This is a genomic window from Sphingomonas sp. 28-62-20 (assembly GCF_002281505.1).
In genome coordinates this window covers 330,985-387,980 of sequence record NZ_NCGH01000002.1, presented here as the reverse complement: position 1 = coordinate 387,980, position 56,996 = coordinate 330,985, and the positions used below count along the sequence as shown (strand labels likewise).

Here is a 56,996-nt window from a genome sequence, read left to right as displayed (position 1 = left end):
CGCTATAGCCCGCTGCACCGTTGAGCGATTGATGCGCGATATGGGCTTGGCAGGGGTGATCCGTGGCAAGCCGGTGCGCACGACGATCAGCGATAAAGCTGCGCCCTGTCCGCTGGATCACGTCAACCGCCAGTTCCACGCGCCAGCGCCGAACCGGCTGTGGGTCGCGGACTTCACCTATGTCTCGACCCCGGCCTGCGCCGGGGCAGGCTCTGGGGCGGGCCTCGGCTTTGGGCAATGCCCCCGGCATTGCCGCCGCCTGCGCTCTATGTCGCGTTCGTGATCGACGTGTACGCCCGCTATATCGTGGGCTGGCGCGTCAGCCGTACAGCACATGCCAGCTTCGTGCTGGATGCACTCGAGCAGGCGCTGCACGATCGCCGACCAGTGCATCGTGGCGGCCTGGTTCATCACAGCGATCGTGGATCGCAATATGTGTCCATAAAATACACCGAACGCCTCGCCGAAGGGGCCGAGGTGATCCACCGGCGGGGACCATGGCGCAACTTCGAGGCCGTCGAGTTCGCCACGCTCGAATGGGTCGATTGGTTCAACCACCGCCGATTGCTGGAGCCGATCGGCAACATCCCGCCAGCAGAAGGCGAACAACGATACTATGCCATGCTGGACGACGTCCCCATGGCCGCGTCACTTAAAGCAAACGGCCTCCGGTGATCCCGGTGCGGTTCAGATCGCCGGTGCAGACCGGCTCGATCAGAGCCTGCCGATTCAATCCGTGGGATGCCGCTCGGGATACGGCTGCGATTGCATAATGGAAATGCTGGATGTCCTAGGGATCGGCACGCCTTACCACCCGGATGGTGCCGACTTGCCGGTAGCGTCCGGGGCTGTGCCATCCACCGGCGCGGATGACCGACATCAAGGCTCCCGTGCGCTAGAGGAAAATTCGAAGAATTGTGGTTCTGAGCTTTTCGATCTACTCAAAATGGGTATGGCGATTTTCCCACTTGGTGCCGAATGCGATGCGATCCCACAATCGCCCAGCCCGTTGTGATGTAATTGCAATCGAACCGAAAAAACTCCAGCACCAACGGGCGACGCTGCCTTCGCCAAAGCTGACGAGGGTTATTTCGGGGCAAGAACGGCGGATTTCCGCGCCAAACCGGCCAATATAAAAACGTCTCGTTAACCCCGTAAAACTACCTCGCCCAAGCGATCTGCATTGAAACGAGGCGGGCAACAATGAGCATTAAGCGGAATGGGAAAATTGGCGGCGGGCTTATCCTGGGGGCGATGGCCCTGGCCGGTGTCGTTGCGTCGATGGAAATCAATCAGATCCGCTTTGGCGGCCCCATTCAGCTGAAGAACCAGCAGGTCAGCGACCTGGTTGCCGACATCCTGCCGCCGCCCGAATATGTCATTGAGCCGTATCTCGAAGCAACATTGCTGGTGAACGATCCTTCGTCGCTGACGAGCCGCAAGGCGCGCATGGCCGAACTGCACAAGCAGTTCGATGATCGGTACACCTATTGGCAGAACGCCGATCTTAATCCCGCGCTGAAAGACGCATTGCTGAATCAGTCGGGGGCTTCCGCCAAGAAATTCTGGGACGAATTCGACAACGGGCTGGTGCCCGCAATCGAGCGTCAGGACGGAGCGGCAACGCGGGCCAGCTATGCCCGCCTGACCGATGTCTATGCCGATCATCGTCGCAAAATCGATGCGCTCGTCGCGTCGTCAATCGCGTTCCAGTCTAAACTGGTCGAAACAAGCAATGCCGCTCTTGCCGCCACGATCGGATGGTTGGTCGGGATTGGGCTGATCGTCGCCGGACTTTTGATCGCTGGGCTCTGGTATGTGATCAGCCGAGCCCTCACGCCACTTGCCGCCACGGCAGAAGCGATGCAGCGCATGGCAGCGGGTGACTTTGACGTCGCGGTGCCGGGCGCGGGTCGCCATGACGAGATCGGCACCATGGCCGCCGCCTTCGAGGTGTTCCGCGGTGCATCGCGCGCGCAGGCTGACAATGAGGCAAAGCAGCGCGTTGTTGTCGAAGAACTGGCACGGGCGATGGATGCGCTTGCCGCCGGTGACATGACCTATCGGATCGAAACATCGCTTTCGCCCGAATATGAAAGCCTGCGGACCGGGTTCAACCAGTCCATCAGCGGCCTCGGCGAGATCATGTCGAGCGTTTCTGATACCGCGTCGAGCGTCCATAGCGGCGCCTCGGAAATCCGGGCGGCTTCCGATGATCTGGCCCTTCGCACCGAGCAGCAGGCAGCAAGCCTGGAAGAAACGGCAGCGGCCATGAATCAGGTAACATCGATGGTGCGCGAAACCGCGCGCGGAGCTGCGGACGTCAATCGTTCGATCGATGAGGCGCACCGCGAAGCAAGCGAAGGTGGTGCCGTTGTCAAACGCGCGGTCGGCGCGATGGGGGCGATCGAGAAATCGGCGAACGAGATCACCCAGATCATCAATGTGATCGATGGCATCGCCTTCCAGACCAATCTGCTGGCACTAAACGCCGGTGTCGAGGCGGCGCGCGCCGGCGACGCGGGCAAGGGGTTTGCCGTCGTCGCGAACGAGGTTCGTGCGCTCGCGCAGCGATCGGCCGACGCAGCCAAGGATATTAAGGGCCTGATTACAACATCAGCCGAACAGGACGGTGCCGGCGTGGCATTGGTCGGGGAAACGGGCACGCTGCTCGACCGGATCGTGACGCGCGTCGGCTCGATCAGCGCAATGATTACAACGATCGCCGATTCTGCCGAGACGCAGGCGACCAACCTGCAACAGGTCAATGGCGCGGTCGGCGAAATGGACAAGATGACCCAGCAAAATGCCGCCATGGTCGAGGAATCGACTGCTGCGGCGCGTAGCCTGGCAAGCGAGGCAGAGGCGCTTGCCGACGTCGTCGCGCGCTTCAAACTGGGAGGGGAGGCGCCGGCACGTCGCGTTGCAGCCCCGACGCGACTGGCGACCAAGCGAAAAGCGCGCGCGCCAATGGTTTCGGGTAATCTCGCCCTGAAATCCAGCGATGGTGATGAAGACTGGTCTGAATTCTAAGCGGGATTCGGCGCAATGGCACCCTCGACTTTGATCTTGCCCGCGCGATGCGATCGGCAGGCAGCAGGTGATCTGCTTCCCCAATTGCTGGAAGCCGTGGCCGCCGGCGATGTCGTCATCGACGGGAGCGCCGTGGTCCAATTCGGCCAGTCCATGCTGCAACTGCTGCTCAGCGCACGCAAGATGTCATCCAGGCTCCAAACGGCGCTGACGATATCGGCTTCCGACGCCATGGGCGCAACGCTGGCGATGATCGGTGCCGAATACCTGCTCGACAATGGAATTGTCCGATGACCAATGAAGAAATCCAGGCGATCTTCTTCATTGAATGCGACGAGGCGCTCGCCGCCGCTGAAACGGCGCTCGATCGGTGCCGCGAAGGCCAAGCTGACGAGGAGACGATCAACGCGATCTTTCGCGCGGTGCATTCGATCAAGGGCGGTGCAGGCGCGTTCGGCTTTGGCGCGCTCCAGGCCTATACACATGGCTTTGAGACGTTGCTGTCCGATGTTCGCGACGGAACGGTAACGGTTAGCGACCCTTTAGTCGGGTTGATGCTGCGAGCGCTCGACATGCTGGGCGATCATGTCGGGGCCGTTCGGGATGGCGCCGCCGCCCCGGATGATGCGGCCCTGCTGGCCCAACTGGCGGCCGCTCAAGCGGGCGTTCTGGCGGCAGAGACAGACGAAGCCAATGCTGCGGGGACATCTGCTGAAGATGAATTCGCCTTCGACCTTGATGCCATGCTCGGCGACATTGCGGCCGATATTTCGGCCAACGCAGACTGGATCATCACCGTTCACCCGCATGCTGGTGCCTTGGCGAATGGTGGTGAGCCTTTACTGCTGCTGCGCGAGCTCTGCGCGCTAGGCGACGCCCGCGTGACAATCGACGATCGAGCGTTGCCTGATCTCGATGCGTTCGATCCTAGTGAAGGCTATCTCCGCTGGACCGTGACGCTGCCCGGCACCGTCGAACGCACCGCGATCGAAGATATCTTCGATTTCGTGGGCGATAGTTGCGGTTTGACGATCGCGCGGGTGGACGAAGAAGAAGCGGCCCTTGTTACCATTGCACAACCAGTAACGGATATCGCGCACGCGCCGATCACCCCACAAGTTGCCGTTCCGGTTCAACCTATAGTCGCGCCAACCCCAACGATAGTTGAAGCCACCACCACCGCACCAGCGACCGGACAATCGATCCGCATCGACCTCGCCAAGCTCGATCGCCTGATCGACGCTGTGGGTGAACTGGTGATCGCGCAGGCGATGATGACGCAGCGCCTGACTGGCCACAATCTTGGCGGGATCGAGGAACTGGCGATGCTCGACGGGCTCACGCGCGACATCCAGGAAAGCGCCATGTCGATCCGGGCGCAGCCGATCGGATCGGTGTTCAGCCGCGTCCCCCGGATCTTGCGCGAACTTGAGGCATCGACCGGCAAGAAGGTGCGGCTGGAGCTGGCGGGCGAAGCAACCGAGCTTGATAAGACCGTGATCGAGCGGCTCAGCGAGCCGCTCACCCACCTGATCCGCAATGCCGTTGATCACGGCATCGAACCCAGCGCCGATCGGATCGCCGCCGGCAAGCCGCCAGAAGGCGTCTTGACGCTGTCGGCCGAGCATCGTTCGGGCCGGATCGTTATTCGCATCGCCGATGATGGCAAGGGCATCGACCGGCCGCGCGTTTATGCCAAGGCGGTCGAGCGCGGGCTGATCGCCGCCGATGCGGTGATGAGCGACGAGGAGATCGACAATCTGATCTTCTCGCCCGGCTTCTCGACTGCACAGACGCTTTCGAACATTTCGGGGCGCGGCGTCGGCATGGATGTCGTGCGGCAGAATGTGAAAGAACTCGGCGGTCGCATCTCGATCGAATCGCACCCCGGCAAGGGGTCGGTGTTCACGCTCGCGCTGCCGCTGACGCTCGCCATTTCGGACGGAATGATCGTTACGGTCGGCGATCAGACGTTGGTCGTCCCGCTTGCCCATGTCGTTGAAAGTCTTCGCCCCGACGCGCGCGATGTCCAGCATCTCGGCGTCGGTCGCGCGATGCTCAACGTGCGTGGGCGGTTTATCCCGATCCTGCCGCTTGAAGGACCCGTTGGCGCGCGCGGTGCAATCGCCGATCCGACCCAGGCGGTTTTGATCATCGTCGACACCGAAGCGGCTGGTCAGGCCGCGTTGCTCGTCGACACGATTTGCGACCAGCGCCAATTCGTCATCAAAAGCCTCGATACCCATTATCGCCCGGTGGCGGGCGTTGCTGGCGCGACAATTCTCGGGACGGGTCGTGTTGCCCTGATCATTGATGTCGATGGCGTGGTCGCAGGGGCGGTGAATGAACCATCTCCACTAAAGGAAGCCGCATGACGGCGCTGGCTGAGGCTTTTGAAAAGCTGCCGGGGATCGGCAAGGGCGTTTACGCGCCTGCCGACTTCGAAGCCGTGCGCAAGATCGTCCATCAGTCGGCGGGAATCGTGCTGGTGCCGGGCAAGGCGATGCTGGTCTATTCGCGACTGGCACCGCTGGTGCGGAGCACTGGCTGCGGGACTTTTGCCGCTTATGTGAAACGGATCGAAGCGGATGATGCCGAACGGCGCCGGGCGATCTGTGCGCTGACCACCAACCATACTTTCTTCTTTCGTGAGGGCCATCATTTCGATCATTTCAGCACGCATGTCCGCCCCGGTTTGCTGAAACGAGCGAGCTCGGGCGAGCCGGTACGGATCTGGTCAGCGGGCTGTTCCAGCGGCGAAGAAACCTGGTCGATCATGATGACGATGCTGGGCACCGATCGCGCGGCTGCCGCACGGCTGGGGAAGCTCGATTTCCTGCTTCTTGCAACCGATATTGCTGATCACGCGCTCGCTACCGCCGAGGCGGCACAATATCGCATCGATACGCTCGAAGCGGTGCCGGGAGAGCTGCGTCGCGCCTGGATGCGCGAGCGCGACGGGCAGGCCGTGGTTGTCGACGACGCGCGGGCGCTGGTGCGATTCAAGTCACTCAACCTGCTTGGTGACTGGCCGATGGCGCGGCCGTTCGACGTGATCTTCTGCCGCAACGTGATGATCTATTTCGACCAGCCTACCAAAGAACGGCTGGTGCATCGTTTTGCCCGTCAGATCGCGCCCGGTGGCCATCTGTATATCGGGCATAGCGAACGGGTGACTGGACCGGCTGCGCAGATGCTGACGCAGGTCGGCCCGACCATCTATCGAAAGGATGCGGCATGACGATCCGCGTCCTCATCGTCGATGATTCACCAACCATGCGCGCGCTGCTGGGCGAGTTGCTGCGCCGCGAAGCCGATATCACGGTGATCGGTGCCGCCGCCGACGCCGCCGAAGCCCGGACTATCATGCGGGAGCAAAGCCCCGATGTCGTGACGCTGGATATCGAGATGCCGGGCATGAACGGTTTGGATTTTCTCGACAAGGTGATGCGGCTGAAGCCGACCCCGGTGATTGTCGTTTCTGGTCTGACGCGCGACGGCGCGGATGCAACCGTCCGCGCCCTCGAAATTGGCGCTGTGGATTGTTACGCGAAACCCGACGGCAAGATCGGTTCATTGCTCATCACAGATGACGGGCGGCTCGCAGCGCTGATCAGGAATGCCGCCAAGGCAAAACTGCGCGATCGGGCCGCCGGTCCCGTAACAATAATGCCACGCCACGCGGTTTCTCCGCTGATCAGCCATCATCGTCCGGCCTTGATTGCGGTTGGGGCATCAACCGGCGGGGTCGAAGCATTGCAGTTGCTGCTCCAGAATTTTCCCGCCGATTGTCCGCCGACCGTGATCGTTCAGCATATCAATGGCCATTTCGCCGAAGCGGTCGCCCGTCGGTTGGATCAACAATGCGCCCCCAAAGTGACGATCGCCGAACCCGACCTGCCACTAAAGCCAGGCCATATCTATCTGGCGCCGGGCAACGACCGGCATGTGCAGGTCCGCGGTGGTGCGACAAATCCCTGTGCCAGGATGCGCGCCGACGACAAGGTTTCCGGGCATCGCCCGAGCGTAGACGTTCTCTTTCGCTCGGTCGCCGAAACCATGGGGGATAAGGCCGTTGGTATCCTGCTGACCGGCATGGGGACGGACGGGGCGCAGGGGCTGTTGGCGATGGCGCACGCCGGCGCGACAACCATTGCGCAAGATGAGGCGACCTGCACCGTGTTCGGTATGCCCAAGGCTGCCATCGCCCTTGGTGCGGCTGGCCTGATCGCGCCCATCCACCGTATTGCCGACCATGCGCTGGCGAGAGCTGCCTGATGATGCACCACCCTATCGAAGCGCCAACAAGCGCGCTGCACCGCCCGGTTCGGTTGACCGTTATGCAGGGCCAAGCCCGAGTCAGCGGCGACCCGCGTGTCGAGCTGACGACCGTTCTCGGCAGTTGCATTGCTTGCTGCCTGTTCGATCCGACCAGCAATGTCGGCGGGATGAACCACTTCCTGCTGGCTGAACCAAAAGGCGGACGCGGCGTCGATGAACATTACGGCGCTTATCTGATGGAAGTGCTGATCAACGAAATGCTGGCCTATGGCGCCAGCCGATTGTCGATGCGCGCGCATCTATACGGCGGCGCGAACATGCATAGCGGCATGACGCGGATCGGATCGGCCAATGCGGCATTCGCGGTCGGCTTTCTGGAACAGGAACGGATCACGCTGGTGCGCTCGTCGCTTGGGGGCACGCAGGCCCGCAGGGTCGATTTCCGGCCCGCCCGCGGCCAGGCGCGCTTCCGGCGTGTCGACGATGCTGTCGCGCCACAGCCCATAGAACGCCCCGCGGCAACGCGCGGCGATGTTGAACTTTTTTGATGAGGTGGATGAAACGATGACAACGCCAAATCCCAAAACACGTGTTTTGACCGTCGATGACAGCGCAACCATGCGCAGCCTGCTCAGGCACGCGCTGGTTGGCCAGGGGTTCGAGGTCGAGCAGGCCGATGACGGCGTGTCCGCGCTCGAATGGCTCGCCCGCAACGATTGCGATGTCATCATCACCGACATCAACATGCCGCGCATGGACGGCTATGGCTTGATCGAGCAGGTCCGCGCCGGGGGCGCACACGCCCACCGACCGATCCTCGTCCTCTCAACCGAATCCTCGGACGAGAAGAAAGCGCGGGCCCGCAATGCGGGCGCGACCGGCTGGATCGTGAAGCCTTTCGACGCCGAAAAACTCGCCGCTGCCGTGCGGCGGGTTACCCATTGAGCCAATAACAGGGAAAGATCATGACGCGCCAGCTCATCACCTTTGAAGTCGAAGCCCAGACCTTCGGCATCGATATCATGGCCATCCGTGAAATCCGCGCCTGGACGCCAACCACGCGCTTGCCGCACGTGCCGCACTATGTCGCCGGCGTGGTGAATCTGCGCGGCACCGTGCTGCCCGTTGTCGATCTCGCCGCTCGTCTTGGCTGGCGTGCGACCGAGCCGACGGCGCGCCACGTCATTATCGTGACCCAGATTGCCGGGCAGTTTCGCGGACTCATCGTCGATTCGGTCAGTGACATCGTCACGTTCCCGACTGAGGCGCTGCAATCGCCGCCAGCGACCGGCGATGCCGTCGTCCCCTTCCTCGAAGGACTGGTCTCGATCGAAGACCGCATGGTGATGGTTCTCGACCTGCCATCGCTCACACAGGCGAATGACATCGCCGAAGCCGCTTAGCCAAACTTCTCCCTGCTGAAAGACCCCAAAATGGCCGCCACCAAAGTTCTAGTCGTCGACGATTCCATCACCATGCGCGCGTTGTTCACCAACGCGCTTGAACGCAGCAAGGATATCGTGGTGGTCGGTGCGGCTGACGGTGCCGAAGAAGCCCGCGCGATGATCGCCCAGCTGCATCCCGATGTCCTGACGTTGGACGTCGAAATGCCCGGCATGAATGGCATCGATTTTCTGGCAGAGTTGATGGAAACGCGGCCGATTCCGGTCGTGATGCTGTCGACGCTGACCCAGAAAGGCGCCGATATCTCGCTGCGCGCGATTGAATTGGGTGCGGTAGACTGTTTCCCCAAACCGCAACGCGCAACGCCTGACGAGTTCGAGAAAATCTCCAGCAAGCTCTGTAAGACCGTGCTTACCGCGGCCAAGACCAACCTCGCTGCCCGTAAATTGCCAGCTAGCAGCGCCGCCGTTGGCGCGGTAGGCGAATATGATTGGCAGGGGGAAATCATTGTCGTGGCTGGCGGCATGGGTGCCATCGAAGCCGCTTCCGATATGCTCGTTGCGTTCCCCGCCAATTGTCCGCCAACGGTTGTATCCTTGGCAATTGACGAAGGACTGGGCGTTCCCTTCGCCTCGCGGCTATCGCGAGCTTCAGCGGCCAAGGTCAAACTCGCTGCCGATGGCGATTTGCTTGAACAGGGTGTCATTTACATCGCGATCGACCCGCGTTTCCACGTCGTCGTCGATCGATGGCCCGGTGGGCGCCTGCGGCTCGTCGATCGCGATCCGGTCAACGGAGTTCGTCCTTCGGCTGACTTGCTGTTCGGGTCGGTTGCAAAAACCGGCGCGGCAAAATCCATCGGGGTTGTTCTTTCCGGTGACGGCAGCGATGGTGCTGCCGGGATCGCCGCCATCAAGGCGGCCGGGGGCACGTGCCTGGTCCAGGACCCGGCAACCGCGCTCGTCCCTAGTATGTCACAAGCAGCAATCGCCCGCGGCGTGACGGCGATGGCCGCACCTGGCCAGCTGGCGGCGCAAGCTTGCCCGGCACGGAGTGTCAGCATTGCTGCCTGATCATGCCCAATTGCAGGTCATTGCCTTTGAACTGGCGGCGCTCGCCATGGATATCGAAGCGATTGGCGCAGAACTTTGCGCCAATCCGGCGGTCGTTTCGGCATATGGCACGTCACTTCAGTCGATCGACCTTATCGGGCAGCGTCAGCGGGCGCTGGCAGAATTGCTCGTTGCCGAGAAATTCGATGACGCGCTGGTCGATTGCCGATTGGATCGGATAGCAAAGCTATTCGCCGAACGGGTAGATTGAAGGACGCTCGTGCACTAGCCCTTGCCCGCGCGTTCGATCGCCGGTGCAGACCGGCTCGTTCAGAGCATACCAATTCAAGCCATGGGGCGCCGCTCGGGATACGGCTGCGGTTGCATAATGGGATTAAGCGAACTCCTAGAATTCGGCGCGACTTATCAGCCGGATGGTGCCGACTTGCCGGTCGGATTCGTGGCTGTGCCATCCACCGGCTCGAATAGGCAACATTCGCCCTGCACTCGATGATAAAGTGGTTTCAGCGGACACCGAAAGCTGCCGCCCATTTTGCACTCAATGCGCAATGCCAAATGGCGATCTCTGGGACATTGCTGCCAGTTCGCTTTCGTATCGGCGCAACGACAAGCGGACAGCCCGGATGCAATATTATAGGCACTAGGGTTGCGTACATAAATTTTCGATCCAAAGCCGAGAACAACATAGCCAAACCAAGGGGCCCAATATCATCATGTGCGCAATCGATTGGTGCAGCTTTACCTGGCAAGCATTTGCAACACTGACGACAGGGTTGATCGCTGCCACTGGGGCAATTGCTATCGGCTGGCGGCAGGTTGGGATTTCTAGGAAGGTCGCAGAGCTGACACTGTTAGCTCAGCGTGAGAAGCTTTTTGATCGGCTTTTCGAACTCTATGAAACCGTTCGCACCTATGCTGCTGCTGTGACAAGATAAGAAAGCATGCTTCCGTCGCAATCACATGAAATTCCGCCAGATAGGAACTCTCTTCGCCAAGTGCTGTTTCAGTCCGTTTTCCTTTTCCCTGAGGAGATTTGTCGGTCGATTGATGGGGTTGTTCGGCTTGCCGAGGACTTGGATCACGCGCGCCACTCTCACGCGTCTGACTTCATGCTAGATGATCCCAAAGCAAAGGATGACCGCCGAGCGCGGCGTCGCCTGCTCCAAAGCAGCCTTTTCTCTCTTGCGGGAGCAATGGGCAAGGACATGAATTTATGTTCAGCCAACGACTCCTAAAACCGTCCTGAGATGCAGGTCACTGAATCAGAATAGCTTTCCTCATAACGAATTACCCATTTTGTTGCATCGGCCGCTTTCAGATAGTCGTAAGCGGCCCGTGATTGACCAAATCTGGGTCGACAGCTGCCACGGCGCCGAGCTCAAAACAAATGTCCGCTTCGGCACATTGGTGTCCTGAAAGCCCCCGCTGATACTTTTCGGCATTCCCTCCTGTCCGCTGCGGCGAAAGCGACCCAACTAGCCGCGAACGGTGATCCCGCTGATGGCAGGAAAAGTGGTCGGTCTGCACCGCAGGCGTCGCCTTGATGAAAAACGCTGACAGCCCATCTGGCATCGCACTGGTATCGCAAATTGCTTCAAATCGCCCCCATCCACCAGTTTCGCCTATCTGGAACGCAGGCATTTGCGCCATTTCTCGAGTTATCGCTGCGATGGCATTGCAGAGGTCTGGGGTTCGATCCCCCACGGCTCCACCACTCGTTCGATAGACCTTTATAAAAATGGACCCCACCAGCACAGCGCGCTTCGCTGCGGTGGGCGGCTTGCCTTGCGCACCGGCCTGAATAACGGGTCTATCTTGTGCTGAAAATGCCCCATCGCCCGACCACCCATGTCTTTGGTCTGGCCAGCGGTATCGACCCTGACCTATGAGGAATCATTCGATATTCGGCGTGAAGGAAGTGATGAATGAAGACCCGTGCCGCCGTCGCTTTTGAAGCGAAGCGTCCCCTCGAAATCGTCGAGCTTGATCTGGAGGGCCCAAAGGCCGGCGAAGTGCTCGTCGAGATCATGGCGACGGGCATCTGCCATACCGATGCCTATACGCTGGACGGGTTGGACAGCGAAGGGCTGTTCCCCTCCGTGCTTGGTCATGAGGGCGCGGGGATTGTGCGCGAGGTCGGTGCAGGCGTCACCTCGGTCAAGCCCGGCGATCATGTCATTCCGCTTTACACCCCCGAGTGCCGCCAGTGTAAATCATGCCTTAGCGGCAAGACCAACCTGTGTACTGCGATCCGCGCGACCCAGGGCAAGGGGTTGATGCCCGATGGCACGACCCGCTTTTCCTATCAGGGCAAGCCGATCTTCCATTATATGGGCTGTTCGACCTTTTCGAACTTCACTGTCCTGCCCGAAATCGCGGTCGCCAAAATCCGTGAGGACGCGCCGTTCAAGACGAGCTGCTATATTGGCTGCGGCGTCACCACCGGGGTGGGCGCTGTCGTGAACACCGCGAAGGTGCAGGTCGGTGACACTGTCGTCGTGTTCGGGCTGGGCGGGATTGGCCTCAACGTGCTGCAGGGCGCGCGGATGGCCGGGGCGAGCAAGATCATTGGCGTCGATATCAATCCCGCGCGCGAGGAATGGGGCAAGCGCTTTGGCATGACGCATTTCGTCAATCCGCGCGATGTCGAAGATCTGGTCGCGCATCTCGTCGCGTTGACCGATGGCGGCGCGGATTACAGCTTTGATTGCACCGGTAATACCACGGTGATGCGCCAGGCGCTCGAATGCTGCCATCGCGGCTGGGGTACCTCGATCATCATCGGTGTGGCTGAGGCGGGCAAGGAGATCAGCACGCGGCCGTTCCAGCTCGTCACTGGCCGTAACTGGCGCGGCACGGCCTTTGGTGGCGCCAAGGGCCGCACTGATGTGCCCAAGATCGTCGACTGGTATATGAACGGCAAGATCGAGATCGATCCGATGATCACGCATGTCCTAAAGCTGGAGGACATCAACAAGGGCTTTGATCTGATGCATGCCGGTGAAAGCATCCGATCGGTCGTGTTGTTCTGATTGCGCTGACCGGGGAAGTCTTTGGCGCTAGCCCGTCACTGCCTCCCCGGCCTTTGCCGATCCATCATCGATCCGCAGCATGGCAAGTGCTGCGATGGCCATCACACAGGCAGCGACAACCATCGTCCAGATTGGCTGGCCGGGGAAAAAGGCGCGCATCGCTCCGCCCATGATTGTGGCCACCATCAGTTGCGGCAAGACGATGAAAAAATTGAAAATCCCCATGTAAATGCCAAGCTTGCGCGGCGGCAGCACGCCCGCCAGGATCACATAAGGCATGGTCAGGATTGATGCCCAGACAATGCCGATGCCGATCATCGGGATGATGAGCATATTGGCGTCGCGGATGAAGACGATGAACGCATAGCTCAACCCGCCAATCAGCAGGCAAAGCGCATGGGTGCGCGCCGCGCCAAGCCGCTTGGCCAGCGGCGGCAGCAGGAACGCCGCGATCGCCGCGACGCCGTTATAGATGGAAAACAGGATCCCGACCCAATCAGCCCCGGCATTATAGGCTTTGGTCGCGGTATCAGTCGATCCAAACACATATTGGGTGACGACCGGCGTGGTGTAGATCCACATGATGAACAACGCCAGCCAGGAGAAGAACTGGGCGAGCGCCAGTTTCTTCATCTGTTCAGGCATTTGCGCCAGATCACTCATGATATGAACGAGCGCGCCCTTGGTCTTGCCAGCGCCCACCAGCGCTTGCGCTACAAGTTGCGCCGCGCCAAAGGCAAGTAACGCGCCGCCCAGCACATAAAGATCACGCTCCAGCTTCAGCACTAAAACCAGCGCCAAGGTCACCAGCCCGGCCACTACCCAGCGCAAGCCGCGGGTCGGCGCGATCGGGGGAGCCTCACCATGGTCGCTGTCTCTAAAATCTTCAAAGCTGCGGAGTTGTTCGGGGGGGTATTCGCGGGTGGTAACAACCGTCCACAACACACTGGAAAGAATTGCGAATGCGCCAATGTAAAAGGAATAGACGACAGATGGAGGGATGCTGCCGACGGGGGCTGTATTGGCAACCCCCATTGCTGAAAGCAGGGCTGGCGCGAGTGAGCCAAGTACAGCGCCCGCGCCGATAAACGCGGTTTGAAAGGCATAGCCCGCCGTGCGCTGTGACGGGCCAACCATGTCACCGACAAAGGCGCGAAACGGCTCCATCGAAACGTTGAGCGATGCATCGAGCATCCAGAGCAAGATGGCTGCGGCGACGAGCAGGCCGGCATTGGGCATGATGACCAGCGCCACCGCCGCCAGTACGGCCCCAGCGAGGAAATAGGGGCGGCGGCGGCCGAGTCTGCCCCAGGTACGATCACTGAAATGGCCGATTAGCGGCTGCACGAGCAGGCCGGTGACGGGCCCGGCGATCCACAAAAGCGCCAGACTATCGACATCGCTGCCGAGCGATTGGAAGATGCGGCTGACATTGGCATTTTGCAGCCCAAACGCCACCTGAATGCCGAAGAACCCGAACGAAATATTCCACAGCCCGATGGGCGATTGGCGCGGCCGATTAGTCATCGCTCTCCCCGTTTTGCTCTCGCGCGCGAGGGTGGCAGCGGGATTTGGTGGCGGCAATCGCCAATCTTCGCGCATGTTTGCAAGGCGATGCCAATGCTGCGGGAACCCCGCCAGATCAAACCGGTCGTTCGGTGTTAGCCGCTCGCCCCGCTCGATCGACGGACGACCAGGCGGACGGGCAGGGTAGCGCTTTCGGTGGGCTCGCCGCGGATCAGGCGCAGCAAGGTGTCGACCAATTGTTCGCCGGCCAGCAGATAATTTTGCGCAACCGTGGTCAGCGGCGGGTGGGTGAGGCCGGCGGCAGGGATGTCGTCAAAACCAATCACCGCCACATCGCGCGGCACGGCGATGCCGAGCTCTTCCAGCGCCCTTAGCGCGCCAATCGCGAGCGTATCGCTGGCGGCAAAAATGGCGTCGAATGGGTTCCCCCGCGCCTTCAGCGTCATCACCGCGTCATAGCCCGCCTGTTGCGTATTGAGCGCATCGACCTGCAGCAGGGGATCGGCAGCGATCCCGGCCGCTGCCTGCGCCGCGCAGGCACCGCGATAGCGATCATGGAATTCGGGATAATGGCTTGATGCCTGGCCAATAAAGGCAATCCGCCGCCGCCCGCCGTCGATCAGATGCGCACCAGCGTCGCTGCCGCCGGCAAAATTGTCACCGCCAATGGTGATCCCGGGCTCACCTGGCTGCACTGATCCCCAGCGTACAAAATGCGTGCCTTGCTCGATCAGCGCGGCAAGTCGGCTGCGATACAGCTCATAATCACCATAGCCCAGGAGGATGATCCCATCGGCCTTGTGGCTGTCTTCATAATCGACATGCCAATCGTTCGACATTTGCTGAAACGAGGTGAGCAGATCATAGCCCCGGAGCGAGCAAGTTCGTGTCAATGATCCCAGCATCGACAGGAAGAAGGGGTTGATCAGCGATTGATCGGGTGTCGGGTCTTCAAAGAACAGCAGCGCAATCGTCTTTGAATGCCGCCGCCGCAGCCCCGACGCATTCTTGTCGACGGTATAGTTGAGCTGGCGCGCAATCGCTTCAATGCGCTTGCGCGTCGCCTCGCTGACCGACGGACTCCCGCTCAACGCCCGCGACACGGTCGGCTGGGACACCCCGGCCAATGCGGCGATGTCGAATGATGTCGGTCTTTCCTTCATTGGCGGGGCAGGAAGCCCTCTCCTGGCGATGCTCTTCTCTTCTGGCGTCAGCCTAGCCGCCTCGATCGCTTGGGGAAAGGGCGCCGTGAATACGTATGTGTTGTTGTTGGCTTTCCATGCCAGTAGCGCAATCTATTCCCACAATAGAACCCGCATTGGTTGCGAGGTTCGCCAATCGCTCGACCCATGCTTAAGTCGTGGGCGGGCAAGACAGGGAGGGGACCGATGATTTTTTCTGGCAACCGTAATTCTCAGCAGCGCCTGGCAGTAGGCGTTAGTCGCGCTGCGCTCGCAATGGGCTTGATGTTCGTCGTCGGCACCGGCACCGCAATGGCGCAATCCGCGCCGACGGAAAATGACACCGTAGCGTCCGACTCCACCGACATTGTCGTAAACGGCTTCCGCAAGAGCGTGCAGAGTTCGATCGATGCCAAGCGTCGTTCGGATTTCATCGTCGATGTGGTGACTGCCGACGATATTGCGGGCCTGCCCGACGTATCGATCGCCGAATCGCTCGCGCGTCTGCCCGGCGTTACGTCGCAACGCACCGGCGGTCAGGCGAGTGCGATCAACATTCGCGGCCTTTCGCAGGATCTCGTGTCGGCAACGCTCAATGGGCGTGAACAGGTGGCGACCAGCGGCAACCGCGTGATCGAATTCGATCAATATCCGTCAGAACTGATCAACCAGGCCGCTGTCTACAAATCGCCGCTCGCCAGCCATATTGAGGGCGGTATCGCCGGTAAGGTGGAGCTTAAGACGGTTCGCCCGCTTGACATCACCACCGATGTGAAGGGGTCATTCAACGTCCGCGGCCTGTATAATGACCGCGCTGGCCAAAACACCGACGTGTCCGAATTTGGCTATCGCGTGTCTGGCTCCATCCAGACCAAGCTGCTCAACGATACGCTTGGCTTGGCGCTCGGCTATTCGCGGCTGTATCAGCCCAACGTTGCCACCCGCTTCGTCCAGTTCGATTTTCCGGTGCCTGGCACTAATGGCTCGCCGTCGGTCGATTTGAACGGCAACGGCAGGCCCGAATCCCGCAATTTTGGGTTCGAAGGCATTCAGTTTGGCGGCCAGGAAACCCGCGATGCCGGCATTGCCGTCGTCCAGTGGGAACCAAGTGATCGGGTCCACGTGCTGATCGACGGCTATTATTCGCGCTTTAATTCAGACGTGAACCGTCGGGGTTTCCGGGTCTTTAACACCCAGAGCGGCGGGAATCAGATCCTCAACCCAGTCATCGTCAACGATGCACTGGTCGGCGGTCGCTTCATTAACCAGACCGGTGGTGCGGTTGGCACCGAGTTGGTTAACCAGGACGAAAGTCGGCGCGACGAACTTTACACGATCGGCGGCAATTTCGCTTATGACTTTACTGACCGCGTCACCCTTGCGGTCGATGTCGCCTATTCGAGCGGCTCGAGCGATTTCAACAATGCCGGCATCAACCTGCGCCCCTATAGCGCGACGTCAACCGGCCTGCAGCGCACGGACGGTGTCGGACCAATTATCGTCGATTACCGACTGAACGGTACGCGGCTGCCGACGATCAACCAGATCAGCACCAACTTTACCGATCTGACGGCTGCAGGCGGCGGGTTCCTGCTCGATGGCCAGTTTCTGGTGCCGCAGGGCGATCGGGATCGGCTGTTCACCGTGGCAACCGACCTTGTCGTGTCGTTGGACGAATCGAGCGTCTTCGACAAATTGCGCTTTGGCTTTCGCTATGCTGATCGGCGCGGCGACCGCACGGTGACGTCCTTCAATACCTTTGGCATTCCTGGTTCACCGCGCGAAGTGCCCGCCAGTCTGGTGACGATCAGCGGATTCCGCGGTGCCTATGCCGCTGCGGGGCTTCCCAATTTCGGCGTTGTCGATATCAACGGCGCCTTCAATCTGGCGTTCGGCAATTCGTTCGGATCGCGCCAGCCAACCGATCAGATCGCGTTCGATTTCACACTCGATCAGAGCTTCCGGATCGATGAGACCACCTATGCCGGCTATGGTCAGGTTGATTTCGCCACGGTCCTTGGCGGGTTGAACTTTCGCGGTAATTTCGGCCTTCGGGTGATCAATACCGATCAGAGTTCGACGGTGTTTTTTGCTGATCCGTTGCTGAGGGATAACCCCGCCACGCCGCCACCCGCGCGCGAAAATCGCCGGTTTGTAACGCGCGGCGACAATTTCACTGACTTCCTGCCTTCCGTAAACGCCATCCTTGAGCTTAGCCCGACGGATCTGGTCCGTGTCAGCTACAGCAAGCAGATTTCGCGCCCCCGCTTCCAGGAACTGCGCGCATCGATCAGCGTGAACACCGGTGCGGATGGCAATACCAGCGGCGGCGGCGGCAATCCGCAACTCGCTCCATTCCGCGCCAATCAGGTCGATTTCAGCTACGAACATTATTTCGGCAACAGCGGTGTGTTCGCGGTGGGCGCCTTTTATAAGGGGCTGGGATCGTACATTATTAACGGGACGATCCCCCAGTTTAACTTCCCCGCCAACGGCGTGACCCCGCCGCCATTCATCAATTCGCTCGGCCAGCAGGTGCCCGGCAATCCGATCGGCAGCTTCTCGTCGCCGATTAACGGCAGCGGTGGCTATGTTTACGGTATCGAAGTGCAGTTCACCAAGAGCTTCGTCGAACTGCCGGCACCGTTTGATGGCCTCGGCGTTCAGCTCAATTATGCTTATAGCGACAGCGATCTGAACTTCCCGAGCTCGACCAGCGGCCAACCGATCAACCTGCCGCTGCCCGGCCTGTCCAGCCATGTCTTCAACCCGATCGTGTTCTACGAAAAGAACGGCTTTGGTATCCGCGGCAGTGCGCGGCATCGCTCTGGCTTCGTGAGCCCGCAGATCGGTATTAGCGAACTGATCCTGACGAGCACGCCAGAGACCATCTTCGACGCTCAGATCTCTTACCAGTTCCCCAAGAACAGCTTCCTGTCGGGCCTGAAACTGCTTGCCCAGGCAAATAACCTGTCCGACGAACCGACGCGCACCTTTTTCGGGCAAACCGCGCAAACGGGCACGATCCAGAATTTCGGCCGGACATTCTATATCGGCGGAAGTTTCTCATTCTGATCAAAGACAGGATCGCCGTCGGTGCACGCTCACGCTGTGCACCGGCGGCGATGCTGATATATGCGTGCCGGTCGTTGCGTCGGCCAGACAAGGCTGAAAAGGTAGGACTATGGGAAACCGCTTCCGTCCGAGCCGCCGCCTAGGCAAAACTCTTGGTTTCTTGCCGATGGTCGGCGCGACTGTGCTCGCGCTGCTGCTGCAACCAGCGCTCACCCTGCCGGCATTCGCGCAGCAGAGCCCGGCACCCGCACCCGCACCCGCACCATCGTATCGCGATCGCCTTCCGCAAGACGAAATCATCTATTTCCTGCTGCCCGATCGCTTCGAAAATGGTGACACGTCCAATGACAGGGGTGGGCTGAAGGGTGATCGGCTGGTCACTGGCTATGATCCGACCGCCAAGGGTTTCTATCACGGCGGCGACCTGAAAGGGGTCACCAAGCGGCTCGATTATATCCAGGCGCTGGGCGCGACCGCGATCTGGGTGGGGCCGATCTTCAAGAATAAGCCCGTACAGGGCGCGCCGGGGCAGGAATCGGCGGGTTATCACGGTTATTGGATCACCGACTTCACCCAGGTTGATCCGCATCTGGGCACCAATGCCGATTTCAAGGCGCTGGTCGATGCGGCACATTCGCGCGGCATGAAGGTCTATATGGACATCATCGTCAATCACACCGCGGATGTAATCAAATACCGCGAATGTGTGCCTGACCAGAATTGCGCCTATCGCGCCAAGGCCGACTATCCCTTTCAGCGGCGCGGCGGGCTGAATGGGGCCGCTATCAATCCGGCGTTCGCCAGTGACTCTGTCCAGACGCCGGAGAATTTTGCCAAGCTGACCGACCCGAGCTTTGCTTACACGCCCTATCTTCCAAAGGGTGAGGAGCAAGCGAAGACGCCTGATTGGCTCAATGACATGACACTGTATCACAATCGTGGTGATTCGGTCTGGACCGGCGAGAGCGTCACCTACGGCGATTTCTCCGGGCTCGACGATATTGCGACCGAACATCCGCGTGTGGTGGCGGGTATGATTGATATCTTCGGCGGCTGGATCGACCGATTTGGTGTCGATGGTTTTCGCATCGACACCGCCAAGCACGTCAATCCCGAATTCTGGCAGGCCTTCGTCCCTGCGATGCTGGCACGCGCCACGGCGAAGGGTATCCCGCACTTCCACATCTTCGGGGAGGTGGCGACCGGCGATGTCGATCCGGCGCTGCTCGCGCGGCACACCCGCGTCGACAAATTGCCCGCCGTTCTCGATTTCGCCTTTGCGCGGGCGGTGGTTGATATTGTCGCGGGGCAGGCAGGCACATCGGAGATCGCGCGCCTGTTCGATGACGATGCGCTTTACGACGGAGGCGCCGATGCGGCGCAGACACTGCCGACCTTCTTGGGCAATCACGATGCCGGACGGTTCGCGACCTTTGTCCGGCAGCTTAGCCCAAAAGCTGATCGTGCAGAGCAACTGGCGCGGGTCAAGCTGGGCCATGCCATGCTGCTGACGCTGCGCGGCGTGCCGACGGTCTATTCGGGTGACGAGCAGGGCTTTGTCGGCGATGGTGGCGACCAGGATGCGCGCGAAGACATGTTTCCATCAGCGGTAGCTATTTATAATGACAACCAGCTGCTTGGCACGTCGAAGACCACCGCGGACTCCAATTTCGATCGGGACCACCCGTTGTTCGCCTTCATCGCCAAACTCGCGCGCCTGCGCTCAAGCCAGCCCGCGCTGCGGGAGGGGCGTACGCTCGCCCGTGCCGCCAGCGAAAAGCCCGGCCTGTTGGCGGTGTCGCGCTTCGATCCGGTTTCGGGGCAGGAATTGCTGATCGCGTTCAATAGCTCGACGGCGCCGATTAATGCCAATGTCGAGGTCGCGAACGGGTCGCTGAACTTCACTGCGCTTTATGGCCAATGCGCGCCGCGCGCGTCTGCGCCTGGCAGTGTTGGTGTCAGCGTCCCAGCGCTTGATTTCATCGTTTGTGCTGCAGAAAAATCAAAATGAACCAACAGCTTGCCCATATGGATCGACCCCGTCTCACGCGTGAATGGTGGCGTGGCGCGACGATCTATCAAATCTATCCGCGCAGTTTCGCGGATTCGAATGGCGATGGTATTGGGGATTTGCCCGGCATTACCGCGCGGCTAGATCATGTCGCGTCATTGGGCGTTGATGCAGTGTGGCTGTCGCCCTTCTTCCCGTCGCCAATGGCTGATTTCGGTTATGATGTGTCCGATTATTGCGATGTCGATCCAATCTTTGGGACGCTCGATGATTTCGACGCCCTGATTGAACGCGGCCATGCGTTAGGGCTGAAGATCATCATCGATCAGGTCTATTCGCACACCAGCGATGCACATGGATGGTTTCAGGAAAGCCGCGCCGATCGTGCCAATGCCAAAGCGGATTGGTATGTTTGGGCGGATGCCAAGCCGGATGGCTCGCCGCCGAGCAACTGGCAATCGGTGTTCGGCGGTCCAGCCTGGACCTGGGACGCGCGGCGTGGCCAATATTACATGCATAATTTCCTCAGCAGCCAGCCGCAGCTCAACGTCCATAACCCGGATGTGCAGGACGCCTTGCTCGCGACGGCGCGCTTCTGGCTTGATCGGGGTGTTGATGGCTTCCGGATGGATGCGATCAATTTTTCAATGCATGATCCGGCGCTGACGGATAATCCACCCGCGCCGCCCAGCAACACCCCACGCACGCGGCCTTTTGATTTCCAGTTGCACGTCCACAATCAATCGCATGCCGATATTCCGCGCTTTATCGCGCGCATTCGTGCCCTGCTCGACAGTTATGGCAATCGTTTCACCGTGGCGGAAATCGGCGGCGCTGATAACGATCATGAAATGAAGGCGTTCACTGCCGATGGTCGCCATTTTGACAGCGCCTATGGTTTTGATTTTCTCTACGCCCGGCAACTGACACCTGGGCTGGTGCGCGAAGCGACCGAGCGCTGGCCGGACCAGCCAGGGCTTGGCTGGCCAAGCTGGGCGTTCTCCAACCATGATGCGCCGCGCGCTGTATCGCGTTGGGCTGCGCCGGAGGATCGCGACGGCTATGCGCGGCTGACGATGCTGTTGCTGCTGAGCCTGCGCGGCGATGTCTTCATTTACCAGGGCGAGGAACTGGGCCTCAGCCAGGTCGAAATCGGCTTCGATGACCTGAAGGACCCGGAGGCGATCGCCAATTGGCCGCTGACGCTGAATCGCGATGGCGCGCGGACGCCATTGCCGTGGTGCGCTGTCTCGCCGGGTTTGGGCTTTTCGTCGGGCAAGCCGTGGTTGCCGCTGGGCGATGACCATGCCGCACTGACGATAAGCGCGCAGGACGGCGATCCGGAATCGATGCTGGCCTTCACCCGGACGCTTGTGGCGTTGCGCAACGACAGCGACGCGCTGCTGCTCGGCGCGATGCGCGTCATTGAGGCATCGGACCAGATGCTGGTGTTTGACCGGTCAGTGGCCGGTGAGACGATGCTGTGTGTTTTCAATCTGGGCGAAAAGCCAGTTCGCTGGGCACCGGCCGAGCCCGCTCGCTGGCAGATCGTTGCGCAGGTCGGGACGGTTGATGATTGGGCGCTGGGCCGCTTTTCCGGCTATGTAGCAAGGACGATCGATCAATGAACGCGATCACAATGGTCGGTCGGATTGGCGCCGCGATGGCGCTGGTGGCGGCAATCCCCGCTTATGCCGAACCGGTCGCCGGGCTCGCCTCGCCGGGCAATGTCGTGGCGGTCTCGGTCGATGTCGATGGCGACGGCCGCGTGCTGTATGAAGTGAAGCGCAACGGCAAGCCGATCATCACCCCGTCGCGGCTCGGTTTCCTGTTCACCGATGCGCGCAAGATTGAGCGCGGGCTGAAATTCGTCAGCCAGTCGGCGCGTGACGAGGACGGCAATTGGACCCAGCCCTGGGGCGAATGGCAGTCGATCCGCAATCATTTCCGTGAACTGCGCGTGCGCTTTCAGGAATCAAGCGGGCTGATGCGCCAGATGGATGTCGTGTTCCGGCTATATGATGACGGCGTCGGCTTTCGCTATGAATTTCCTGATCAACCCAATCTGAAGCAAGCCAATATCGCCGATGAGTTGACCGAATTCGCCTTCGCGCAGGACGGGACGGCGTGGTGGAAGCCCGCCTTTCTGTGGAACCGCGAGGAGTATCTCTACAACAAGACGCCGCTGTCGGCGGTTGGGACGGCGGATACGCCAGTGACGATCAAGCTTGCGGACGGCACGCATGTCGCGCTCCATGAAGCGGCTTTGGTCGATTATTCGGGCATGGCGGTGTCGCGCGGAGAGGGCACGACGCTGCGGGCGACGCTGACGCCCGGCGCGGGCAAGCCCAAGGTGACCAAGACCGGCGCCTGGTTCACGCCGTGGCGCACGCTGATCATCGCCGATAATGCGGCGGGCCTGTATATGAGCCATCTGATGCTCAACCTGAACGAGCCCAACAAATTGGGCGATATGAGCTGGTTCAAGCCGGGCAAATTCGCTGGCGTATGGTGGAACATGATCAAGGGCAACTGGTCCTGGGCGCGCGGACCCAAGCACGGTGCCACCAATGAGAACGTCAAGAAATATATCGATTTTGCCGCCGCCAGCGGCATCCATGACGTGCTGGTCGAGGGCTGGAATGTCGGCTGGGACGGTGACTGGTTCGGCAATGGCAACGACATGGACTTTGCCCAGCCGACCGCCGATTTCGACGCCAATATGCTTGCCGCCTATGGCAAGAAAAAGGGCGTCCGCTTGATCGGCCACCACGAAACGGGCGGTGCTGCCAGCCATTATGAAGACCAGTTCGACAAGGCGTTCAAATTCGCCGCTGATCATGGCGAGATGGTCGTGAAGACCGGCTATGTCACCGATGCCGCGCAGATCGAACGCGTCGACGCCGATGGCACCAAATTGCGCGAGTGGCATGAAGGCCAGTGGATGTCGAACCACTTCATCCGCGTGGCCCTTGCCGCTGCCAAATATCATGTCGCGTTCGACAGCCATGAACCGATCAAGGGCACTGGCCTGCACCGCACCTATCCCAATTGGGTGGCGCGAGAGGGATCGCGCGGCATGGAATATAACGCCTGGAGTGCCAAGAATCCGCCCGATCATGAGGCGAACCTGATCTTCACCCGCATGCTCGAAGGGCCGATGGATTTCACCCCCGGCGTGCTCAGCCTGACGGGCAGCGACGACAGCCCGATCCTGTCGACCATCGCCAAGCAGCTGGCGCTCTATGTCGTGCTCTATTCACCCGTGGTGATGGCTGCCGATACGCCGGAAAACTATGCGAAATACCCAGCCGCCTTCCAGTTCATCAAGGATGTGCCTACCGACTGGGTCGATACCCGCATGCTGAACGGCGAAGTCGGTGATTATGCAACGATCGTCCGCCGCCCACGCGGCAGCGATGACTGGTTCCTGGGCGCAGTCGGCGATGAAGATGCCCGCAAGCTCGACGTGAAGCTCGATTTCCTCGATCCGGGCAAAACCTACACCGCGCAAATCTATCGCGACGGCGACGATGCCACTTATGCCACCGACAAGCGCCATTCGATCGTGATCGAGACGCGCAAGGTAAAGCAGGGCGACACGCTGACGCTAGCGCTGGCACCGGGCGGCGGGCAGGCGATCCGCTTTGTTGCGAAGGGTAAGGGCCAATGATCATGAAGCTGGTGGCCCTTATCGGCGCGGTGCTGCTCGGTATGGGCGGTGCGCAGGCGGCAACGCCCACCAATGAGGGCAGCTTTGTCGATCTGCCCAAATTCGGATCTGCCAATATTGGCGCTGCGCACGTCACGATCTGGCTCCCGCCCGGCTACGCGCGTGGCAAGCAGCGCTATGGCGTCGTCTATATGCACGATGCCGAGAATCTGTTCTTCCTGGAAAAGTCCAATTTCAACAAAATCTGGGCGGCCGACAAATCGGTGATGCGGCTTGTCGCCGACAAGGCGATCGATCCGGTCATCATCGTCGGCATTTACAGCCACGGCCTGGATCGCCCACGGACCTATATGCCACAGCGCGTCTTTGAATCGCTGTCTCCCAAAGTGCGCGGCGAGGGCCAGGACTTCCTGAAAGGGCCAATCCGTTCGGATGCCTATTTGAAGTTTCTAACCGCCGAGCTCAAACCAATGATCGACCAGCGGTATCGCACCAAGCGTGACCGGGATCATACGGCCATTGTCGGTTCGAGCATGGGCGGACTAATCTCGCTTTATGCCATTGCCGAATATCCGCAGATATTTGGGATCGATCCGATCAAGGCGGACGAAAACCGGGCGGAGATCACTGCTGCATGGACCCGGTATCTGACCGAGCGGCTCGGCCCGCCGGCTGGCCGCCACATCTGGTTCGATCACGGCGACCAGACGCTCGACCAATATTATGGCGCGTGGCAGACAAAGATCGATGCAGCGCTCATCAATGTTGGCTGGCAGCCGCAGCGCGATTTTGAAACGCGCAGCTACCCCGGCACCGCGCATGAAGAAAACGCCTGGAACGCCCGGCTCGATGAGATTTTCCGCTGGCTGCTGGGCCGCCATGTGAATGACTAAAGCGCGGTTCCGCATCGTCATTCTGGGCGGCGGTACGGCGGGCTGGATAGCCGCCAATCTGTTCGCCCATGGCTGGGGCAAGGTAAAGGGCAATCGCTTCGCGCAGATCACCGTCGTTGAATCCCCCGACATTGGCAGTATTGGCGGCTATTATTCGGCAATCTCATGACATTGCTTGCTTGCGGGCTATGGGACTTTCCCCGATGATAGCCGGATGCAAGCCGTATCAGGTGGCGACCGGATGGCGGTGATTGATGATTTCATCGCCCGGTGCGGGATGAACTTCCCCTCGCATCGCGATATGCTGGCCGCGCTGGCCTGACCCTCCGAACAAAGGACTGATCATGGCCCTCGCGCCCGCTCAACCAACCGCCACCGCCGATACCGGGCAGGGGGTGAACGCGCCCGATCTGCAGATTTTCGTCTTCGCCCTGTTCTTCATCTTTGGCGGCATCACCAGTTTGAACGATGTCATCATTCCAAAGCTGAAAGACCTGTTCACGCTCAATTATTTTCAGGCGCTGCTGGTGCAATCGGCCTTTTTCGCGGCCTATTTCATCTTCTCGATCCCCGCTGCCGCGATTGTGCGCAAGGCGGGCTATATGCGCTCGGCCTCGATTGGGCTGGTGATCATGACGGCCGGGTGCCTGTTGTTCATCCCGGCATCGCAATCGGGCCAATTCGGTGTGTTCCTGTTTGCCCTGTTCGTGCTGGCGGCGGGGATCACAATGGTTCAGGTCGTCGCCAATCCGCTGATCTCACTGCTCGGCAAACCGGCAACGGCGCATAGCCGACTGACTTTTGCGCAAGCGTTCAACTCGCTTGGCACGACGATCTTCCCGATCGTCGGCGGCTATCTGATCCTTGGCAGCCTCGCGAAGGTCGATCCGAAGACGCTCAGCGGCGCTGCGCTCGATGCCTATCGCACGGCGGAAACGCAGGTCGTGGTGAACACCTATCTCGCGCTGGCGCTGGCGCTGGTGATCGTCGCGGGCGTGGTGTGGACGCGGCGCAATCGCTTGCCCAATGTCGTTGAGGACAGCGGCAGTGTGCTGCGCGCCTTCAATCTGCTGGAGCGGCCGCGTTTCGGGTTCGGTGCGGCCTGCATCTTTCTATATGTCGGGGCGGAAGTCGCCATCGGGTCGCTGATCGTCAATTATCTGATCCAGGCCGATGTCTTCGGCATCGGGGCGTCCACCGCGGGCACCTATGTCGGCTTTTACTGGGGCGGCGCGATGGTGGGGCGGTTCATTGGCGCGGTCGTGCTGCGGCTGGTGTCTCCGGGCATGGTACTGGCCGCGGTGGCGGCTGGATCGATCACGCTGATCCTGCTTTCGGCGAATAGTACGGGGCCAATGGCAGGTTGGTCGCTGCTGCTGATCGGGCTGATGAATTCGATCATGTTCCCGACGATTTTCTCGCTCGCCAGCGAAGGGCTGGGCAAGCGCGCGGCAGAAGGATCGGGCATCATCGCGATGGCGATCGTTGGCGGCGCGGTGATCCCGCCGCTGACGGGCCTGATCGCTGACGCGAGCAGCCTGCGGTTCGCGCTGATCCTGCCCGCCGCCTGTTATGCGATCATCGCGGCCTATGGGGTTTATGCGCGGCGGCCCGCGATGGCCGGCTGATTCCGCCGCTACCCGTTGGCCAAGCCCTGATCACGGCCCCAGGCACCGTTGCGCCATCGCCTGCTTGCCGCTGATCGGCCAAGGCGTTAAGTTCGCGCTTCGTTCCATGGGAAGGCCAGAGATTTGGACCCGTTCGTGATCATTTTCATCCTCGCGTCACTCGTGCTTGGCCTGGGTATTGGCTGGATGCTCGGCGGGCGCGGCGCCGCACAGGCGCGCGCGGAGCGTGACGCGCGGGCGGAGGATTTCCGCCGGGCGATCGTCGATCTGGCGGGCGCGGAAGAGCGCGCCAAGGGCGTCGCCGCAATCGCCGCGACGCTGGAGCAGGTGCGCGATGAACGCGACACGGCGCGCACCGATCTCGCCACGCTCAAGGCGCAAGCGGGCGCGTTCGAGGCTCGGCTGGCGGAGCTGCGCGAGGCAAAGGACGTGATGGCCGCGCAATTCGCTGATGTCTCGACCAAGCTGTTGACCGACGCACAGGAGAATTTCCTGCGCCGCGCCGATGAGCGGTTCAAGCAATCCGAGGAGACGGCGGGGCAAAATCTCCGCTCGATGCTCCAGCCGGTCAGTGATCGGCTCAGCCGCTATGAGGAGACGGTCAAGAAGGTCGAGACCGATCGGACCAGCGCGTTCGATCAGCTCAAGGGCCAGTTGGAGGGGCTGCGCATCGGCCAGGAAAAGGTTTCAAGCGAGGCCGCCAAGCTCGTCAATTCGCTCCGCAACGCGCCCAAATCGCGCGGGCGCTGGGGTGAGCAACAGCTCAAAAACGTGCTCGAAACCTGCGGCCTCTCTGAACATACCGATTTCCAGACCGAGGTCAGCGTCGCTGGCGGCGATGATGAGGGCGGGCGGCTGCGCCCCGATGCGATCGTCCGCGTGCCTGGCGGTCGGGCGCTGGTGATCGATGCCAAGGTGTCGCTCAACGCCTATCAGGATGCGTTTGGCGCGGTCGATGAGGAGGAACGGCAAAAGGGGTTGGCGCTGCATGCCGCCTCAATGCGCGCGCATGTCAACGGGCTCGGCAACAAGGCCTATTGGAGCCAGTTCGCCGATGCGCCCGATTATGTCATCATGTTCGTGCCCGGCGAACATTTCCTGTCGGCGGCGTTGGAGCATGACCCAACCCTGTGGGATTTCGCCTTCGAAAAACGCGTGCTGCTGGCGACGCCAACCAATTTGATCGCGATTGCGCGCACCGTCGACGCCGTCTGGCGCCAGGAAAAAATGGCCAAGCAGGCGCAGGAAATCGGTATGCTCGGCAAGGAGCTGTACGAACGCCTCGCCAAGGCGGCGGGCGATTTGCGCAAGGTCGGCGGTGGGCTGACCAGTGCGGTCAATAATTACAATATCTTTGTGAGCAGCTTCGAAAGCCGCGCGCTGGTCACCGCCCGCAAATTCCGCGACCTCAGCATCGATACTGGTCCGCGCGAGATCGAGGACGTGCCGCCAGTGGAAGCGCTCGCCCGCTATGGCGACGCGCTGCCCCTGATCGAGGATTTGGGCGAGGCGGTGGAGTAGGGCGCGCGAAAAGGGGGTAGCGAAGCGGCTCCCAACGTGATTGAACGGGAACGCCTCAGCGCTACCGCAGCCCTACAGCCGCATCTCTTGCCTCGTTAACTGCACAAGCAGAATCGCTGTCAGGGCGTGACGCGGGTCAGTCGGATATCGACCTCACGATCGACATAATCCCATTCGGCGCATTCGCGCAGCCGCACCAGCATGTGGTCGAACTCGGCTTCTTGATCGGGCGCGAATTCGAACCAGGTCAGGAAGTCGAAGGGTTCGCCATGATCGCGCGAATGATAGAGTTTGCGGGCGACACCCGGCAGATAATCGAGCCCGATCGGCAAATGCGATCCCTGTTCATAGACGGCGCGACGCTCGTCCTGCGCCATTGCCCACCATTCGGCCGATTTGCGGATCGGGATCAGTGCCGCGCGGGTAGAGGCGGGGCGCCCCAATCCTTCCTGCTTTGCCTGCAGTGCTGTGCGTTCAGGCGCTGTGGTGTAGCGCAAATTGCTACCGGCACCGCGCAGTGTCCATGCTGGAGTGCCTGCACTGGCCTCGGCATCGATGGCCAGAAAGCGCGCCGAGGGCAGGCTTGCCCCGCGAAATTCGCGAATTGACGTGATCTGCCACTGCCCCGCATCGGCACCGACAAATCGGCTGAGGGTAATGGGTGCGCGCTCAGTCATAATACCTCATGATGGTTGGCGCTGACTTTCAGCGCTGATTGGAAAATCTGCAACGGGCGGGCAAGCGCGGACATCGCGCTTACCCGATGGCAAGGACAAGCTTGTTGATCGTACCGTCAGCGCTCGCGGCGGGTACCGCGCTGCAGATCAGCACTTCATTGTCGCCATGCGCGGCCGAGGTTTCTCTGAAATAGGCAACCGCACCGGCAACTAACGGCGTTTTGCACGCCCCACAGGCACCCTCGCGACAGCCGAATTCGGGTGTCAGGCCCGATGCTTCGGCAAATTCGAGCAAGCTGCCTGCACCGGGTGCCCAGACGCCATGGTCGCCCGCTGCATTGAAGACGACGTCAATGGGGATCGCGGATGGTTCGGCTTTCGGGGCGACACTGCGGTTTTCGGTCTGACGCTTCAGCGACGCAGGGCCGAACGCTTCGGCAAAAATGCGATGATCTGCGACGCCGTGGCTCGTCAGGGCGTCATAGATCGCTTGCATGAAGCCCGGCGGCCCGCACATGTAGAAATCATAGAGTTGGAATCCCAGATACTTCTCCAATATGCCCGCGGACAGGATGCCCTGTTCTTCATAATCCTTACCGATCACGGCATCATCGGTTTCCTGCAGCAGGCGGATGATCGTCAATTTGCCGTTCGCTCGCTCAACCAGGCGGTCTAGTTCGCCATCAAAGCCGCGCTCAGCCTTGGTGCGGGCGGCGTAAAAGAAGGTGATCGGGCGCATCGCACCGGTGCGTTCGCCGTCATCGACCAAGTGCGTGATCATCGCGAGGATAGGCGTGATGCCAACGCCCGCCGCAATCATGACGACAGGGTGGGTCGGGGACGTGTCGATGATGAAATCGCCGTCGGGCTCGCGGCAGTCGATCGTGTCACCGACAGCGATCGCGTCGTGCAAATGGCTTGAACCCGTGCCAAGCTTCCGCACGCTGATGCGCAATTGCTGCGCAGACGGCGCAACAGAGACCGTATAGGTCCGCAGCAGGGGTGGTTCACCGCCGGGCTGTGCTAACCGGATCGGCAGATGCTGTCCGGCGCGGTGTGGGGCCATCGCCGCGCCATCGGCGGGTTCGAGGTAGAAGGATTTGATCACCGCACTTTCCGCCACGATCTGCGTGATCCTGAATTTACGCCAGTCGGAACGGGAAGATGACGTGGTCGTCGACGACATTGGGGTGCTCCGTTAGTAATCAGTGAAATGATGGTCTCGCACGCGCCACGTGCGCCACAATCAGATCCAAAAGTCGATCCGTCAGCGAGCTGCAGGCAGCACCGGCAAAGGTCAGGAAATCCTCAAGGTCGGTGCGATCGACAGAGGCCAGCTGGGCCTGCAGCATCTGGCGAGCCCGGAAGAACCTGGTTTTGACGGTGGCGGGTAGGATATCCAGCGCGACGGCTGCCTCGTCTACTGTCATCCCCTCGATCTCGCGCAGAACGAAGACGATCCGGTAGATGTCCGGCAAACGGCTCAACGCTTGTTCAAGCGCTTGTTGTAATTGCACGTTGGCGACATGCTGTTCCGGGGTCGGCTGGCCAGCCGGATGCCCCCTGTCATCGCTCCGGCCAGACTCAATTCCCAACGCGTCAGCTTCCCCGATAAGGGGGGCGCGGCGACGCGCGGAGCGGCGTCGGGTCAACGCTTCGTTGATGACGATGCGGGTCAGCCAGGTCGACAGCTTTGATCTGCCCTCAAAGCTGTCGATCGCCGCAAATGCCTTCAGATACCCGCTTTGCACGGCATCTTCCGCCTCTCCGCCGTCCTTCAGGACCGCCCAGGCCGCCCGAAACAGGCGTTGGTTGTTCTGGGTCGCAATGAACCGAACTGCGCCGGAATCGCGCGCCCGAAACAGGTCGGCCAAGACGGCATCGTCCATCTCGGCGTAATCAAGCGCGTCGGATCGCATCAACGCTCGCCCGCGCGCGCGTCACGGACCGATGTCAAAAAGTCTCGACGCAGATCCCGATCCTCTCGGAAATCCCCTAGCCAGCATTCTGTTCGCATCGTGACCCCGCGCTGATTAACCCCGCGAGTCGCCATACACCCATGCGTAGCGTCAATCACCACCGCAACACCGCGCGGGGCGAGAACCTCCCACAGCGTCATCCCGATTTGCTGGGTCAAGCGTTCCTGCAATTGCAGCCGCCGGGAGTACGCGTCCACCAGCCGTGACAGTTTTGAAATGCCCACGACGCGGTCGCGCGGCCGATAGCCGACATGCGCCACGCCAATGATGGGGGCCATGTGGTGTTCGCAGGTGGATACCAGCGGGATATCGCAAAGCAGGACGGTTTCCCGATACGATTCCGCCTCGGCGAATGTCCGGCTGAGCAACGCAGTGGGATCAATTGCATAGCCCGAAAACCATTCATCATAGGCGCGGGCGACGCGCGCTGGCGTGTCGACCAATCCTTCGCGCGCCGGGTTGTCCCCCGCTGCCTTGATCAGGGTGCGCACCGCCGCTTCTATTTCCATTTGGCTCGGCTTTCCGGGCCTTGCGGGCAGGTCTGGCGATACTTGTTCGACTGATGCCGTTTGGCCCAATTCCGTCTGGTCCAATCCCCCCTGGCATGATGAAAGCTTCAAAAATCATTCCTTCGTCAGTCGACACTAGTTCGGAGGACCGCGCTAATCCGGACATGGGGGCCATCTCCGGGCGATCTCGCAGACCCATACGGCTATTAGATGCCGGAGCGCTGCCTGGGTTTCCATATTTCTGCGAAAAAATGCTTACGGCGAAATCGGGGCCCTTAGCCGCGCCGCTGCCCCAGCACTTCATAGGCCATCACCGCCGTCGCCACCGCGGCATTCAGGCTGTCGGCCTTGCCCAACATGGGGATCTTCACCAGCAAATCGCATGCGACGGCATAGTCATCGGGCATGCCCTGCGCTTCATTGCCGGTCAGCAAAAAGGTCGGCGCGGCATAATCCGCCGCGCGGTAATCTGTGTCGGTATCCAGGCTCAGCCCGACCAGCTGGCCCGGGCCGGCGCGGAGCCAGGTGATGAAATCGGCCCAGCCGCACTGCACGATCGGCACGGTGAACAGCGCGCCCATGCTCGCGCGCACCGCCTCTACCGAGAAAGGATCGACGCACTCGCCGATCAGGATCAGCCCGCCCGCGCCGACCGCATCGCCGGTGCGCAGGATCGTGCCAAGATTACCGGGATCGCGCAGCCGCTCGGCGACCAGCCAAATGTCAGCACGCGTCCGGTCAAGCGACGCGAGCGACCGGGCAAATTCGGCGAACACGCCGACCACCGCTTGCGGGTTATCCTTGCCCGATAATTTTGACAGGATGTCGGGCGAGGTCTCGATCGCCTCGCCACCCGCCGCCTCGACATCGGCGATCAGCGCGGTGACCAGCGGGTGAGTGGCGCTGTCGCGGGCAAAAAACAGGAATTGCGGCAGCCGCCCGCTCTCGCGCGCCTCCGTCAGGATACGCAAGCCCTCGGCCAGGAACAGCCCTGCTTCGCGGCGGTGGCGCTTTTCGCGCAGCTGGCGCACGCGCTTGATCAGGGGGTTGGAGTAAGCGGTGATTTCGCGCGGCATTGGCGGGATCAATCCTCGCCGAACTTCGCCTCGACCAGCTCGGCTAGCGCGTCCACGGCGGCCTGGGCGCCGTCGCCCTCGGCGCTGATCGTGATGTGATCGCCCATCGCGGCGCCCAGCATCATCAGCCCCATGATGGATGTGCCGGTGACCGGCGAGCCATCCTTCACCACCGCGACATCGACTGGCAGGGTGGAGGCGAGCGTCACGAATTTCGCGCTGGCCCGTGCATGCAGGCCGCGACGATTGGTGATGGTGACCGTGCGAAAAACCTTGCTCACGCGGCGGCTTCGCCCAGCACTTCGGACGCGACTGAGATATATTTGCGCCCCGCTTCGCGTGCAGCGGCCACGGCGTCGGTCACTTTCATCGATTTGCGCGCGCCTTCCAGGCGAATCAGCATCGGCAAATTAATCCCGGCGATCACCTCAACCCGGCCGGTTTCCATCAACGAAATGGCGAGGTTAGACGGTGTACCGCCGAACAAATCGGTCAGCACGATCACGCCCTGGCCGGTTTCCACTGCCTTGATGGCGCTGGCGATATCGGCGCGGCGGCCCTCCATATCGTCATCCGGGCCAATCGAAATGGTGGCAATATGGTCTTGCTTGCCGACGACATGCTCCATCGCCGTCACAAATTCTTCGGCCAGGCGGCCATGGGTAACGAGTACCAGCCCGATCATTGCCGCCCGATCACTTTAGAAAAATCCCCACAATCATGCCCAGAAATATGCCCGTCCATCGTCACACAATAATCGGCGTCACTGGAATAGCCTCGAGCGAGTCCTGCGACGCGGCCCCCAGATCGCGGTGCGTAACCGTGGGCGAAAAACCCGCGTCGCGCAACCGCTTCGCCATCCGGTCAGCGACATGCACCGAACGATGTCTTCCGCCGGTACACCCGAAAGCGATCGTGACATAGGATTTTCCCTCGGCCCGGTAGCGCGGCAGCAGCAGCAGGATCATCGCGTCGATTGCCGCCATCGCCTCTGCATAAGCCGGATCGGCGATGATATAGGCGCTGACATCGGCATCGAGCCCGGTCCCCGGGCGCAGGGCATCGTCCCAATGCGGATTGCGCAGGAAACGCACGTCCAGCACCAGATCGGCATCCCGCGGCAACCCGCGCGCAAAGCCGAATGACATCACCGATAGAGTCGGCCCACTCAACCCTTCACGGGCAAAGGTCGATCGAATTTTCTGCGCGAGTTCGTTGCTCGACAAACTGGTGGTGTCGATCAGCCGATTCGCCCATCGGCGCAGCGGCGCGAGCAATTCGCGCTCGCGGGCGATGCCGTCGGACGCTGGCCGATCAAGCGCAAGCGGGTGGCGTCGGCGGGTTTCCGAATAGCGTCGTTCAAGCTCGGCGCCGCTGCAATCGAGGAAAAGCGTGCCAATTTCATGGCCGTGATCGGCCCGCAGCGTCTTGATTCGTTTGACGATGGTATCGGGGTCGAAATCGCGGGTTTGCGCGCCGATTCCCAGCGCGAGCGGCCGGGCATTATCACCGCCGCTGGGGGGCTGGGCCGTCGCCAGCAACCGATCCAGCAGCAGCAGCGGCAGATTGTCGACCACCTCCCAGCCAAGATCCTCCAGCGTTTTCAGCGTGGTCGATTTGCCCGCACCCGACATGCCAGTGACAAGCAGGATATCCTTTGATCCTGGCCGCGTCACGCCGCTGCGCCAAGTCGCTGAAGGGCAAGTTCAACCTTGATCGGGGCCGATGCATGTCCCCCTTCCAGGGCAACCACGGCAATATCGATCCCGGCAATGCGCCTGCTTTGCTGTTCAGGGGGCATACGCTCAACATTCTCGGCCAATGCGATCAACAAGGCGACGGGAACCCGATCGCGATTGGGCATCGACATGATGCCAAGCCCGCGTACCTCGATCTTCCCGGCAATCGTTGCGGGTGCTGCCGCCAGCAATTGCTTCCCGGATCGAATCAGCATTGTGTAATCGTCGCTGACAAGCTGCGCGCCGCGATCGATCAAGCGGAGCGCCAGATCGGATTTCCCCGCGCCCGAAGGCCCCTCGATCAGGACGGCAAGGTCACCAATCGCAACGCAGGATGCGTGCAGCGTCTCGGAAGAAACGATGGTCATCGACGCGCCTCGTTCATGACATCTCCGCCAAGGGCAGCCTGACGACGAATCGCGCGCCATTGTGCTGGTCGCTGCGCGATTCGACGGCAATTTTCCCTTGATGGCCCTCGATGATGGTCCGCGCAATGGCAAGGCCAAGCCCGGAATGTTTGCCAAATGCTTCTTCCGTCGGCCTTATTGACTGAAAGCGGCGGAAAACCTGCTCTCTGGACTCTTCGGGGACGCCGGGCCCCTCATCCTCGACCGCAATTTCAACCTCGCGCGCGTCCACCACCAGCGATATCGCAATCAGGCCGTCATTGGGCGAAAACGAAATCGCATTGTCGATCAGGTTTTCGAATACGCGTTCCAGCCGGGTATCTTCCCCAAGCACCAGCAATGGTTTGTCGTGGCGATGGTCGGCCAGCATTCTAACCCCGCGTTCGATGCCGCGCTGCGTGCGCGCATTGAGCAATGCGTCGATCATCGCGCCGATATCGACGGGTTCAAATTTGGCCCGGCTAAGCTGGGCGTCGAGCCGTGATGCTTCGGAAATGTCGCTGATCAGCCGATCGAGCCGATGGACATCGTCGCGGACGATCGACAGCAGTTTTTCCTGGAGCACCGGTTCACGCACCATGCCCAGCCCCTCAACCGCAGAGCGAAGCGAGGCGAGCGGGTTTTTCATTTCGTGCGTCACATCGGCGGCAAATGCTTCGGTCGCATCAATCCGGGCGCGAAGCGCCTGGCTCATGTCCGACAGGGCGCGCGCCAGCATGCCGATCTCGTCACCGCGCGAGGGGAGCCGGGGGACCACGACTTCACGGGCGCGGCCCAGCCTGACTCGCACGGCGGCCAGCGCCAGCCGACGTAGCGGGCGGACGATCGTGCGCGCCAAAAACAGCGAGAGCAAAATCGACGCAATCGACACGACCAGCAGCACCAGGCTTAGCCGAAACCGCTCGAGTCGCACCGTTTGGGTGATGTCCCGTGCGTTGATCGCGGTCATTACCACTGTGCTACCGCGACTTTGGCCGGGCAGTGGCGCAGCTGCTGTGATGACGGGCGTGCGATCAGGCGCGCGCCAAACCGTCGCGACGGCTTGCTGCGTCTGTTGGGCGATGGGCACGTCTGGCCAGGTTTGGCCCGCGCGGCGTTCGCGATACAGCGGTGCGCGCTCTGCCCCGACCACCGTGTCGATCAGCGCATCCAGGAACCGACCCGCGCGCGCACCGCTGCCTTCAGTGTCGGGATCGACCAGGGTGAAATTACGCAATCCCATCGCGCGGCTATCGGCGGTCTGGGCGCCGGTTGCATCGAACAGGCGCAGCCTTGTGCCGGTGCTACGGGCAAGATCAATCGCCAACGCCTCGCGCGCCTTTGGCTGGGCCGCGGCAAGAGCCTCTGCGATCAGCCGCGCCTCCCGCTTGGCCTGCGCGACCCGGCTATCGACGATGCGGCTGCGGAAACTGTCGAGATAGAAAAAACCGCCAGCCAGCATGGCGAGCGCGAAGATGTTGACCGCCAAAATACGGCGGGTGAGGGAGACGCGCCCCGACCAGCGCAGAGAAAGATCGCTATCACGATCGTCGCCGTGGCGCGGGCTACTCCTCTGAGAATCGATAGCCAGCGCCATAAAGCGTTTCAATCGCGTCAAATTCCGGGGCCACTTGGCGGAATTTGCGACGGACGCGCTTGATGTGGCTGTCGATGGTCCGGTCGTCGACATAGATGTCGTCCTGATAAGCCGCATCCATTAATTGATTGCGGGTCTTCACGATGCCGGGGCGTTGCGCCAGCGTTTCGAGGATGAGGAATTCTGTCACGGTGAGCGTAACGGGGTTGCCTTCCCAGGTCACGCGGTGCCGGGCCGGGTCCATGGCCAATTTGCCGCGTTCCAATATTTCAGACGGCACTTGCTCTTCACCGGGTGCTGTCGGTTGCGATAGTTCGGTCCGGCGCAGGATCGCTTTGATGCGGGCGATCAGAAGCCGTTGTGAAAATGGTTTGGCGATATAGTCGTCGGCACCCATGGCGAGGCCAAGGGCTTCGTCGAGCTCATCATCTTTCGAGGTGAGAAAAATCACCGGCATCACGCTTTTTTCGCGCAGCCGACGGAGCAATTCCAGGCCATCCATCCGTGGCATCTTGATATCGAAAATGGCGAGATCAGGTGGGTTGTCGATCAGTGCCTTCAACGCGGTCTCGCCATCTGAATAGACGCGGGTCAAAAATCCTTCGGCCTGGAGCGCGATGGAGACCGAGGTGAGAATGTTGCGATCATCATCGACAAGCGCGATCGTAGCCGTCATCGGCGGTGCAAGCCTTTTATTACCGGCGCTTGGCCTAGGACAAAGCGCCGCGCGGCTCAACTCCTTGTCGCATTCGCTGGTTTGACCGTTTGGGCGATGGGCGATATGCGCCGAATCAGTATACGTATGCGCAAGCATCGCTAGGGACATTTCTGGGAGAGATCATCGTGACCGAACGCACCCCCAATAAGGGCCTAAGCGCTCAGGGATTCGCCACGAAGGCAAAGCTCCATTGGAATCTGATCACGGCCCCGCTCGTCGAAGCGGCGCTTGCGCGGGGCGAGGGGCATTTGGCTGCGGACGGTCCGTTGGTGGTCGCAACCGGCCAGCACACTGGGCGCAGCGCGCAGGATAAGTTCATCGTCCGTGATGCCGAAACCGAAAACACGGTGTGGTGGGGCAAGACCAACAAAGGCATGACGCCTGAACATTTCGCCGCGCTGAAGGCCGATTTCATCGCCGCGCTCGGCGAAAAAGACACCTTGTTCGTCCAGGACCTGTTCGGCGGATCGCAGCCTGAGCACCGCGTCCGCGTTCGCGTGATCAACGAACTCGCCTGGCACAATCTGTTCATCCGCACGATGTTGGTGCGCCCGGCGGCTGAGGAGCTGCCCGGCTTCGATCCCGAATATACGATTATCGATCTGCCCAGCTTCCGCGCCGATCCCGCGCGTCATGGCTGCCGCAGCGAGACGGTCATCGCGGTCAATTTCACCGAAAAGCTGATCCTGATCGGTGGCACCGCTTATGCGGGTGAGATGAAGAAATCGGTGTTCGGCCTGCTCAACTATCTGCTGCCCATCGATGGCATTATGCCGATGCATTGTTCTGCCAATATTGGTCCGAACGGCGATACGGCGGTTTTTTTCGGCCTGTCGGGCACGGGCAAGACGACGCTTTCGGCCGATGCCAGCCGCACGCTGATCGGCGATGACGAGCATGGCTGGTCGGATACGGCGGTCTTCAATTTTGAAGGCGGCTGCTACGCCAAGATGATCCGCCTGTCGGCCGAAGCCGAGCCTGAAATTTTCGCGACCACCAAGCGCTTCGGCACGGTGCTCGAAAATGTCGTGATGGACCCCGACACGCGCCAGCTCGACTTTGACGACGCGACGCTCGCCGAGAATAGCCGTGGTTCCTACCCGATCGACTTCATCCCCAATGCGTCCGAACATAATATGGGGCCGGTGCCGAAGAATATCGTGATGCTGACGGCTGACGCATATGGCGTCCTCCCGCCGATCGCGAAGCTCACCCCCGATCAGGCGATGTACCATTTCCTGTCGGGCTATACCGCGCGTGTCGCCGGCACCGAGATTGGCGTGACCGAACCAGATGCGACCTTCTCGACCTGTTTCGGCGCGCCCTTCATGCCGCGCCACCCGAGTGTCTATGGCAATCTTCTCAAGGAGCGGATCGCCAAGGGCGGGGTCGATTGCTGGCTGGTCAACACCGGCTGGTCGGGCGGCAAGGCGACGATGCCGGGCATCAAGCGCATGCCGATCAAGGCGACGCGCGCGCTGCTCAATGCTGCGCTCGACGGCAGCCTCAACGATGCCGAGTTCCGCACCGATCCCAATTTCGGCTTCAAGGTGCCGGTGGCGGTGGCTGGCGTCGATTCGGCGATCCTCGATCCGCGCAACACTTGGGTCGACAAGGCGGCTTATGACGCGACTGCAGCCAAGCTGGTCGACCAGTTCGTCGAGAATTTCGCGCAATTTGCGGACCATGTCGATGAGGGCGTCCGACAATCGGCCCCCAAGGTACACCAGACCGCCTGACCGGCCCGCTCCTCCGGGCCTTCCTAACCGAAAGCCCGACCAATGACTGACCACTCGCCCCGTTTGTTTGAGGCCGACGCTGCCGTGCGGCACGTCGGGCTCGGTTTGCTGGAACGCACCCTGCCGCGCCCCGAATGGACGCATGAGGCCCATCTCGCCGCGACGACCTGGCTGGTCGTCGAGCGCCGCGATATCGACCTCGACGCTGATCTGCGCGGGATCATCTCACGCTATAACGAGAGCGTCGGCGGGGTGAATGACGCGACGCAGGGCTATCACCACACGATCACTTGCTGCTTCCTGGCGGCGGTGCGCGATCATGTGCGGGAGACGGAAGGGCAGGGGCTGGCGGAGCGGGTGAACGCGCTGCTGCTGTCGCCGCGCGGGCGACGCGATTGGCCGCTGCGCTTTTACGCGCGGGAGCGGCTGTTTTCGGTCGAGGCTCGGCTTACGTCGGTGACGCCGGACCTTCCATTGGACGCGCTCCCGGACAGTGCCGATGGTCGCGCGCACCACCCCTAGCGACTAGCTGATTACCGCCATTTCATATAGCATGTCAGCATAGGCCACCATGCTGTCGACCATGCCGAGCACCTTTGCATTGGTCGATTCAATCACGAAGAATTCGTTCGGGGCATGCGCGCCGCTGCCATAGCCGGGGCCGAACTGGCCGGCGGGGATGGCGACGGGGGGCTGGGTGAAGACCGAGCCCGGCCAGGAACCGGGGCTGCGCGGCGAGATCGCCACATCCGCACCCATCCGCGCATAGACCGCCTTTTCCGCACGGATCAGGCGACTGTCTTCGGCTGTTTCGGTGGGATCATACCCACCGCTGACATTGACCTCGATGTCGCCAAAGCCACGCTTGATCAAATGCGCGCGCAGCTTGGCCTCGGCCTCCTTGAAGGTCTGGTTCGGCACCAGTCGGCATTCCAGCTTTGCCTCGGCGCGACCGGGCAGCACGGTTTTGCCACCGGGGCCCATATACCCCGCGACCAGACCCTGGATGTTGACCGTTGGTTGCCCGGCCAAACGCTGCAATGCCACCGGCCAGGGTTCGTCATTGATCCAGGTCTTGATGCCAACCGCCTCCTTCAATTCCTTTTCGCTGTGCTTGGTGCTCGCCTCAATGATCAGCGCCTTTTCACGGGCGGTTAGCGGGCGGACATTGTCGAACCAGCCGTCAATAGCCGGCGTGTGTCCATCAGGGCCGACAAGCGTGTTGAGTGCCTGAACGAGCCGCCAGACCGGGCTGTCAACCATCGCGTGGAGCGAGGAATGGACATCGCCCTTGGGCCCGCGCCCCCAATGCTCGCCGCTCGAGATCAGCTGGAATTCGAGCGGTCCCTTGGCGCCGAGTTCGATCTCGACGGCACCGTTCAGGCTTTGGCTGGCGCTGGGAATGAATATCCCATCGCATTTTTTGAGCGCAGCGGTCACTTCGGGGTTTTGGACGATCTGGTGGAAATGCGGCGATGCGATTTCCTCCTCGCCTTCGGCCACCAGCACGAGATTGACCGGCAACTTTCGGCCTGCCGCGTGGAAGGCATGAAGCGCCGCCAGGAAGGTTGCTTCAGGCCCCTTCTGGTTTACCGCCCCGCGGCCCGTAACGCATTTGCCGAAACCAGGCTTGTCGATGATGTGCGCTTCGAACGGGGGGTGGGCCCATTCGGCCGGGTTCACTTGCTTGACGTCGTACATGAAGTAAACGCCGACGCTGCGCTTTGCCCCCGCGTCGAGGGTGGCGAAGATGCCGGGTGAGCCATCGGTCGGCATTTTCTTGACCATTTGAAAGCCTGCGTCTTTCAACAGCCCCATGGTGAAGTCGCAGCTTTCATCGATCCGCCACTTTTCTGCGGCAATCCCGGGGTGGCGAATCCAGTCTTGCAAGCGCGCAACGCTGGCGTCTTTGGCCGCTTCTGCCGCTTTACGAATGGCGGCTAGATCGGCCTTTCGCGCTGCCGCTTGGGCGCTGGCGGGAAGCATCAGCCCGGCACTGGTTGCCGCCACGGATGCCAGCAGCGTCCGGCGATCAATATCATTATCGGCCATTCAAAATTCCTCCTGCCATTACCTGTCGATACTATTTTTCCGCCGCCACCAATGTCCATCCCGACCATCCAATGGCGGCACGCGATGTCAGCCCTTCCGCGCCGCCACATGCCGGTCGATCACGCCTTCCAGCACCGTCATCGGCACATTGCCGCCGAGCACCACGGCATCGTTGAACTTGCGGAAATCATAGCGTTCGCCGAGCGCCGCCTTGGCCTTATCGCGGAGCTGGTTGATGCGGGTGTGGCCGATCTTGTAGCCGCAGGCCTGGCCCGGCCAGGTGCAATAACGCTCGACTTCGCTGCGGACTTCGATCGGGTTCGAGCCATTTTCGGTGACGAAAAAGGCGATCCCCTCATCGCGGGTCCAGCGTTTGGCGTGGATGCCGGTGTCGACCACCATCCGGCATGCGCGGAACGCGAGCGATTGCAGATAGCCGAGCCGCCCGGCGGGGAAATCATCATAGACCCCCAGTTCATCGGCGAGCTGTTCAGCATAGAGCCCCCAGCCTTCGCTATAGGCGCTGAAGGTCATCAGGGTGCGGATTAGCGGCTGTTTGAAGGTATATTCGCCCTGCCAGCCATGCCCTGGAATCGCTTCATGATAGGCCAGATCGGGCAGGCTGTAGCGCGTCCAGCGTGAGGTGTTGCCCAGGTTGATCCAGAAACGGCCGGGCTCCTTGCCATCGATCGATCCCGCCCCGCCATAGGCACCGGGCGCGCCCGGTTCGGCAGCGGGGGACATGCGCGTCACTTCGATAAAGCCGGGCACTAATGTTTCAAATGCCTGCGGCATCCGGCCTTTAATGTCGCGCAGCTTATCGCGCAGATAGGCCATGATCTCAGCGCGGCCGGGATCGCCTTCGGGGAATAGATAGCGCGGGTCCTTGCTCAGCGCCGTCATCCGCGCGCCAACCGATCCTTCTGAATAGCCCTCTGCCTTCAGGATCACGTCCATCCGGGCATGGAGCTTGGCCAGTTCGTCGCGGCCAGCCTGATGCACCTCATCCGGGGTCATCGTCGTGGTGGTCGCCGCGCGCAACGCCCAGGCATAATAGGCCTCACCATCAGGCAATTTCCATGCACCGGCGTCACTGGTGGCGGTGGATCGCTGCGCCTCAAACGCTGCAATCTGACGGGCAAGCGCAGGGGCGATTTTGTCGGCGGCGAGTTTTGCGGCCTTGGCACCGAAATCGCCAGGCATCTTCGCGCTCTTCTTGGCCAGTGCCGCGACAATGCTCCATTGCTCAATCGGCCCGCTGCGCGCGATGTCGAGCTGCTTCAGGCATTGGTTCAGCGCAAAATCGGGCAGCGCCACGCCCAGCGCCCCCGCCGCACGCACGCGCTCGGTCTCGCCATCCAGCTGCCCGGCATAGGCGGCCATCCGTGCCAGATAGGCTTCGGCATCGGCTTTGGTCTCAACCTTGTGATCAACTTCCAGCATTTGCGGAATATCGAGATAGGCGCCGACATTCTGCGCCACCGCATAGGGCGAATTGCGCCAGCCCGATGTCAACGTGGCAACATCGCCATATGCGAAGCCATAGCCATCGACTGCGTCGCGATAGGCGGCGCGAACGACTTCGACATTGGTGCGCACTGCGGGGCTTAATGCACTGGGATCAATCGCCTTTAGCTTGCCCAGGATGGTGCGCGCATGGCTGGCCATCGCTTGCTTGCCGGTCCCACTGCGATCGCTCAGCTTTGCCTTTAGCCCGGCGCGCTTATCGGTGTCGAGCCCGAGCCCAGCGGCGGCTTCTGGATAATCGCGCAGGATTGTCTCTGCTGTCTCTGCAAGCATTGTCGTCGCCGCTGAATCTGGGCCGGATGCAGCCAATGCGCGGATCGGCACCAGGGGGGCGATGGCGGCCAGGCTAGCGCCCTGTAAAAGATCACGACGATTGAACGACACCGGCAAAGCTCCCGTAATTTCACGCCAACTTATGGGCGGCGACGGGGAGCAGCGCAACCAATCCGCATGGCTGAATGACCGCCAATCGGCTAAGCGCGATTCGGGCTCAGCTCAGGGTCAGATGGGAAGGAATGGCGCATGTCGATGCTGGACGGTTTGTTGGGTCAGGTGACCCAGAATGTCGATATCAAGAATCTCGCGGCCAAGGTGGGATTGACCCCAGAACAGGTTGAATCAGCGGTCGCTGCGCTGGGCAAGGCGCATCCCGCGCCCGGCGATACGGTCCAGACGGCGGCATCGGCAACGGGGCTGTCGAGTGATGTTATGTCGCAGATTGTCGGCCATATCGGCGGCGAAGGCGCGCTGTCGCAATTCGCCACGTTGCTGGGCGGCGCGGGTGCATCGGGGATGATGGGACAGATTAGCGGGATGCTCGACCAGGATGGGGACGGTAACCCGCTCAATGATTTGGCCGGACTGGCCGGCGGTTTGTTCGGCGGCAAGAAATAAGCCGGGATCGGGGCGGGCCCGTGTCCGGCCCCGCAACCGTTTAGTGTGTCAATTCTTCGGGGATCGTACCGCCATTTTCGGCGAGCTTTCTCATCACCTGCTTGTGCAGCCACATGTTCATCTCTGCGCTGCCGTCCCGTTCACCAGAAAAGCCCAGTTCCTCGGCAAGCTCCTTGCGGTTGGTCAGGCTGGAATCGAGCCCGATCAGCTTCATCAGATCGACAATCGAGGTGCGCCAGTTGAGCTGTTGATCATGGTTGGACTGGATCTCATCGAGCAGTGCGGTCACATCGACCTTCAACAGCCCGGTGGGGACCGGGGCAGCGGATGGTGCCGCTGAAGCGGGGGCCGAAGCTGGGGCCGAAGCTGCCGAAGCGGTCGCCGGAGCGGCTTGGGCGGCGGCCTTTCCCCAGATCGCATCTTTGATCATGCTGAAAATACTCATGTACCGGGCCCCCTTTCGCTGCAAATTCACAGCATGAAGGGAGAACGTCACACCCCAGCGAAGGTTGCACTTGCGGGCAAATCAATCGAGCATGATTTGCGACGTGACGACCAGCTTGCCATCGCGGATCGCCGTCACCCGCAGACGTTCACCCGCCGCAGCATCGGCACCAATCGCGATCCATTCACCATCGCCGACCTTCACACGACCCTCACCCTGGATGATCGGGGTCACCACCGTCACCAGTTCACCGATCAGCCGCGCGCCGCGATCATTGAGCAATGGGTCGGCGGTGGCGACCGGATAATCATGATACCAGCGCTTGCCGATCAGGATCGAGACGACGCTCCATAGCGCAAACGCCACCAATTGGGCCGACAGCGGCAACACCGGCAGGGCGAACACCGCCAGCCCCGTAATCGCGGCCGCAATCGCCAGGAACACCAGGAAAACCCCAGGCACCATCAATTCGGCTGCGCCGAGCAGGATCGCCGCACCCAGCCACAGTAGCGCCGCGTTGGCGATCAAGCCGTCCAGCGTCACTGGTCCCGCGGCTCAAATGGCTCACGGCGCGGTGCTGGGGGCGTTAGCGGGGCAGGGGGCATTGTTGCATGATCCCCCAGCGCCTCTCGCGTCAGCGCGCCGATGCCGCCCAGCGTGCCGATTAATTGCGTCGCTTCGACCGGGAACAGGATCGTCTTGGCGTTGGGCGACGTCGCGAACTTGCCGACCGCCTCGACATATTTTTGCGCGATGAAGTAATTGATCGCCTGTGCGCTGCCCTGTTCGATCGCGACCGACACAAGCTGCGTTGCCTTGGCTTCGGCCTCGGCGGCACGTTCGCGTGCTTCGGAGTCGCGGAAAGCCGATTCCTTGCGGCCCTCGGCCTCCAGAATGCGCGCTCGCTTCTGGCCTTCGGCGCGCAGGATTTCGGATGCGCTTTGACCTTCCGCATCAAGGATGTTCGCCCGCTTTTCACGCTCGGCTTTCATCTGCTTCGCCATGGCGTTGACGATATCGACCGGCGGGCGAATATCCTTGATCTCAACGCGCGTGATCTTGACGCCCCAGGGGTTGGTCGCGTGATCAACCACGCTCAGCAGCCGCGCATTGATCTCGTCGCGCTTGGAAAGCAGCTCGTCCAGGTCCATTGATCCCATCACGGTGCGCAAATTGGTGGTGGCGAGCTGCATGATCGCGACGAACAGGTCGCTCACCTCATAGGCCGCCTTGGCGGCATCGAGCACCTGGAAGAACACCACCCCGTCAACCGCGACCATCGCGTTATCCTTGGTGATGATCTCCTGCTGCGGGACGTCGAGCACCTGCTCCATCATGTTGATGCGCTGGCCGACGCCGTAGAAAAAGGCGGGATAGAAATTGAGTCCGGGACGCGCCACGGTGGTAAAGCGACCGAAATGCTCGATCGTATATTGATAGCCCTGGCGGACCATTTTCACGCTGGCGAGCAGATAGCTGATCACCAGGATCACCAACGCCAGGATAAGCCCAAAAACCACGTCCATCATCATCACTCCCACGTGGCGCCGTCATGCCCGGCACAGGAGCCAATTCTAGCACTATCCTGGGGTCTGCACAGCGTAATACGACAGCAACACGCCAAATCAGACGGTGTGGAGAGGAATTGATCGCCAGCGCAATCCTGCCCTAGCGCCATGCTGCGGCTTTGGTTACATGGGCCGCCACGTATCCCTTATCGACCCCAAGCCTTCAGGAACGGGCATCCCATGGAAATTCGCCTCGGCCTCACCTTTGACGATGTGCTGCTATATCCAGCAGAATCGGACATCGTGCCCAGCATGGCCGATCCACGCACACGGCTGACCAAGAGCATTGCGCTCAACATTCCCGTGCTTTCCTCGGCGATGGATACCGTGACCGAGGCCGATATGGCGATCGTCATGGCACAGATGGGCGGCATCGGCGTGCTCCACCGCAACCTTTCGATCGAAGAGCAAGTGGCTGCTGTCCGTCAGGTCAAGCGGTTCGAATCCGGCATGGTCGTCAACCCGATCACAATCGCACCCGATGCAACGCTGGCGGAGGCGCAGGCGCTGATGGCGCGGCACCGGATCAGCGGCATTCCGGTGGTGGAGCAAAGCGGCAAGCTGGTCGGCATCGTCACCAATCGTGACGTCCGCTTCGCTGGCAATCCGAACCAGCCGGTCGCCGAGCTGATGACGCATGAAAATCTCGCCACCGTCGATCCCGGCGTCAGCCAGGAGGAGGCGCGGCGGCTGCTGCATCAGCGCCGGATCGAGAAGTTGCTGGTGGTGGACAATGACTATCACTGCATCGGCCTGATCACTGTCAAGGATATCGAAAAGGCGGTCACCTATCCCAATGCCACCAAGGACGCGACTGGCCGGTTGCGGGTGGCGGCGGCGACGACCGTTGGCGATTCCGGGTTCGAACGGACCCGCGCGCTGGTTGAGGCTGAGCTCGACCTGGTCGTGATCGATACAGCGCACGGCCATAACCGCGATGTCGCGCGCGCGGTTGAACGCGTGAAGGCGCTCAGCAATTCGGTGCAGGTCGTGGCCGGCAATGTCGCCACGGCCGAAGCGACGCGGGCGTTGATCGACGCTGGCGCCGATGCGATTAAGGTCGGCATCGGGCCCGGCTCCATCTGCACGACGCGTGTGGTGGCGGGCGTCGGCGTGCCCCAGCTGACCGCAATCATGGACTGTGCGGCGGAAGCGCGGAAATCGGGCGTGCCCGTCATCGCTGATGGCGGCATCCGCACCTCAGGCGATGTCGCCAAGGCTTTGGCCGCAGGGGCGTCGAGCGTGATGATCGGATCGCTGCTCGCCGGGACTGAAGAAGCGCCAGGCGAGACCTTCCTGTACCAGGGCCGCGCCTATAAATCTTATCGCGGCATGGGATCGGTCGGCGCGATGGCGCGCGGTTCGGCGGATCGCTATTTCCAGCAGGATATCAAGGATCAGCTGAAACTGGTGCCCGAAGGGATTGAGGGCCAGGTGCCGTTCAAGGGCCCAGCCAAGGACGTGATCCACCAGTTGGTCGGCGGCGTGCGGGCAGCGATGGGCTATACCGGCGCGCGCACGATCGAGGAATTGCAGGCGCGGGCGCGCTTCGTCCAGATTACAGGCGCTGGCCTGATGGAAAGCCATGTTCATGATGTTGCGATCACCCGGGAAGCCCCCAATTACCCAACGCGCTAAGCCATGACGCCCTCGGCCCGCCTGCAGGCGGCGATCGAGTTGCTCGATGCTATCATCCTCGCTGCGCGTGAAAGCGGGGCTGCTGCCGACACATTGATCGCGCGCTATTTCGCGGAACGCCGCTATGCTGGCAGCGGTGATCGTCGTGCGGTTCGGGAGCATGTCTATGCCGCCATCCGGCTGGCGGGCGAGCGCCCGGCGAACGGGCGGGCGGCGATGCTGGCGGTCGCAAAGGCTGATCCTGCGCTGGCGGCCTTGTTCGATGGCTCGGCTCACGGCCCTGCGCCGATTGGCGACAAGGAGGTTGCGGCAACGCCCGGTGTTGCGCCTGGCTGGCTGCTCGACAAGCTCCGCGTTTCTGGGCTTGGCCCGGAGGAATATCCGGCGCTGATTGACCGGGCACCGCTCGACATTCGCGTCAACTGCGCGCGCGCCGAAATGGCAGCGGTGATCGCAGCGATTCCGGGTGCAACAGCGTCGCCGCATGCGCCCGATGGCGTTCGCTTGCCATCCGGCACCCAGATCGAGCAACTCGATCTGTGGCGTGACGGCGCGATCGAGGTGCAGGACGAGGGCAGCCAGATCGTCACGCTCGCCGCCGGTGCTGGGCCGGGGATGACCGCCATTGATCTTTGTGCTGGCGCTGGCGGCAAGACACTCGCGCTGGCAGCGGCGATGCAGGGGGAGGGGCGGCTAATTGCTGCCGATATCGATCGCGCCCGCCTGTCACGTCTTGCCCCACGCGCCGCGCGCGCTGGCGCGACGACGATCGATACCCGGCTGCTCAATCCCGGCCATGAAGCAGAGAAGCTGGCGGATCTGGGCGGGGCGGCTGATATTGTCCTGATCGACGCCCCGTGTTCGGGCACCGGCACCTGGCGCCGCAACCCCGAAGCGCGCTGGCGGCTGACCCCGACGCGGATCGATCGGCTGATGGCCACCCAGGCGGGTCTGATCACTTTAGGGGCAACGCTGGTCAAGCCCGGTGGCGTGCTGGTCTACATCGTGTGCTCGTTGCTGGATGATGAGGGGGCTGATCAGGTGACGCGCTTTATTGCAGCACATGCCGGTTGGCGAGCGCTGCCAATCGATCTCCCGGCCGGCCGCCGCCACGGTCCCGGCGTGCGGTTGACGCCATATCATGACTCGACGGACGGCTTTTTTGTCGCAAGACTGCAATCGCCATGCTAGCCAAAGCGAAATCTTCCTTGTTGGAGACGTCCATGCGTATCTCGTCTGTTGCTGCTGCTGTCGCGCTGACCCTGGTCACGGTGTCGACATCGCTGCATGGCCAGCGTCCCGACAGCCAGATTGACCCCCGGTCGCTTTCGCTTCTTGAAGCCGGTAAATCGGCCCAGGCCGCCGGCAATCTCGATGCCGCTGCCGATACGCTTGAAACCGCGCTTGCGGTCGATCCGCGCAATCGCGCCGCCTTTGTGGCGCTGGGGGATGTCGCTGAAGCGCGCGGGCTTTCGGGCAAGGCGATCCGTTTCTACCGCGAAGCGCTATTGCTCGAACCCAATGATCTTGGCGCGCTGAAGGGCCAGGGCAAGTCTTATGTCAGCAAGGGCGCGATCGATCGCGCGCGCCAGAATCTCACCAAAATCCGCAAGATTTGCGTGAAAGGCTGCAGCGAGGCCACCACGCTTGCGACAGTGATTGCCCAGGGTGTGCCGGCAACTGTTTTGGCATCGCAACCGGCGGCAAAGGCGACCGCTCAATAACTTCCGATTGACGGGGTGATCTAGCCCAGTTGCGCTGCCAGCGTTCGTGCCAGCGCCACAAATTCCGCGACGCTAACGGTTTCGGCGCGGCGGGTGGGTGCAATCCCCATCGCTTCAAGCGCATCGACCGCGCCGGGCACGCCCTTCAGGCTTTGGCGCAGCATCTTGCGACGCTGGCCAAAGGCAGCGGCGGTGATCTGTTCGAGCATCCCCAACGGCACGCCTGCCGGGCTGTCGAGCGGCGTCAGATGGACGACCGCTGACATTATCTTGGGCGGGGGGGTGAAGGCGGAACGGTGCACCCCCATCGCGATCCGTGCGCTGGTCCGCCACTGTGCCAACACGGAGAGGCGACCATAATGTTCGCTATCGACGGTGGCGACAATCCGGTCAGCGACTTCCTTTTGGAACATCAATGTCAGGCTTTGCCACCATGGTGCCCAAGGCGCGGAAAGCCAGCCGACCAGCAGGGCCGTGCCGATATTATAGGGCAGGTTCGAAACGATATGCGGCCGGCTGCCGAATAGCGCTGGTGCATCCACCGCCAGCGCATCCTCTTCGATTACGCGCAGCTTGCCGGGATAGGCCTCGCCCAATTCGGCCAAAGCGGGCATGCAACGACGATCACGCTCAACGGCGATTACCGATGCACCGCCCGCCAGCAATGCGCGCGTCAATCCGCCGGGGCCGGGACCGATTTCGAATATCTCCGCTCCATCCAGGTCGCCGGGGATTCGGGCGATCCGGGCCAGCAATTGGCTATCGAGCAGGAAATTCTGGCCAAGCGCCTTGCTCGCTTGCAGCCCATGCCGGGCAATGACGTCGCGCAGCGGCGGGAGCGTCGTCACCCCTGCGCAGCGCGGCGGATGGCAGCGCTAGTGGCAAGCTGGATTGCGGCAATCATCGCCCCGGGTTCCGCCAAATTCTTGCCGGCAATATCAAAGGCCGTGCCGTGATCGGGCGATGTACGGACGATGGGAAGGCCCAGGGTAATATTGACGCCATCGTCGAAATGCAGCGTTTTCAACGGAATCAGCGCTTGATCATGGTAGCAGCATAACGCCGTATCAAAGCGCGCCCGCCCGCGCGGGTGAAACATCGTATCGGCGGGCAATGGGCCGATAATGTCGATCCCCTCTGCGCGCAGTGCTTCGATCGCCGGGCGCAGGATGTCGATTTCTTCCCGCCCCATCGCGCCCTGTTCGCCGGCATGCGGATTGAACCCGGCCAGCGCCAGCCGCGGGTGCTCAATCCCGAAATTTCGCGTCAGGCCGCGCGCCGTTACGCGCGCTTTGGCGATGATCAGTTCCACGCTCAGTAATTCACTAACGCTGGCGAGCGCGACATGGGTGGTAATGGGCACGACCCGCAAGGTCGGACCGGCCAGCATCATCACGGTGTTGTCGCGGGAAATGCCGCATCGCTCCGCGACAAATTCGGTTTGGCCAGGATCGGTAAAGCCGATCTGATATAGCTGCGCCTTGGAAACCGGACCAGTTACAAGGGCACCTGCAGCCCCTGATCGGGTCAGACCAACGGCGAGTTCAAGCGCATGGAGCGCACAGCGCGCACCGTCGACATCGGGTTCTCCCGGCGTGATGTCCCCGGCGTCCTGGATGGACAGCACCGGCAATGCCGTTTCAAACAAGGCCGCCGCATCGGCGGGATCGCTGACGCGCTCGACTGGTCCATCCCATATTTTTTCGATCGCGCGGACATCGCCAACCGCAAAAAACGGCGCCAATCCATGTTCACGACGCCCAGCCCAGGCCTTTGCGGCCACCTCCGGACCGATCCCGGCGGGATCGCCCATCGAAACGGCGATTGGCGCCAGCATCGTCCGATCAGCGATATTCGACAATGGCGTCGCGGCGGAGATCGCGCAATTTGTGATCGGCGCGCAGATTGACGCCGCGCTGCTCCATTTGCTGACGGACTTGCTCCATGCTGGGCAGGCCAGCGACTTTCGGCTCATCGCGACCGCAAAGCACCAGCGCGCGAACACCGTCGGTCGGCGAGCCAAAGGGCGGGGTGGATTCACCAATCTGGAGCTTCAGCATGATGTCTTGCAGCTGGGGCGGCAGATCGCGCACCTTGATCGAATCATTATCGACGACTTCAGCACCAAAGGCGGCGGCTGCTTTCGCAACATCGCCACAGCCTTTAATCTCCTGAGTCATCTTGGCGAAGGCTGAGACCTTTTCCGTGGCTTCCGCCTGGGTGATCCCGGCTTTGAAGGCCATACTGATTTGGCGGAGATTGAGCTGTGTATCCCGCGGGTCGCTGGTGCCGATCGTGCGGGTGTCGACCAGGTAGAGGATCGAATAGCCGCCCGGCACCGGTACTGGACCCGCGAGTTGGTTGACTCGCATTTCCACAGCGGCCTGTGCCAGCGTTTCGGGTAACTGGCCCGCCCGCACCCAACCCAGATCGCCACCGACAGCAGCGGTCGACGCCTCTGAACGGTCATGAGCGACTTGCTCGAATGGTTTTTGCCCCTTCTGGATTTCGCCAATCAGGGCACGCGCTTCAGACAATACCTGTTGTTCGCGTTCCGGGCTTGCGGTCAGGTAGATTTCCTTAACGTGGAATTCTTCCGCGCCCTGGTTCGCCTTGATCCGCGCGATAATGCCAGCGACTTCGGTATCGCCAACATTGATGAACGGCTCCACCTTGCGGCGCAGATAGCGGCTCCACGACAATTCTGCCTCGATCTGGCGACGCAGCGATCGCTCGGATGACCCGACGGCACGAAGATAGATGCGCAGTTCAGGTACTGGCTTGTTAAAGCTGCGCGCTACGCCGGCAAAGCTGCGATCAATCTCTTCCTTGGTCACCGTGATATCGCTGGCCTTGGCTTCCTGAATCTGCAGCGTTTCGTCGATCAGGCCGCTCAACACCTGCAACCGCAGCCGTTCGCGGTCTTCCGGGGAGGGTTTGACGTTATTCGCCGCGATCAGCAGCGCGACGCGCTGATCGACATCGGTGCCGGTGATGATCGCATCGTTGACGATCGCAGTCGGCTTGCGGACATTCGGATCGAGCTTCCCGAAAACCTGCAGATTGGCAGGGATATTGAGGTTGGTTTCGGGTGTTTGATTGTCAGCCACTGTCTGGGCCAGCGCGGCGCCTGCCATGATGATGCCAGTGGCGAGCAGGGCTGAACGGCCGAACAGGCGCGGTGTTGCGAACGATTTCATCACTAGCTTCGAATTCCCAATAATCGATCAAATACCGGATCGCATCGGCCCTTTGGGCCCGGACGGCTGAACCCAAGCTTAGCGCCCGAGGTTCTTGAACGCCAGCGTCAACAGAAAACTGTCGCCGCGCCGTGCGTCGCCAGTGTCCCGATAATCGCGTTTCCAGGTCAGGCCAAGCCGCAGACAGTCATCTTCATACGCAAAGCCGATCCGGTGGCGCACTGGCGTAAAGCCATTCGCTTGCGACGTCGGATCCTCGCGTCGATCGGTAAGGTCCACCACGGCGGAACCAAAAATCGACCAGAACCGAGCAAACTGCACGCGCCCGCCTACCCGGGCTTCCTCGCGATCGCGCAAATCTTCCAGCGAGGGGGTAATGTTCCGGTTGAGCCGCAAATAGCCAAGCAACAGGTAAGTCCCGCGTGTCCCGATCGTCGCGTCGAGTTCGTTACGGCGGAGCGCCAACCCATCCTTGTCGAGACGGTAGCGATGCGTCAGCGTGACGAGATCCTTGTACCGCAGAACATTGCGCCCGACGATATCAGACACGCTGTCGCTCAGCCCGGTGCCGTCAGGCAATAAGGTCGCCCGGTTGCTCAGCCGATAGCTCTGGCCAATATTTGCATCAAAGGTGAAATCGGGCAGCGCGAGCGACCAGTCGACGCCATAGGTTACCCGCGTCGAATCCTCGACGCGATCATAGCCGGGGAACCGATTGAGCGAAAATAGGTTCGAATCTTCCAGATCAACCGCCCGCGAATCCTCATTGGGGATCGCCAGGTTGTTGATCGGCGGGGAGGCGACGATCTGGACGCGAGGGGTCAGTCGCTGCGTGCCGCCCAGAAACTGACCAATCAAAGGCCACCTGACGTCTAGCGCGACTGCGCCGATCGCGCGCGCGTGGAATCCGTCCTCGCCGCGATAGCTGACGACGCTGGTCGCCACGGTGTTGCCGGCATTGTAGATATCGCCACGCGCAAAAGCCGTCAGCGTCACTTCCTGGCCCAGCGGCGTTATCCGGCGGAGATCCCATTGCGCACTGGCAAAGGCCCGCTGGCTATTCTGGCCCGCTGCCCGGCCGATCGCCAGGCTGTTGACCTGCAAATTCAGCCGACCGCCATCGATCAGCACGTCGTTTACCCGTCGCCGATAATCGATTTCAGGCAGCGCAAAGGGCTGCAGCCCCTGACGATCGCCGACCCGCAAGGTCTGCACTGCCCAACCCGCGATCGACAAATAGCTGTTGGCGTCAATCCGTTCGATCTTGATCGTGTTGCGCAGAATGTCGCCGCGCGAAATATCATACCGGCGCAGGAAGGTGCGATCGGTTGTCACCCGGATCGATCCACTGATGCTCCAATAGGGATCGAACTGGAATCTGCCACTCGCGTCGAAATATCCGCGAAACGCGTTTTGCGCGGTTTGTGGGTTTACCGCGAGCGTATCTGTCCGGTCGCTGACGGTGCCATAGGCCAGCACGCGATAGGCGCCCTTGGTGGTCAGCGCCTGATATTCGGCCTGCAGCATGGGCAGCGCAGCGCTGAACAGACGCGGCGTAATGGTCAGCCCGCGATTGGGCGCGATGCGGAAATAATAGGGCACCGCCGCCTCGGCCCCGTTCACGCGGCTATATTTCAGATCGGGCGTCAGAAATCCGCTATCGGTGCCACCGCCGACCGGATTGGAGAAGGCGGGGAGCGGGATAGAGGCGATGCCGAAGATGTTGACGCGTGCGCCCTTGTAGAAAATGCGCTGGCGAACCGGATCATAGACGACGCGCGCCGCCGTTATCTTCCAGGACGGCATTTTCGGGCAATTTTTTGAATCGACGACTGAACAGGGGGTGTAGGCGGCATCATCAAGCGTGACGATGCCGTCCTTGCGGCTGCCACGGTCTGCGGCAAGGCGCCCGCCCTGATCAAGTACGACCAGCATATTCTCGATCACGCCATCCTTCAGCGAATCGGTCAGTTCAATCGTATCGCCATAGGCAGCATCGCCGCCTGGATTAGTCACGACGATATTGCCCGTCGCGGTCACCAGGCCCGTTTCGCGGTTCCACACGATTGTGTCGGCGCGCAGTCGGTCGCCGCCGCGGTTCATGCGCACATCGCCGCGCGCCGTAACGATGTCGCCCTTGCTATCATAGTCGATGCCGTCGGCGCTGAACCGTACCTGATCGGCGGTTGCCCCGCCCTTTATGTCATTGCTTGGAATTTCGGTCGGCGATGGCAGATCGGTGGGGCGATCCTGCAAATCCTGCGCGCCCGCAGGCGTTGCCACCGCAAGAATCGCTGCCAGAGCACAGGAGGCAAGAAGAAAGGAACGCTTCACGCTGGCATCGACCCCTGGCGGAAATGGCCGCCGCCTTGCGCGCCTATCGCATTGGACGGGCGGCGCTGCAATCTCGGTTCGCGCTTTGCCACGCTGGTGCGGAGCGCTTAAGGGGAACGAGTCGTCTTTGTGACTGTCCTAAGGAATCCGATGCATATCCAGTTTGCTGCTCGCCGCCCCGTTGACACCCGGGTCCTGGCCCTCCCTGTCGAAAAGGATGGATTAGAGCGGATCGCGTTCGGCGATATCGATGCCGCCGCCCAGCGACTGGTGATCAGCGCCGCGCGGGCAGCGCGTTTCGACGGTGAAGCGGGCGCGATCGTCGAGGTCTTTGTCGATTTCGGCGATGCCGTCGTTCAGCTATTGCTGGTCGGCGTCGGGCCGGGCGGTGAGGCGGAATATGAACGCGCAGGCGGCGCGCTGACGGCGCGGTTGCTGACATCGGGCGTGACCAGCCTGACGGTCGATTTTACCAGCCTTGGTGGCATGCCAGCCGCTGGCGCGGTGGCACGTTTCGCCGCTGGCGCCGCACAGCGCAGCTGGCGGATCGATCGGTATCGCACCAAGCTCGCCGAAAAGGCCAAGCCGACGCTAACTGCGATCACGCTGGTCGGCACGCCCGCTGGCAGCGAGGAAGCCTGGCACCGGCAGGATGCGGTAACCAAGGGGCTGGACCTGACGCGTACGCTCGTGTCCGAACCGCCCAACATCATGTATCCAGTCAGCTTCGTCGATGCCGTCAAGGCCGATGTCGATGGGCTCGGCCTAGAAATCACCGTGCTGGGCGAAGCGGAAATGGCCGCGCTGGGCATGGGATCATTGCTGGGAGTCAGCCAGGGATCCGTGCGCGACGCCCAGCTTCTGGTGATGAAATGGTCGGGCAAGGGGCCGGGCGATCCCGATCTCGCGCTGGTCGGCAAGGGCGTAACCTTCGATACGGGCGGTATCTCGCTCAAGCCCGGGCCGGGCATGGAAGACATGAAATGGGATATGGGCGGCGCGGGTGCGGTCGCTGGCGCGATGAAGGCGCTGGCGCTCCGCAAGGCAAAGGCCAATGTCATCGGGGTCTGCGGGCTGGTGGAAAACATGCCCGATGGCAATGCGCAGCGGCCGGGCGATATCGTCACCTCAATGTCAGGCCAGACGATCGAAATCCTCAATACCGATGCCGAAGGTCGGCTGGTGCTCTGCGATGCGCTGACCTGGGTCCAGCGGACGCATCATCCGAAAACAATCGTCGATCTTGCTACCCTGACCGGCGCGATGATCATCGCGCTGGGCAACGAACATGGCGGGATGTTTGCCAATGACGATTCGCTCGCTGATCAATTGCTCGCGGCGGGCAAATCGACCGGTGACCTGCTGTGGCGGTTCCCGCTGTCGGATGCGTATAACAAGCTGATCGATAGCCCGATTGCGGATATGAAGAATGTCGGTCCGCGCGGTGCCGGGTCAATTACCGCCGCGCAGTTCCTGCAGCGCTTCGTCGATAAAGGCGTGCGCTGGGCGCATCTCGACATTGCCGGCATGGTTTGGGCCGACAAGCCCGGCGCGACCTATGACAAGGGCGCAACCGGCTATGGCGTGCGCCTGCTCGATCGGCTGGTAGCAGATAACTTCGAACAATAAGCGCGCCACCGTGGCCAATGCGCGGTCTATGGTAGGTTGAGGAAGAAATGCAGGTCGATTTCTATCACCTTACCGTCCGACCGCTTGAGCGCGTGTTGCCGAAAATCGCCGAAAAGGTCGTGGAAACGGGCGGCCGCCTGCTGATTGTCGCCAGCGAACCGGCGCGGCGCGATATGCTCAACAAGCTGCTCTGGAGCTACGCGCCGGACAGTTTTCTGCCGCACGCGCAAATCGGGTCGGCGAATGACCCTGATCAACCGGTGCTGATCGGTGCCGGCACTGATGCCCCAAATGGTGCGCGCAATATCGCCATTGCCGATGCGGTGTGGCGCGACGATGCGCTATCTTTCGACCGGGCGTTCCATTTTTTTGACGATGACGCGATTGTCGAGGCGCGCGCTGCCTGGCGCGCGCTGGCGGACAAACCGGGTGTTGAGCGCCGCTATTGGAAACAGGACGATGCCGGTCGCTGGGAGCAGGCCGCCTGAGCGCTGCTTGCAGGAACGTGTGGCCGCCGCTAAAGGCTCGCGCGACCTATCCACCCACGCCCAAACACAGGAACCGCACCAGTCATGGCCGCGACACGCACTTTTTCGATCATCAAGCCCGATGCTACCCGCCGCAACCTGACCGGTGCCGTCACCAAGATGCTGGAAGAGGGCGGCCTGCGCGTCGTTGCTTCCAAGCGCATCCAGATGACCCGGGAACAGGCGGAGGGCTTCTACGCCGTCCACCGCGAGCGCCCCTTCTTCAACGATCTGGTCACCTTCATGATTTCCGGACCGGTCGTCGTTCAGGTGCTGGAAGGTGAAAACGCCATGCAGCGCAACCGCGACATCATGGGCGCAACCAACCCCGCCAATGCTGAACCGGGCACGATCCGCAAGGAACTGGCTGAATCGATCGAAGCCAATTCGGTTCATGGTTCGGACAGCGACGAAAATGCGGCGATCGAGATCGCCTATTTCTTCAAGCCCGAAGAACTGGTTGGCTGAACTATGCACAATCGGAAGCGTGCACCCTATGGTCGCACGCTTCCGATCGGCGTGATCCGGTCAGGTAATCGGCTGCGCCTGACCGATATGGGTCTGCACGTCGAACGCCGACGTACCCTGAATAGTGCCAGTCAAATTGCCCGAGGTTTGCGGTACTAGGCTGCCGACGTCATTGAACCAGAAATAATGGCCCTGGACGCGATCCGGAAAATTGGCGCCCATCATCCCGCTGACCTGG

At 61.4% G+C, this 56,996-nt stretch carries 52 protein-coding genes and 1 pseudogene (1 of these 53 running past the window's edge); 30 read left to right on the top strand and 23 right to left on the bottom strand.

All coding sequences use genetic code 11. The features are described from left to right. The 13 genes and pseudogenes from B7Y43_RS03300 to B7Y43_RS03240 all read left to right on the top strand — a co-directional run. Nucleotides 1–675 (top strand): annotated as a pseudogene (locus B7Y43_RS03300) (DDE-type integrase/transposase/recombinase); the annotation flags it as partial. A 528-nt stretch (nt 676–1,203) separates the two neighbouring features. Next, nucleotides 1,204–3,033, top strand: a complete 1,830-nt coding sequence (locus B7Y43_RS03295; RefSeq protein WP_374130175.1) for a methyl-accepting chemotaxis protein — start codon at nt 1,204–1,206, stop codon at nt 3,031–3,033. Nucleotides 3,034–3,063: 30 nt separating this feature from the next. Next, the gene (locus B7Y43_RS03290; protein ID WP_374130174.1) at nt 3,064–3,327 is read left to right on the top strand and encodes an STAS domain-containing protein; all 264 of its coding nucleotides are present in this window, start codon (nt 3,064–3,066) and stop codon (nt 3,325–3,327) included. After that, complete coding sequence (locus B7Y43_RS03285; RefSeq protein ID WP_374130173.1) at nt 3,324–5,408, top strand: chemotaxis protein CheA; 2,085 nt, start codon at nt 3,324–3,326, stop codon at nt 5,406–5,408. Before B7Y43_RS03290 ends, B7Y43_RS03285 begins: the two co-directional genes overlap by 4 nt. Beyond that, on the top strand, nt 5,405–6,274 hold the full coding sequence (locus B7Y43_RS03280; protein ID WP_374130172.1) for a protein-glutamate O-methyltransferase CheR: 870 nt from the start codon (nt 5,405–5,407) through the stop codon (nt 6,272–6,274). Before B7Y43_RS03285 ends, B7Y43_RS03280 begins: the two co-directional genes overlap by 4 nt. Then, a complete protein-coding gene (locus B7Y43_RS03275; protein ID WP_374130171.1) occupies nt 6,271–7,311 on the top strand; it encodes a chemotaxis response regulator protein-glutamate methylesterase in 1,041 nt (346 codons plus the stop codon). Before B7Y43_RS03280 ends, B7Y43_RS03275 begins: the two co-directional genes overlap by 4 nt. Next, nucleotides 7,311–7,862, top strand: coding sequence for a chemotaxis protein CheD (locus B7Y43_RS03270; protein WP_374130170.1), 552 nt, complete (start codon nt 7,311–7,313; stop codon nt 7,860–7,862). The genes B7Y43_RS03275 and B7Y43_RS03270 overlap by 1 nt, the downstream gene beginning before the upstream one ends. Nucleotides 7,863–7,878: 16 nt before the next feature. Next, nucleotides 7,879–8,259, top strand: coding sequence for a response regulator (locus B7Y43_RS03265; protein ID WP_374130169.1), 381 nt, complete (start codon nt 7,879–7,881; stop codon nt 8,257–8,259). A 20-nt stretch (nt 8,260–8,279) separates the two neighbouring features. Further along, nucleotides 8,280–8,717 (top strand): chemotaxis protein CheW, encoded by a 438-nt coding sequence (locus B7Y43_RS03260; RefSeq protein WP_374130168.1) that lies wholly within the window; start codon nt 8,280–8,282, stop codon nt 8,715–8,717. 30 nt (nt 8,718–8,747) lie between these two features. Next, the gene (locus B7Y43_RS03255; protein WP_374130167.1) at nt 8,748–9,791 is read left to right on the top strand and encodes a chemotaxis protein CheB; all 1,044 of its coding nucleotides are present in this window, start codon (nt 8,748–8,750) and stop codon (nt 9,789–9,791) included. Then, nucleotides 9,781–10,041, top strand: coding sequence for a hypothetical protein (locus B7Y43_RS03250; protein ID WP_374130166.1), 261 nt, complete (start codon nt 9,781–9,783; stop codon nt 10,039–10,041). The genes B7Y43_RS03255 and B7Y43_RS03250 overlap by 11 nt, the downstream gene beginning before the upstream one ends. A 463-nt stretch (nt 10,042–10,504) precedes the next feature. Then, nucleotides 10,505–10,726, top strand: coding sequence for a hypothetical protein (locus B7Y43_RS03245; RefSeq protein ID WP_374130165.1), 222 nt, complete (start codon nt 10,505–10,507; stop codon nt 10,724–10,726). Nucleotides 10,727–11,716: 990 nt separating this feature from the next. After that, nucleotides 11,717–12,823: an S-(hydroxymethyl)glutathione dehydrogenase/class III alcohol dehydrogenase gene (locus B7Y43_RS03240; RefSeq protein ID WP_374130164.1), complete on the top strand. Its 1,107-nt coding sequence runs from the start codon at nt 11,717–11,719 to the stop codon at nt 12,821–12,823. Between the two features lie 27 nt (nt 12,824–12,850). Here the strand turns inward: B7Y43_RS03240 and B7Y43_RS03235 are convergent, their stop codons facing one another. After that, on the bottom strand, nt 12,851–14,350 hold the full coding sequence (locus B7Y43_RS03235; protein ID WP_374130163.1) for an MFS transporter: 1,500 nt from the start codon (nt 14,348–14,350) through the stop codon (nt 12,851–12,853). Nucleotides 14,351–14,484: 134 nt separating this feature from the next. Next, nucleotides 14,485–15,513, bottom strand: coding sequence for a LacI family DNA-binding transcriptional regulator (locus B7Y43_RS03230; protein ID WP_374130162.1), 1,029 nt, complete (start codon nt 15,511–15,513; stop codon nt 14,485–14,487). 225 nt (nt 15,514–15,738) lie between these two features. Here B7Y43_RS03230 and B7Y43_RS03225 point away from each other — a divergent pair, with 225 nt between their 5' ends. The 8 genes from B7Y43_RS03225 (at nt 15,739) to rmuC (ending at nt 28,332) form a co-directional block, all read left to right on the top strand. Continuing rightward, a complete protein-coding gene (locus B7Y43_RS03225) occupies nt 15,739–18,606 on the top strand; it encodes a TonB-dependent receptor (RefSeq protein ID WP_374130161.1) in 2,868 nt (955 codons plus the stop codon). 166 nt (nt 18,607–18,772) lie between these two features. Then, on the top strand, nt 18,773–20,617 hold the full coding sequence (locus B7Y43_RS03220) for an alpha-amylase family glycosyl hydrolase (protein WP_374130160.1): 1,845 nt from the start codon (nt 18,773–18,775) through the stop codon (nt 20,615–20,617). 17 nt (nt 20,618–20,634) lie between these two features. Further along, a complete protein-coding gene (locus B7Y43_RS03215; protein ID WP_374130159.1) occupies nt 20,635–22,245 on the top strand; it encodes an alpha-amylase family glycosyl hydrolase in 1,611 nt (536 codons plus the stop codon). Further along, on the top strand, nt 22,242–24,290 hold the full coding sequence (locus tag B7Y43_RS03210; RefSeq protein WP_374130158.1) for a glycoside hydrolase family 97 protein: 2,049 nt from the start codon (nt 22,242–22,244) through the stop codon (nt 24,288–24,290). Before B7Y43_RS03215 ends, B7Y43_RS03210 begins: the two co-directional genes overlap by 4 nt. Next, a complete protein-coding gene (locus B7Y43_RS03205) occupies nt 24,287–25,183 on the top strand; it encodes an alpha/beta hydrolase (protein WP_374130157.1) in 897 nt (298 codons plus the stop codon). Before B7Y43_RS03210 ends, B7Y43_RS03205 begins: the two co-directional genes overlap by 4 nt. Next, a complete protein-coding gene (locus B7Y43_RS03200; RefSeq protein WP_374130156.1) occupies nt 25,176–25,352 on the top strand; it encodes a tryptophan 7-halogenase in 177 nt (58 codons plus the stop codon). The genes B7Y43_RS03205 and B7Y43_RS03200 overlap by 8 nt, the downstream gene beginning before the upstream one ends. A gap of 175 nt (nt 25,353–25,527) precedes the next feature. Further along, on the top strand, nt 25,528–26,811 hold the full coding sequence (locus B7Y43_RS03195; protein WP_374130155.1) for a sugar MFS transporter: 1,284 nt from the start codon (nt 25,528–25,530) through the stop codon (nt 26,809–26,811). A gap of 186 nt (nt 26,812–26,997) precedes the next feature. Then, nucleotides 26,998–28,332: a DNA recombination protein RmuC gene (gene rmuC / locus B7Y43_RS03190; RefSeq protein WP_374130199.1), complete on the top strand. Its 1,335-nt coding sequence runs from the start codon at nt 26,998–27,000 to the stop codon at nt 28,330–28,332. 119 nt (nt 28,333–28,451) lie between these two features. Here the strand turns inward: rmuC and B7Y43_RS03185 are convergent, their stop codons facing one another. The 11 genes from B7Y43_RS03185 to B7Y43_RS03135 form a co-directional block, all read right to left on the bottom strand. Continuing rightward, the gene (locus tag B7Y43_RS03185; protein ID WP_374130154.1) at nt 28,452–29,009 is read right to left on the bottom strand and encodes a chlorite dismutase family protein; all 558 of its coding nucleotides are present in this window, start codon (nt 29,007–29,009) and stop codon (nt 28,452–28,454) included. Nucleotides 29,010–29,088: 79 nt separating this feature from the next. Continuing rightward, nucleotides 29,089–30,195: a 2Fe-2S iron-sulfur cluster-binding protein gene (locus B7Y43_RS03180; protein WP_374130153.1), complete on the bottom strand. Its 1,107-nt coding sequence runs from the start codon at nt 30,193–30,195 to the stop codon at nt 29,089–29,091. A gap of 19 nt (nt 30,196–30,214) precedes the next feature. After that, the gene (locus tag B7Y43_RS03175; protein WP_374130152.1) at nt 30,215–30,928 is read right to left on the bottom strand and encodes an RNA polymerase sigma factor; all 714 of its coding nucleotides are present in this window, start codon (nt 30,926–30,928) and stop codon (nt 30,215–30,217) included. Next, entirely contained in the window at nt 30,928–31,497 is a 570-nt protein-coding gene (folE, locus tag B7Y43_RS03170) for a GTP cyclohydrolase I (RefSeq protein ID WP_374130151.1), read from the bottom strand. Before folE ends, B7Y43_RS03175 begins: the two co-directional genes overlap by 1 nt. Nucleotides 31,498–31,772: 275 nt before the next feature. Continuing rightward, entirely contained in the window at nt 31,773–32,573 is an 801-nt protein-coding gene (locus B7Y43_RS03165) for an RNA methyltransferase (protein WP_374130150.1), read from the bottom strand. An 8-nt stretch (nt 32,574–32,581) separates the two neighbouring features. After that, on the bottom strand, nt 32,582–32,854 hold the full coding sequence (locus B7Y43_RS03160; protein WP_374130149.1) for an HPr family phosphocarrier protein: 273 nt from the start codon (nt 32,852–32,854) through the stop codon (nt 32,582–32,584). After that, nucleotides 32,851–33,258, bottom strand: coding sequence for a PTS sugar transporter subunit IIA (locus B7Y43_RS03155; protein ID WP_374130148.1), 408 nt, complete (start codon nt 33,256–33,258; stop codon nt 32,851–32,853). Before B7Y43_RS03155 ends, B7Y43_RS03160 begins: the two co-directional genes overlap by 4 nt. Nucleotides 33,259–33,319: 61 nt before the next feature. After that, on the bottom strand, nt 33,320–34,249 hold the full coding sequence (gene rapZ / locus B7Y43_RS03150) for an RNase adapter RapZ (protein ID WP_374130147.1): 930 nt from the start codon (nt 34,247–34,249) through the stop codon (nt 33,320–33,322). After that, complete coding sequence (locus B7Y43_RS03145; protein ID WP_374130146.1) at nt 34,246–34,680, bottom strand: HPr kinase/phosphorylase; 435 nt, start codon at nt 34,678–34,680, stop codon at nt 34,246–34,248. Before B7Y43_RS03145 ends, rapZ begins: the two co-directional genes overlap by 4 nt. 13 nt (nt 34,681–34,693) lie before the next feature. Beyond that, on the bottom strand, nt 34,694–36,295 hold the full coding sequence (locus B7Y43_RS03140) for an ATP-binding protein (RefSeq protein ID WP_374130145.1): 1,602 nt from the start codon (nt 36,293–36,295) through the stop codon (nt 34,694–34,696). Then, nucleotides 36,264–36,971 carry a response regulator transcription factor gene (locus B7Y43_RS03135; protein WP_374130144.1) on the bottom strand — a complete coding sequence of 236 codons (708 nt, stop codon included), beginning with the start codon at nt 36,969–36,971 and terminating at the stop codon, nt 36,264–36,266. Before B7Y43_RS03135 ends, B7Y43_RS03140 begins: the two co-directional genes overlap by 32 nt. Before the next feature lie 167 nt (nt 36,972–37,138). On the opposite strand from B7Y43_RS03135, the gene B7Y43_RS03130 reads away from it, so the two are divergent. Together B7Y43_RS03130 and B7Y43_RS03125 are read left to right on the top strand one after the other, a co-directional pair. Further along, nucleotides 37,139–38,752 carry a phosphoenolpyruvate carboxykinase (ATP) gene (locus tag B7Y43_RS03130; protein ID WP_374130143.1) on the top strand — a complete coding sequence of 538 codons (1,614 nt, stop codon included), beginning with the start codon at nt 37,139–37,141 and terminating at the stop codon, nt 38,750–38,752. A gap of 42 nt (nt 38,753–38,794) precedes the next feature. After that, complete coding sequence (locus tag B7Y43_RS03125; RefSeq protein ID WP_374130142.1) at nt 38,795–39,274, top strand: hypothetical protein; 480 nt, start codon at nt 38,795–38,797, stop codon at nt 39,272–39,274. Between the two features lie 3 nt (nt 39,275–39,277). Here the strand turns inward: B7Y43_RS03125 and B7Y43_RS03120 are convergent, their stop codons facing one another. Beyond that, the gene (locus tag B7Y43_RS03120; RefSeq protein ID WP_374130141.1) at nt 39,278–40,804 is read right to left on the bottom strand and encodes a M20/M25/M40 family metallo-hydrolase; all 1,527 of its coding nucleotides are present in this window, start codon (nt 40,802–40,804) and stop codon (nt 39,278–39,280) included. An 87-nt stretch (nt 40,805–40,891) separates the two neighbouring features. Beyond that, nucleotides 40,892–42,715 carry a DUF885 family protein gene (locus tag B7Y43_RS03115; RefSeq protein ID WP_374130140.1) on the bottom strand — a complete coding sequence of 608 codons (1,824 nt, stop codon included), beginning with the start codon at nt 42,713–42,715 and terminating at the stop codon, nt 40,892–40,894. Nucleotides 42,716–42,853: 138 nt separating this feature from the next. On the opposite strand from B7Y43_RS03115, the gene B7Y43_RS03110 reads away from it, so the two are divergent. Further along, nucleotides 42,854–43,225, top strand: coding sequence for a hypothetical protein (locus tag B7Y43_RS03110; protein WP_374130139.1), 372 nt, complete (start codon nt 42,854–42,856; stop codon nt 43,223–43,225). A 40-nt stretch (nt 43,226–43,265) separates the two neighbouring features. Here the strand turns inward: B7Y43_RS03110 and B7Y43_RS03105 are convergent, their stop codons facing one another. The 3 genes from B7Y43_RS03105 to B7Y43_RS03095 all read right to left on the bottom strand — a co-directional run bounded on the left by B7Y43_RS03105 (nt 43,266) and on the right by B7Y43_RS03095 (nt 45,196). Further along, nucleotides 43,266–43,670: a DUF3597 domain-containing protein gene (locus B7Y43_RS03105; RefSeq protein ID WP_374130138.1), complete on the bottom strand. Its 405-nt coding sequence runs from the start codon at nt 43,668–43,670 to the stop codon at nt 43,266–43,268. An 81-nt stretch (nt 43,671–43,751) separates the two neighbouring features. After that, nucleotides 43,752–44,213 (bottom strand): NfeD family protein, encoded by a 462-nt coding sequence (locus tag B7Y43_RS03100; protein WP_374130137.1) that lies wholly within the window; start codon nt 44,211–44,213, stop codon nt 43,752–43,754. Beyond that, entirely contained in the window at nt 44,210–45,196 is a 987-nt protein-coding gene (locus B7Y43_RS03095) for an SPFH domain-containing protein (protein ID WP_374130198.1), read from the bottom strand. Before B7Y43_RS03095 ends, B7Y43_RS03100 begins: the two co-directional genes overlap by 4 nt. 222 nt (nt 45,197–45,418) lie before the next feature. On the opposite strand from B7Y43_RS03095, the gene guaB reads away from it, so the two are divergent. The 3 genes from guaB to B7Y43_RS03080 are packed head-to-tail and all read left to right on the top strand — an operon-like array spanning nt 45,419 to nt 48,600. Next, nucleotides 45,419–46,876 carry an IMP dehydrogenase gene (gene guaB / locus B7Y43_RS03090; RefSeq protein ID WP_374130136.1) on the top strand — a complete coding sequence of 486 codons (1,458 nt, stop codon included), beginning with the start codon at nt 45,419–45,421 and terminating at the stop codon, nt 46,874–46,876. Nucleotides 46,877–46,879: 3 nt separating this feature from the next. Beyond that, nucleotides 46,880–48,067: an RsmB/NOP family class I SAM-dependent RNA methyltransferase gene (locus tag B7Y43_RS03085; protein ID WP_374130135.1), complete on the top strand. Its 1,188-nt coding sequence runs from the start codon at nt 46,880–46,882 to the stop codon at nt 48,065–48,067. 32 nt (nt 48,068–48,099) lie between these two features. Continuing rightward, the gene (locus tag B7Y43_RS03080; RefSeq protein ID WP_374130134.1) at nt 48,100–48,600 is read left to right on the top strand and encodes a lipopolysaccharide assembly protein LapB; all 501 of its coding nucleotides are present in this window, start codon (nt 48,100–48,102) and stop codon (nt 48,598–48,600) included. Nucleotides 48,601–48,620: 20 nt separating this feature from the next. Here the strand turns inward: B7Y43_RS03080 and rsmA are convergent, their stop codons facing one another. The 4 genes from rsmA to B7Y43_RS03060 all read right to left on the bottom strand — a co-directional run bounded on the left by rsmA (nt 48,621) and on the right by B7Y43_RS03060 (nt 54,134). Further along, entirely contained in the window at nt 48,621–49,448 is an 828-nt protein-coding gene (gene rsmA, locus B7Y43_RS03075; protein WP_374130133.1) for an rRNA adenine dimethyltransferase family protein, read from the bottom strand. Then, nucleotides 49,445–50,437, bottom strand: coding sequence for a 4-hydroxythreonine-4-phosphate dehydrogenase PdxA (pdxA, locus tag B7Y43_RS03070; protein WP_374130132.1), 993 nt, complete (start codon nt 50,435–50,437; stop codon nt 49,445–49,447). Before pdxA ends, rsmA begins: the two co-directional genes overlap by 4 nt. 7 nt (nt 50,438–50,444) lie before the next feature. Beyond that, the gene (locus B7Y43_RS03065) at nt 50,445–51,800 is read right to left on the bottom strand and encodes a peptidylprolyl isomerase (RefSeq protein WP_374130131.1); all 1,356 of its coding nucleotides are present in this window, start codon (nt 51,798–51,800) and stop codon (nt 50,445–50,447) included. 78 nt (nt 51,801–51,878) lie between these two features. Then, nucleotides 51,879–54,134, bottom strand: coding sequence for an LPS-assembly protein LptD (locus tag B7Y43_RS03060; RefSeq protein ID WP_374130130.1), 2,256 nt, complete (start codon nt 54,132–54,134; stop codon nt 51,879–51,881). 150 nt (nt 54,135–54,284) lie between these two features. Here B7Y43_RS03060 and B7Y43_RS03055 point away from each other — a divergent pair, with 150 nt between their 5' ends. The 3 genes from B7Y43_RS03055 to ndk all read left to right on the top strand — a co-directional run bounded on the left by B7Y43_RS03055 (nt 54,285) and on the right by ndk (nt 56,758). Then, the gene (locus B7Y43_RS03055) at nt 54,285–55,763 is read left to right on the top strand and encodes a M17 family metallopeptidase (protein ID WP_374130129.1); all 1,479 of its coding nucleotides are present in this window, start codon (nt 54,285–54,287) and stop codon (nt 55,761–55,763) included. 47 nt (nt 55,764–55,810) lie between these two features. Continuing rightward, the gene (locus B7Y43_RS03050) at nt 55,811–56,251 is read left to right on the top strand and encodes a DNA polymerase III subunit chi (RefSeq protein WP_374130128.1); all 441 of its coding nucleotides are present in this window, start codon (nt 55,811–55,813) and stop codon (nt 56,249–56,251) included. Between the two features lie 84 nt (nt 56,252–56,335). After that, entirely contained in the window at nt 56,336–56,758 is a 423-nt protein-coding gene (gene ndk, locus B7Y43_RS03045; RefSeq protein ID WP_374130127.1) for a nucleoside-diphosphate kinase, read from the top strand. Between the two features lie 60 nt (nt 56,759–56,818). Here ndk and B7Y43_RS03040 read toward each other — a convergent pair whose 3' ends face one another. After that, nucleotides 56,819–56,996, bottom strand: partial view of an aerolysin family beta-barrel pore-forming toxin gene (locus tag B7Y43_RS03040; protein ID WP_374130126.1) — the end only. It continues 449 nt past the right edge of the window; 178 of the gene's 627 nt are visible here — the last part of the coding sequence; the start codon falls outside the window, past its right edge; it ends in the stop codon at nt 56,819–56,821.

Bases quoted from the DNA above. Each gene is read 5' to 3' on its own strand.
- B7Y43_RS03185 (WP_374130154.1), bottom strand. From the start codon at position 29,009: ATGACTGAGCGCGCACCCATTACCCTCAGCCGATTTGTCGGTGCCGAT.
- B7Y43_RS03215 (WP_374130159.1), top strand. From the start codon at position 20,635: ATGGATCGACCCCGTCTCACGCGTGAATGGTGGCGTGGCGCGACGATC.
- B7Y43_RS03055 (WP_374130129.1), top strand. From the start codon at position 54,285: ATGCATATCCAGTTTGCTGCTCGCCGCCCCGTTGACACCCGGGTCCTG.
- B7Y43_RS03085 (WP_374130135.1), top strand. From the start codon at position 46,880: ATGACGCCCTCGGCCCGCCTGCAGGCGGCGATCGAGTTGCTCGATGCT.
- B7Y43_RS03245 (WP_374130165.1), top strand. From the start codon at position 10,505: ATGTGCGCAATCGATTGGTGCAGCTTTACCTGGCAAGCATTTGCAACA.
- B7Y43_RS03220 (WP_374130160.1), top strand. From the start codon at position 18,773: ATGGTCGGCGCGACTGTGCTCGCGCTGCTGCTGCAACCAGCGCTCACC.
- B7Y43_RS03295 (WP_374130175.1), top strand. From the start codon at position 1,204: ATGAGCATTAAGCGGAATGGGAAAATTGGCGGCGGGCTTATCCTGGGG.
- B7Y43_RS03080 (WP_374130134.1), top strand. From the start codon at position 48,100: ATGCGTATCTCGTCTGTTGCTGCTGCTGTCGCGCTGACCCTGGTCACG.
- B7Y43_RS03065 (WP_374130131.1), bottom strand. From the start codon at position 51,800: ATGAAATCGTTCGCAACACCGCGCCTGTTCGGCCGTTCAGCCCTGCTC.
- B7Y43_RS03230 (WP_374130162.1), bottom strand. From the start codon at position 15,513: ATGAAGGAAAGACCGACATCATTCGACATCGCCGCATTGGCCGGGGTG.
- B7Y43_RS03200 (WP_374130156.1), top strand. From the start codon at position 25,176: ATGACTAAAGCGCGGTTCCGCATCGTCATTCTGGGCGGCGGTACGGCG.
- B7Y43_RS03225 (WP_374130161.1), top strand. From the start codon at position 15,739: ATGATTTTTTCTGGCAACCGTAATTCTCAGCAGCGCCTGGCAGTAGGC.
- B7Y43_RS03140 (WP_374130145.1), bottom strand. From the start codon at position 36,295: ATGGCGCTGGCTATCGATTCTCAGAGGAGTAGCCCGCGCCACGGCGAC.
- B7Y43_RS03165 (WP_374130150.1), bottom strand. From the start codon at position 32,573: ATGCCGCGCGAAATCACCGCTTACTCCAACCCCCTGATCAAGCGCGTG.
- B7Y43_RS03155 (WP_374130148.1), bottom strand. From the start codon at position 33,258: ATGATCGGGCTGGTACTCGTTACCCATGGCCGCCTGGCCGAAGAATTT.
- guaB (WP_374130136.1), top strand. From the start codon at position 45,419: ATGGAAATTCGCCTCGGCCTCACCTTTGACGATGTGCTGCTATATCCA.
- B7Y43_RS03270 (WP_374130170.1), top strand. From the start codon at position 7,311: ATGATGCACCACCCTATCGAAGCGCCAACAAGCGCGCTGCACCGCCCG.
- B7Y43_RS03120 (WP_374130141.1), bottom strand. From the start codon at position 40,804: ATGGCCGATAATGATATTGATCGCCGGACGCTGCTGGCATCCGTGGCG.
- B7Y43_RS03175 (WP_374130152.1), bottom strand. From the start codon at position 30,928: ATGCGATCCGACGCGCTTGATTACGCCGAGATGGACGATGCCGTCTTG.
- B7Y43_RS03255 (WP_374130167.1), top strand. From the start codon at position 8,748: ATGGCCGCCACCAAAGTTCTAGTCGTCGACGATTCCATCACCATGCGC.
- B7Y43_RS03095 (WP_374130198.1), bottom strand. From the start codon at position 45,196: ATGGACGTGGTTTTTGGGCTTATCCTGGCGTTGGTGATCCTGGTGATC.
- B7Y43_RS03180 (WP_374130153.1), bottom strand. From the start codon at position 30,195: ATGTCGTCGACGACCACGTCATCTTCCCGTTCCGACTGGCGTAAATTC.
- B7Y43_RS03125 (WP_374130142.1), top strand. From the start codon at position 38,795: ATGACTGACCACTCGCCCCGTTTGTTTGAGGCCGACGCTGCCGTGCGG.
- B7Y43_RS03240 (WP_374130164.1), top strand. From the start codon at position 11,717: ATGAAGACCCGTGCCGCCGTCGCTTTTGAAGCGAAGCGTCCCCTCGAA.
- B7Y43_RS03135 (WP_374130144.1), bottom strand. From the start codon at position 36,971: ATGACGGCTACGATCGCGCTTGTCGATGATGATCGCAACATTCTCACC.
- rmuC (WP_374130199.1), top strand. From the start codon at position 26,998: ATGCTCGGCGGGCGCGGCGCCGCACAGGCGCGCGCGGAGCGTGACGCG.
- B7Y43_RS03235 (WP_374130163.1), bottom strand. From the start codon at position 14,350: ATGACTAATCGGCCGCGCCAATCGCCCATCGGGCTGTGGAATATTTCG.
- B7Y43_RS03210 (WP_374130158.1), top strand. From the start codon at position 22,242: ATGAACGCGATCACAATGGTCGGTCGGATTGGCGCCGCGATGGCGCTG.
- B7Y43_RS03285 (WP_374130173.1), top strand. From the start codon at position 3,324: ATGACCAATGAAGAAATCCAGGCGATCTTCTTCATTGAATGCGACGAG.
- B7Y43_RS03195 (WP_374130155.1), top strand. From the start codon at position 25,528: ATGGCCCTCGCGCCCGCTCAACCAACCGCCACCGCCGATACCGGGCAG.
- folE (WP_374130151.1), bottom strand. From the start codon at position 31,497: ATGGAAATAGAAGCGGCGGTGCGCACCCTGATCAAGGCAGCGGGGGAC.
- ndk (WP_374130127.1), top strand. From the start codon at position 56,336: ATGGCCGCGACACGCACTTTTTCGATCATCAAGCCCGATGCTACCCGC.
- B7Y43_RS03145 (WP_374130146.1), bottom strand. From the start codon at position 34,680: ATGACCATCGTTTCTTCCGAGACGCTGCACGCATCCTGCGTTGCGATT.
- B7Y43_RS03110 (WP_374130139.1), top strand. From the start codon at position 42,854: ATGTCGATGCTGGACGGTTTGTTGGGTCAGGTGACCCAGAATGTCGAT.
- B7Y43_RS03050 (WP_374130128.1), top strand. From the start codon at position 55,811: ATGCAGGTCGATTTCTATCACCTTACCGTCCGACCGCTTGAGCGCGTG.
- B7Y43_RS03260 (WP_374130168.1), top strand. From the start codon at position 8,280: ATGACGCGCCAGCTCATCACCTTTGAAGTCGAAGCCCAGACCTTCGGC.
- B7Y43_RS03280 (WP_374130172.1), top strand. From the start codon at position 5,405: ATGACGGCGCTGGCTGAGGCTTTTGAAAAGCTGCCGGGGATCGGCAAG.
- B7Y43_RS03275 (WP_374130171.1), top strand. From the start codon at position 6,271: ATGACGATCCGCGTCCTCATCGTCGATGATTCACCAACCATGCGCGCG.
- B7Y43_RS03265 (WP_374130169.1), top strand. From the start codon at position 7,879: ATGACAACGCCAAATCCCAAAACACGTGTTTTGACCGTCGATGACAGC.
- B7Y43_RS03105 (WP_374130138.1), bottom strand. From the start codon at position 43,670: ATGAGTATTTTCAGCATGATCAAAGATGCGATCTGGGGAAAGGCCGCC.
- pdxA (WP_374130132.1), bottom strand. From the start codon at position 50,437: ATGCTGGCGCCAATCGCCGTTTCGATGGGCGATCCCGCCGGGATCGGT.
- B7Y43_RS03205 (WP_374130157.1), top strand. From the start codon at position 24,287: ATGATCATGAAGCTGGTGGCCCTTATCGGCGCGGTGCTGCTCGGTATG.